At 59.8% G+C, this 55,814-nt stretch carries 57 protein-coding genes and 2 tRNA genes (2 of these 59 running past the window's edge); 36 read left to right on the top strand and 23 right to left on the bottom strand.

The genetic code is table 11. The features are described 5' to 3' along the window. The 3 genes from C5750_RS21185 to C5750_RS21175 all read right to left on the bottom strand — a co-directional run. Nucleotides 1-744: the 5' portion of a D-alanine--D-alanine ligase family protein gene (locus C5750_RS21185; protein ID WP_105736467.1), read on the bottom strand. 342 nt of this gene lie to the left of the window's left edge; the window shows 744 of its 1,086 coding nt (coding positions 1-744); its start codon is at nt 742-744; its stop codon lies beyond the left edge, outside the window. Nucleotides 745-822: 78 nt separating this feature from the next. Then, entirely contained in the window at nt 823-1,920 is a 1,098-nt protein-coding gene (locus C5750_RS21180) for a quinone-dependent dihydroorotate dehydrogenase (protein WP_105736465.1), read from the bottom strand. Next, entirely contained in the window at nt 1,917-2,264 is a 348-nt protein-coding gene (locus C5750_RS21175) for a DUF952 domain-containing protein (RefSeq protein ID WP_105736463.1), read from the bottom strand. Before C5750_RS21175 ends, C5750_RS21180 begins: the two co-directional genes overlap by 4 nt. A 132-nt stretch (nt 2,265-2,396) precedes the next feature. On the opposite strand from C5750_RS21175, the gene C5750_RS21170 reads away from it, so the two are divergent. Together C5750_RS21170 and C5750_RS21165 are read left to right on the top strand one after the other, a co-directional pair. Further along, nucleotides 2,397-2,849, top strand: coding sequence for a hypothetical protein (locus C5750_RS21170; RefSeq protein ID WP_245421192.1), 453 nt, complete (start codon nt 2,397-2,399; stop codon nt 2,847-2,849). 144 nt (nt 2,850-2,993) lie between these two features. Then, nucleotides 2,994-3,437: a VOC family protein gene (locus tag C5750_RS21165; protein WP_105736461.1), complete on the top strand. Its 444-nt coding sequence runs from the start codon at nt 2,994-2,996 to the stop codon at nt 3,435-3,437. A gap of 43 nt (nt 3,438-3,480) precedes the next feature. Here the strand turns inward: C5750_RS21165 and pip are convergent, their stop codons facing one another. Beyond that, the gene (gene pip / locus C5750_RS21160; protein ID WP_105736459.1) at nt 3,481-4,431 is read right to left on the bottom strand and encodes a prolyl aminopeptidase; all 951 of its coding nucleotides are present in this window, start codon (nt 4,429-4,431) and stop codon (nt 3,481-3,483) included. Nucleotides 4,432-4,659: 228 nt separating this feature from the next. On the opposite strand from pip, the gene C5750_RS21155 reads away from it, so the two are divergent. Beyond that, nucleotides 4,660-5,331, top strand: coding sequence for a response regulator (locus tag C5750_RS21155; RefSeq protein WP_105736457.1), 672 nt, complete (start codon nt 4,660-4,662; stop codon nt 5,329-5,331). 27 nt (nt 5,332-5,358) lie between these two features. Here C5750_RS21155 and C5750_RS21150 read toward each other — a convergent pair whose 3' ends face one another. After that, nucleotides 5,359-8,829: a hybrid sensor histidine kinase/response regulator gene (locus C5750_RS21150; RefSeq protein WP_105736455.1), complete on the bottom strand. Its 3,471-nt coding sequence runs from the start codon at nt 8,827-8,829 to the stop codon at nt 5,359-5,361. 229 nt (nt 8,830-9,058) lie between these two features. Between C5750_RS21150 and mscL the strand changes: the two genes are divergently transcribed. From mscL to C5750_RS21135, 3 genes are all read left to right on the top strand, one after another. After that, nucleotides 9,059-9,472, top strand: coding sequence for a large conductance mechanosensitive channel protein MscL (gene mscL / locus C5750_RS21145; protein ID WP_105736454.1), 414 nt, complete (start codon nt 9,059-9,061; stop codon nt 9,470-9,472). A 185-nt stretch (nt 9,473-9,657) separates the two neighbouring features. Then, on the top strand, nt 9,658-10,824 hold the full coding sequence (locus C5750_RS21140) for a pyridoxal phosphate-dependent aminotransferase (RefSeq protein WP_105736452.1): 1,167 nt from the start codon (nt 9,658-9,660) through the stop codon (nt 10,822-10,824). Further along, nucleotides 10,821-11,873 (top strand): AbrB family transcriptional regulator, encoded by a 1,053-nt coding sequence (locus tag C5750_RS21135; RefSeq protein WP_158531263.1) that lies wholly within the window; start codon nt 10,821-10,823, stop codon nt 11,871-11,873. The genes C5750_RS21140 and C5750_RS21135 overlap by 4 nt, the downstream gene beginning before the upstream one ends. Before the next feature lie 52 nt (nt 11,874-11,925). Here C5750_RS21135 and hemA read toward each other — a convergent pair whose 3' ends face one another. Continuing rightward, nucleotides 11,926-13,203 carry a 5-aminolevulinate synthase gene (gene hemA / locus C5750_RS21130; RefSeq protein WP_105736448.1) on the bottom strand — a complete coding sequence of 426 codons (1,278 nt, stop codon included), beginning with the start codon at nt 13,201-13,203 and terminating at the stop codon, nt 11,926-11,928. Between the two features lie 305 nt (nt 13,204-13,508). On the opposite strand from hemA, the gene galE reads away from it, so the two are divergent. After that, a complete protein-coding gene (galE, locus tag C5750_RS21125; RefSeq protein WP_105736446.1) occupies nt 13,509-14,501 on the top strand; it encodes a UDP-glucose 4-epimerase GalE in 993 nt (330 codons plus the stop codon). A gap of 169 nt (nt 14,502-14,670) precedes the next feature. Then, entirely contained in the window at nt 14,671-14,856 is a 186-nt protein-coding gene (locus C5750_RS21120) for a hypothetical protein (protein ID WP_105736444.1), read from the top strand. A 105-nt stretch (nt 14,857-14,961) separates the two neighbouring features. On the opposite strand, the gene C5750_RS21115 is transcribed toward C5750_RS21120, so the two are convergent. Continuing rightward, nucleotides 14,962-15,579: an FMN-dependent NADH-azoreductase gene (locus C5750_RS21115; protein ID WP_105736442.1), complete on the bottom strand. Its 618-nt coding sequence runs from the start codon at nt 15,577-15,579 to the stop codon at nt 14,962-14,964. A 113-nt stretch (nt 15,580-15,692) separates the two neighbouring features. Here C5750_RS21115 and C5750_RS21110 point away from each other — a divergent pair, with 113 nt between their 5' ends. The 3 genes from C5750_RS21110 to C5750_RS21100 all read left to right on the top strand — a co-directional run bounded on the left by C5750_RS21110 (nt 15,693) and on the right by C5750_RS21100 (nt 18,493). Beyond that, on the top strand, nt 15,693-16,598 hold the full coding sequence (locus C5750_RS21110; protein ID WP_105736440.1) for a LysR family transcriptional regulator: 906 nt from the start codon (nt 15,693-15,695) through the stop codon (nt 16,596-16,598). A gap of 192 nt (nt 16,599-16,790) precedes the next feature. Then, entirely contained in the window at nt 16,791-17,492 is a 702-nt protein-coding gene (locus C5750_RS21105) for a polysaccharide deacetylase family protein (RefSeq protein WP_105736438.1), read from the top strand. A 14-nt stretch (nt 17,493-17,506) separates the two neighbouring features. Further along, nucleotides 17,507-18,493, top strand: a complete 987-nt coding sequence (locus C5750_RS21100) for a glycosyltransferase family 2 protein (protein WP_245421191.1) — start codon at nt 17,507-17,509, stop codon at nt 18,491-18,493. 86 nt (nt 18,494-18,579) lie between these two features. On the opposite strand, the gene C5750_RS21095 is transcribed toward C5750_RS21100, so the two are convergent. Then, nucleotides 18,580-18,654, bottom strand: a tRNA-Thr gene (locus C5750_RS21095). Between the two features lie 469 nt (nt 18,655-19,123). On the opposite strand from C5750_RS21095, the gene murA reads away from it, so the two are divergent. The 8 genes from murA to yacG all read left to right on the top strand — a co-directional run bounded on the left by murA (nt 19,124) and on the right by yacG (nt 24,527). Further along, the gene (murA, locus tag C5750_RS21085) at nt 19,124-20,413 is read left to right on the top strand and encodes a UDP-N-acetylglucosamine 1-carboxyvinyltransferase (RefSeq protein WP_105736432.1); all 1,290 of its coding nucleotides are present in this window, start codon (nt 19,124-19,126) and stop codon (nt 20,411-20,413) included. A gap of 135 nt (nt 20,414-20,548) precedes the next feature. Then, complete coding sequence (locus C5750_RS21080; RefSeq protein ID WP_105736430.1) at nt 20,549-20,986, top strand: DUF2948 family protein; 438 nt, start codon at nt 20,549-20,551, stop codon at nt 20,984-20,986. Between the two features lie 21 nt (nt 20,987-21,007). Beyond that, complete coding sequence (gene hisD / locus C5750_RS21075) at nt 21,008-22,300, top strand: histidinol dehydrogenase (protein ID WP_105736428.1); 1,293 nt, start codon at nt 21,008-21,010, stop codon at nt 22,298-22,300. Nucleotides 22,301-22,307: 7 nt separating this feature from the next. After that, entirely contained in the window at nt 22,308-22,793 is a 486-nt protein-coding gene (locus tag C5750_RS21070) for a UPF0262 family protein (protein ID WP_105736426.1), read from the top strand. A 62-nt stretch (nt 22,794-22,855) separates the two neighbouring features. Then, nucleotides 22,856-23,269: an arsenate-mycothiol transferase ArsC gene (locus C5750_RS21065; protein ID WP_425350504.1), complete on the top strand. Its 414-nt coding sequence runs from the start codon at nt 22,856-22,858 to the stop codon at nt 23,267-23,269. Nucleotides 23,270-23,405: 136 nt separating this feature from the next. After that, nucleotides 23,406-23,624: a translation initiation factor IF-1 gene (infA, locus tag C5750_RS21060; protein WP_008122731.1), complete on the top strand. Its 219-nt coding sequence runs from the start codon at nt 23,406-23,408 to the stop codon at nt 23,622-23,624. 59 nt (nt 23,625-23,683) lie between these two features. Further along, nucleotides 23,684-24,310 (top strand): Maf-like protein, encoded by a 627-nt coding sequence (locus C5750_RS21055; protein ID WP_105736422.1) that lies wholly within the window; start codon nt 23,684-23,686, stop codon nt 24,308-24,310. Nucleotides 24,311-24,320: 10 nt separating this feature from the next. Further along, nucleotides 24,321-24,527 carry a DNA gyrase inhibitor YacG gene (gene yacG, locus C5750_RS21050; RefSeq protein ID WP_105736420.1) on the top strand — a complete coding sequence of 69 codons (207 nt, stop codon included), beginning with the start codon at nt 24,321-24,323 and terminating at the stop codon, nt 24,525-24,527. Between the two features lie 20 nt (nt 24,528-24,547). Here the strand turns inward: yacG and C5750_RS21045 are convergent, their stop codons facing one another. Further along, entirely contained in the window at nt 24,548-25,633 is a 1,086-nt protein-coding gene (locus C5750_RS21045; protein WP_105736418.1) for a Gfo/Idh/MocA family protein, read from the bottom strand. A 191-nt stretch (nt 25,634-25,824) separates the two neighbouring features. On the opposite strand from C5750_RS21045, the gene C5750_RS21040 reads away from it, so the two are divergent. Together C5750_RS21040 and C5750_RS21035 are read left to right on the top strand one after the other, a co-directional pair. Then, nucleotides 25,825-25,900, top strand: a tRNA-Phe gene (locus tag C5750_RS21040). 322 nt (nt 25,901-26,222) lie between these two features. Next, complete coding sequence (locus tag C5750_RS21035; RefSeq protein WP_245421190.1) at nt 26,223-27,035, top strand: MipA/OmpV family protein; 813 nt, start codon at nt 26,223-26,225, stop codon at nt 27,033-27,035. A 57-nt stretch (nt 27,036-27,092) separates the two neighbouring features. Here the strand turns inward: C5750_RS21035 and C5750_RS21030 are convergent, their stop codons facing one another. After that, the gene (locus C5750_RS21030; protein ID WP_105736416.1) at nt 27,093-27,236 is read right to left on the bottom strand and encodes a DUF1127 domain-containing protein; all 144 of its coding nucleotides are present in this window, start codon (nt 27,234-27,236) and stop codon (nt 27,093-27,095) included. 185 nt (nt 27,237-27,421) lie between these two features. On the opposite strand from C5750_RS21030, the gene C5750_RS21025 reads away from it, so the two are divergent. The 7 genes from C5750_RS21025 (at nt 27,422) to C5750_RS20995 (ending at nt 33,319) form a co-directional block, all read left to right on the top strand. After that, nucleotides 27,422-28,723: an amidase gene (locus tag C5750_RS21025; RefSeq protein ID WP_105736414.1), complete on the top strand. Its 1,302-nt coding sequence runs from the start codon at nt 27,422-27,424 to the stop codon at nt 28,721-28,723. Between the two features lie 152 nt (nt 28,724-28,875). Then, nucleotides 28,876-29,187 carry a Dabb family protein gene (locus C5750_RS21020; protein ID WP_105736412.1) on the top strand — a complete coding sequence of 104 codons (312 nt, stop codon included), beginning with the start codon at nt 28,876-28,878 and terminating at the stop codon, nt 29,185-29,187. Next, entirely contained in the window at nt 29,187-30,449 is a 1,263-nt protein-coding gene (locus C5750_RS21015; RefSeq protein WP_165401763.1) for a glycerate kinase type-2 family protein, read from the top strand. Before C5750_RS21020 ends, C5750_RS21015 begins: the two co-directional genes overlap by 1 nt. A gap of 135 nt (nt 30,450-30,584) precedes the next feature. After that, nucleotides 30,585-30,815, top strand: coding sequence for a hypothetical protein (locus tag C5750_RS26405; protein WP_130502067.1), 231 nt, complete (start codon nt 30,585-30,587; stop codon nt 30,813-30,815). A gap of 537 nt (nt 30,816-31,352) precedes the next feature. Then, nucleotides 31,353-31,628, top strand: a complete 276-nt coding sequence (locus C5750_RS21005; protein WP_130268693.1) for a hypothetical protein — start codon at nt 31,353-31,355, stop codon at nt 31,626-31,628. Between the two features lie 340 nt (nt 31,629-31,968). Continuing rightward, the gene (locus tag C5750_RS21000; protein WP_105736406.1) at nt 31,969-32,178 is read left to right on the top strand and encodes a hypothetical protein; all 210 of its coding nucleotides are present in this window, start codon (nt 31,969-31,971) and stop codon (nt 32,176-32,178) included. A gap of 121 nt (nt 32,179-32,299) precedes the next feature. Beyond that, nucleotides 32,300-33,319: an LLM class flavin-dependent oxidoreductase gene (locus C5750_RS20995; RefSeq protein WP_105736752.1), complete on the top strand. Its 1,020-nt coding sequence runs from the start codon at nt 32,300-32,302 to the stop codon at nt 33,317-33,319. Here the strand turns inward: C5750_RS20995 and ureG are convergent. From ureG to ureC, 4 genes are read right to left on the bottom strand one after another with little or no spacing between them, the layout of a single operon-like run. Further along, entirely contained in the window at nt 33,316-33,933 is a 618-nt protein-coding gene (ureG, locus tag C5750_RS20990; protein ID WP_105736404.1) for an urease accessory protein UreG, read from the bottom strand. The genes C5750_RS20995 and ureG overlap by 4 nt on opposite strands. Beyond that, nucleotides 33,930-34,640, bottom strand: coding sequence for an urease accessory protein UreF (locus C5750_RS20985; protein ID WP_342588475.1), 711 nt, complete (start codon nt 34,638-34,640; stop codon nt 33,930-33,932). The genes ureG and C5750_RS20985 overlap by 4 nt, the downstream gene beginning before the upstream one ends. Continuing rightward, on the bottom strand, nt 34,591-35,085 hold the full coding sequence (gene ureE / locus C5750_RS20980) for an urease accessory protein UreE (RefSeq protein ID WP_105736400.1): 495 nt from the start codon (nt 35,083-35,085) through the stop codon (nt 34,591-34,593). The genes C5750_RS20985 and ureE overlap by 50 nt, the downstream gene beginning before the upstream one ends. 12 nt (nt 35,086-35,097) lie before the next feature. Then, nucleotides 35,098-36,810 carry an urease subunit alpha gene (gene ureC, locus C5750_RS20975; RefSeq protein ID WP_105736398.1) on the bottom strand — a complete coding sequence of 571 codons (1,713 nt, stop codon included), beginning with the start codon at nt 36,808-36,810 and terminating at the stop codon, nt 35,098-35,100. 187 nt (nt 36,811-36,997) lie between these two features. Here ureC and C5750_RS20970 point away from each other — a divergent pair, with 187 nt between their 5' ends. Next, nucleotides 36,998-37,366, top strand: a complete 369-nt coding sequence (locus C5750_RS20970; protein WP_105736397.1) for a hypothetical protein — start codon at nt 36,998-37,000, stop codon at nt 37,364-37,366. Nucleotides 37,367-37,398: 32 nt separating this feature from the next. Here the strand turns inward: C5750_RS20970 and C5750_RS20965 are convergent, their stop codons facing one another. Genes C5750_RS20965 through proC form a run of 4 tightly spaced genes read right to left on the bottom strand, consistent with a single transcriptional unit; the run spans nt 37,399 to nt 39,750 of the window. Beyond that, nucleotides 37,399-37,704: an urease subunit beta gene (locus C5750_RS20965; RefSeq protein ID WP_105736395.1), complete on the bottom strand. Its 306-nt coding sequence runs from the start codon at nt 37,702-37,704 to the stop codon at nt 37,399-37,401. An 8-nt stretch (nt 37,705-37,712) separates the two neighbouring features. Next, complete coding sequence (locus C5750_RS20960; protein WP_105736392.1) at nt 37,713-38,015, bottom strand: urease subunit gamma; 303 nt, start codon at nt 38,013-38,015, stop codon at nt 37,713-37,715. Nucleotides 38,016-38,063: 48 nt separating this feature from the next. Beyond that, entirely contained in the window at nt 38,064-38,897 is an 834-nt protein-coding gene (locus tag C5750_RS20955; RefSeq protein WP_105736390.1) for an urease accessory protein UreD, read from the bottom strand. A gap of 37 nt (nt 38,898-38,934) precedes the next feature. Then, a complete protein-coding gene (gene proC, locus C5750_RS20950; protein ID WP_105736388.1) occupies nt 38,935-39,750 on the bottom strand; it encodes a pyrroline-5-carboxylate reductase in 816 nt (271 codons plus the stop codon). Between the two features lie 254 nt (nt 39,751-40,004). Between proC and C5750_RS20945 the strand changes: the two genes are divergently transcribed. Then, nucleotides 40,005-42,125: a GumC family protein gene (locus C5750_RS20945; protein WP_105736386.1), complete on the top strand. Its 2,121-nt coding sequence runs from the start codon at nt 40,005-40,007 to the stop codon at nt 42,123-42,125. Nucleotides 42,126-42,134: 9 nt separating this feature from the next. Here C5750_RS20945 and C5750_RS20940 read toward each other — a convergent pair whose 3' ends face one another. Further along, nucleotides 42,135-43,388 (bottom strand): sarcosine oxidase subunit beta family protein, encoded by a 1,254-nt coding sequence (locus C5750_RS20940; RefSeq protein ID WP_105736383.1) that lies wholly within the window; start codon nt 43,386-43,388, stop codon nt 42,135-42,137. A gap of 211 nt (nt 43,389-43,599) precedes the next feature. Here C5750_RS20940 and folD point away from each other — a divergent pair, with 211 nt between their 5' ends. Both folD and C5750_RS20930 read left to right on the top strand, forming a co-directional pair. Further along, nucleotides 43,600-44,499: a bifunctional methylenetetrahydrofolate dehydrogenase/methenyltetrahydrofolate cyclohydrolase FolD gene (folD, locus tag C5750_RS20935; RefSeq protein ID WP_105736380.1), complete on the top strand. Its 900-nt coding sequence runs from the start codon at nt 43,600-43,602 to the stop codon at nt 44,497-44,499. A 38-nt stretch (nt 44,500-44,537) separates the two neighbouring features. Then, entirely contained in the window at nt 44,538-45,500 is a 963-nt protein-coding gene (locus C5750_RS20930; RefSeq protein WP_105736378.1) for a GlxA family transcriptional regulator, read from the top strand. Here the strand turns inward: C5750_RS20930 and edd are convergent, their stop codons facing one another. The 3 genes from edd to zwf are packed head-to-tail and all read right to left on the bottom strand — an operon-like array spanning nt 45,501 to nt 49,500. Further along, the gene (edd, locus tag C5750_RS20925; RefSeq protein WP_105736376.1) at nt 45,501-47,318 is read right to left on the bottom strand and encodes a phosphogluconate dehydratase; all 1,818 of its coding nucleotides are present in this window, start codon (nt 47,316-47,318) and stop codon (nt 45,501-45,503) included. A gap of 11 nt (nt 47,319-47,329) precedes the next feature. Further along, nucleotides 47,330-48,028: a 6-phosphogluconolactonase gene (gene pgl, locus C5750_RS20920; protein ID WP_105736750.1), complete on the bottom strand. Its 699-nt coding sequence runs from the start codon at nt 48,026-48,028 to the stop codon at nt 47,330-47,332. A gap of 2 nt (nt 48,029-48,030) precedes the next feature. Beyond that, nucleotides 48,031-49,500: a glucose-6-phosphate dehydrogenase gene (gene zwf / locus C5750_RS20915; RefSeq protein ID WP_105736374.1), complete on the bottom strand. Its 1,470-nt coding sequence runs from the start codon at nt 49,498-49,500 to the stop codon at nt 48,031-48,033. A 159-nt stretch (nt 49,501-49,659) separates the two neighbouring features. On the opposite strand from zwf, the gene C5750_RS20910 reads away from it, so the two are divergent. From C5750_RS20910 to C5750_RS20900, 3 genes are all read left to right on the top strand, one after another. After that, nucleotides 49,660-51,135: an aldehyde dehydrogenase family protein gene (locus C5750_RS20910; protein WP_105736372.1), complete on the top strand. Its 1,476-nt coding sequence runs from the start codon at nt 49,660-49,662 to the stop codon at nt 51,133-51,135. A gap of 54 nt (nt 51,136-51,189) precedes the next feature. Further along, a complete protein-coding gene (locus C5750_RS20905; protein ID WP_105736370.1) occupies nt 51,190-51,939 on the top strand; it encodes an SDR family oxidoreductase in 750 nt (249 codons plus the stop codon). A gap of 135 nt (nt 51,940-52,074) precedes the next feature. Next, nucleotides 52,075-52,920 (top strand): oxidoreductase, encoded by an 846-nt coding sequence (locus C5750_RS20900; RefSeq protein WP_105736748.1) that lies wholly within the window; start codon nt 52,075-52,077, stop codon nt 52,918-52,920. A 53-nt stretch (nt 52,921-52,973) separates the two neighbouring features. On the opposite strand, the gene C5750_RS20895 is transcribed toward C5750_RS20900, so the two are convergent. After that, the gene (locus C5750_RS20895) at nt 52,974-54,578 is read right to left on the bottom strand and encodes an inorganic phosphate transporter (RefSeq protein WP_105736368.1); all 1,605 of its coding nucleotides are present in this window, start codon (nt 54,576-54,578) and stop codon (nt 52,974-52,976) included. A 138-nt stretch (nt 54,579-54,716) separates the two neighbouring features. Here C5750_RS20895 and C5750_RS20890 point away from each other — a divergent pair, with 138 nt between their 5' ends. Further along, nucleotides 54,717-55,814, top strand: the 5' portion of a protein-coding gene (locus tag C5750_RS20890; RefSeq protein WP_105736366.1) for a beta-ketoacyl-ACP synthase III. It continues 27 nt past the right edge of the window; 1,098 of the gene's 1,125 nt are visible here — the first part of the coding sequence; the start codon lies at nt 54,717-54,719; the stop codon falls past the right edge of the window.

The following is a 55,814-nucleotide window of genomic DNA, read 5'->3' as shown; positions in this document are numbered from 1 at the left end:
GGCGGCTGGGGCGATCTCGCCGGGAACCGAAACCGTCAATGAACCGTCGCTCCCTTCGAGAACGCCAAATTCGATCTCGCGGGCCTGGACAAACTCCTCGACGATGACCTTGCGGTCGTGCCGGAATGCCTCCTTGACGGCGGCCTCGAAAGCCTCGGCCGTGGCAGCCTTGCCAACGCCGACCGATGAGCCCTGCCGGGCAGGCTTGACGAAGACGGGCGAGCCAAGCTCGCGTGTGATGTCGTCAAACCCGGCGGTTTCGCCAAACTGGAGTGTCACGCCTCTGGCGACGGGCAGGCCGGCCTGCTTGAGCAGGCGTTTGGCGACGTCCTTGTCCATCGCCGTTGCGGAGCCGAGAATGCCGCAGCCGACATAGGCAATGTCGGCAACTTCCGCCAAGCCTTGTACCGAACCATCTTCGCCGCAAAGGCCGTGCAGCACGGGGAAGACCACATCGACCGGCGGTATTTCATGCGGCGCGCCGCTTGCCGGAATAACGAGAAGCCGGCCTTTACCGCCGGGCAGCAGGCTGACTTCAGGTCCGGTGGCCGGAACAGTCTCTGGCAGGCCACCACCGTCAAGCGCCGCAAGCAGCCACTGCCCGGTGCGGGTGATGGCGATAGGCACCACCTCATATTTTGACGTATCGATTGCCTTGACGACATTGCTGGCCGAAAGCAGGGAAACCTCATGTTCGGCCGAACGGCCGCCATATAGAACTGCCACCCGTCTCTTGCGCGTCATCACTCTGTTTCCATTTTGCTGGAGTTTATCCCTGCCATCCGTTGGATTGCGGAACAGTGGCAAAATTACGCTCTGCCGTCAGGCGGGAATGTCTTTCGCCGCCCAATCTGCAAGGTCGCGATCCCGCAATGCGCTGATATTGCTGATGCCTTCGCGCTTGAGTGTGGCGGACGTCTCCTTGAGGATTTCAGCAGCGAGCCCAGGGCCATGGTAGATCATGCTGGTATAGAGCTGGACGAGATCGGCACCTGCGCGAATCTTGGCGATTGCCGTCTTGGCGCTGTCGATGCCGCCGACACCGATGATCGGCAGCGCGGGGCCAACGCGCTGGCGCATCTTTGCCAGCACAATCGTGGAGCGATTGAAGATCGGCGCACCCGACAGACCGCCGGTCTCGGCCGTGTGTTGCGGGCTGCGCAAACCGGTGCGCGACAGGGTGGTGTTGGAGATGATCAGGCCGTCCAGCGGATGCAGCGCGATTTCGGCAGCGATGTCATCGAGGCTGGCTTCAGGCAGATCCGGCGCGATCTTCAGAAAGACCGGGCGCCCGGTTCCGGATGGCGCTGCAGCCGCATCGCGGGCCTCCAGCACCTTGCCGAGCAATTCCTTGAGGCTGTCGCGGGCTTGCAAATCCCGCAGGCCCGGTGTGTTGGGCGACGAGATGTTGGCGGTGAAGTAGGCGGCAAGCGCATGGAACTTCCGGATGCCGGCGACGTAGTCGGCCACGCGATCGGTTGAATCCTTGTTGGCCCCGATATTGACCCCGACAATTCCTGGACGCTGCCTGCGCGATGACAGCCGCTGGAAAGCCGCTTCGTGGCCCTCATTGTTGAAGCCGAGGCGATTGATCACCGCATTGTCGTCGACAAGACGGAAAATGCGCGGCTTTGGGTTGCCGGGTTGCGCCAGCGGCGTGAGGGTCCCGATCTCGGCAAAGCCGAAACCGAGCTTCAGCAGCGCATCGGGCACTTCCGCGTTCTTGTCATAGCCGGCGGCCATGCCGAGAGGATTGGGAAATTTCAGCCCGGCAACGGTAAGTTGCAGGGCAGGGTCATCGCGCAGCGCGCATCCGGGAACAAGACCGGTCTTCAATGCCTTGATCGACATGCCGTGGGCGTCTTCCGGGTCAAAGGAAAACAGGACCTTGCGGCCCAACGACTGAAACAGCCCGCTCATGCGTTCATCTCCGGAAACTGGTGCTTGCCATCGGTGCCGAGCGGCAGCGGTTTGACCCACCGCACGGCCGCCATCGGCAACGAGGCGTAGAGGTGGGGGAAGAGATCGCCGCCGCGGGAAACCTCATATTTCAGGGCATCGCCCAACCGGTCGGTCTCAACGGCGACGAGCAGCAGGTCGTCCTGTCCGGCAAAGTGTTTGCTTGCCGTTTCCACCGCCTGTGCAGCGGTGGAGAAGTGGATATAGCCGTCGGCATGGTCGATCGGCGCACCGTCGAACACACCTGCGGCTTCGGCCGCTTGCCACAGTGCCCGTGGGGCAATCTTGTAAATCAGTTTGCTCATGCGGATTTACTAGACGCAAAACCGCAATACGCAAAGGGTAGACTGATGCCGGTAACAGAAATCTCGGCGCGCATTCCCATTTTCGGCGTATTATCCTCTCAAGCTTCAGGTTCAGCATTTCGGAGGTCTGTCATGTCACGTACACGAACACTGCTTGTCGCCGTTGCGACGGTCCCGTTCCTCGCAATCGCAGCCTCGAGCGGCTCGGCGGCCGAGGAGACCACGCGTTATTCCCTGGAGAAAACCGACACGGGTTATGTCCGGATGAACAACAGCACCGGGGAGATGTCCATCTGCCAGGAAAAGTCCGGGCAGTTGATCTGCAAACTGGCTGCCGAAGAGCGCAAGGCCTACGAGGAGGATCTGGCTGATCTGAAGACCCGTGTTGCCAAGCTGGAAGACACGGTCGCCAGCATGGGCAAGATTCCCCCGGTTGTTCGCGAAGCGCTGCCTTCCGATGAAGAGTTCGAGAAAGGCATGAATTACATGGAGAAATTCATGCGCCGTTTCATGGGGATAGCCAAGGAATTCCAGAATGACGACAGCGGCTCCAAGCCGCAGCAGGCCCAGCCGCAGAAAACCTGAAACGGGTAAAATATGAGGCGCGCGGTCAGGGCACGTTTTCCCCGGAAAACACCGGAACCTTTGTTCGGAATGTCATTTTGTTCTTGATTTGTTCGCGTTTTTATACGACTTTAGTCCCTCGATATTGGACGCTGGAGGGACAGGATGAACGAGGGGCCAAGACTGATCGGTGAAATTTCCATCCGGCTCTTTGTGCGCCACGGCGACCAGCAAATGGCCATGGATTTTTATGAAAATGTATTCGGCGCGCGGGTGGTCGGGCGCCCTTACCTGCACAATGGCGCGTTGATTGCCGCGGAAATGCGGATGGGCGCGTCGGTGATCATGATTGTCGGCGCCAACCCCAAACGGGATGCGGATGCCTCGCTGGGCGGGCCGCGTTCGGTCCACGCGATTGGCGCGACACCTGTCATGCTCGACATCCACGTCGACGATGTTGATCGCGTCATGCACCACGCCACGTCGGAAGGCGGCCATGTGCGCAATGCCGTCGAGGAACTGGACAATGGTGACCGCGTCGGCGTGCTGACGGATCCCTTCGGTCACTTGTGGGTGGTCAAATCACGCCGCAAACATCTGGCGGCGTAATCATGCAACCGGCTGCCGCAACAACCGGTTGCATGGGCTGCTATCAGGCTGCGAACCGTTTGGTTGCAGCAATCAATTCATGCACAATGCCCGGTTCGGTGACGGAATGCCCGGCATCTTCGACAATGCGAAGATCCGCTTCCGGCCAGACCTTTTTCAGATGCCAGGCGTTCAGGAGCGGCGTGCACATATCATAGCGGCCGTGCACGAGAACGCCGGGAATTTGGCGGATCAGATGGGCATTGCGCAGGAGGTGGTCATCCGTTTCAAAAAAGCCCCTGTTCTGGAAATAGTGGCATTCGATGCGCGCAAACGCGATGGCGAAATGGTCGCCGGCAAATGCCTCTTCCCGGGCCGGGTCCGGCAGGAGGGAAAGCGCCGAACCCTCCCAGCGCGCCCACAATTTGGCGGCTGCCAGCTGCACGGCTGGGTCGTCGTCGGTAAGGCGCTTGTAATAGGCGGCGATCATGTCGCCGCGTTCCGCCTCTGGAATATGCTCCTGGTAGGCTTCGAAGCGGTCCGGATAGATGATGCTCGCACCGTTGGAATAGAACCATTCGATCTCGAAACGGCGGATCATGAAGATGCCGCGCAAGATCAGCTCGCTGACATGGGCGGGGTGGGTCTGCGCATAGGCAAGAGCCAGCGTCGAACCCCACGAGCCGCCGAAAACCTGCCATTTATCGATGCCGAAATGGTTGCGGATACGCTCCATATCCGCCACGAGATCCCAGGTGGTATTCTCGCGCAGTTCAGCATAAGGCGTTGATTTTCCACAGCCTCTCTGGTCGAATAGAATAATGCGGTAGAGTTCCGGATCGTGCAGCCGGCGCATGGCGGGATTGATGCCGCCGCCAGGGCCGCCATGGATCATGATGACCGGTTTGCCCTGTGGATTGCCGCATTCCTCCACGTGGATGCTGTGCAGATCAGACACGGCGAGCATCTGCTCGGCATAGGGCTGGGTCTCGGGATAAAGTGTATTCGTTATCATACATCTTTCTTTCGAAAAGTGGCGAAATGGGTATATGATTGCGCGGGATTAAGGTTTTGCCAAGTCAATTCATGTGTTTAGCAGACATCTACGAACAGTCCGCATTGGTTCTGAACTTTCCCGCGCAATAGATTTGTCTTGATATATCAGGAGAATGCGCTTTAGTCGCTAATATTAAAACGATTAGATTTTTAGATGTTGTAATTTCAAAATGGAGACTTTTCAGGCATGAGATTTAAGTTTGTGATTGTGGACGATCATCCGCTTTTCCGGGGGGCGTTGAAAGCTGCACTTGTGTTGCAGACAGGCGATGCTGATATTATCGAAGTCAGCGATCTGGAGAGTGCGAAAAAGCATATCCTCGACGCAGCCGACGTTGACCTTGTGTTGCTCGATCTCGCCCTGGGCGGCGTCAGCGGCCTGACCGGTTTGATTGCTTTGCGTTCGCTGCATCCGAGTGTGCCGATAGCGATTGTTTCGGCAACCGATGATGCCGTTACCATCCGTACCGCGCTGGCGCTCGGCGCTTCGGGCTTTATTTCCAAATCCTCCACGCTTGATGAGATTGCCGACGCCATCGGCAGAATACTCGATGGCGAGATATGGTCGCCGCTGACCGGTCAGGGCGGGGGACAGCTGGACCAGGAACTGTTCGAGCTGGTTGGCCGCCTGCGCCGTCTGACACCGCAGCAGGGACGGGTTCTCGGCATGATGGCCGACGGCATGCTTAACAAGCAGATAGCGCATGAACTCAACGTGTCCGAGGCCACCATCAAGGCGCACGTCTCTGCGGTTCTTTACAAGCTTGGTGTTGAAAGCCGGACACAAGCGGTCATTTGCCTGTCCCGTTTCAACAGCACACCCGCACCTCTGAACGCCAGAGCAGTGGAGTTTCACTAGGGTAAGGCCCGCCGTACCGGCGATCATTCAGGCATCCGCACGGGTGCCTTGAAGATGGGAAAGCAGCGATCGCAGGACAGCGGGCCGCACGGGCTTGTTGATCAACGGGATATCCTCAGCGGCGGCACGGTCGCGCAATTGGCTCGACCGGTCGGCGGTCACAAGGGCGGCCTGTATGCGACACCCATATTGGCTGCGCAGTTCCGCTATGAGATCCATGCCGTTCTCATCTCCGAGATTGTAATCGGCAAGGATAACGTCTGGCGGCTCCCCAAGACTGTCACGCAAGGCCAGCAGGGTTTTGCCATGGGTCAAGACATTGACCGTGCAGCCCCAGGTCTGGAGCAGCTCTTTCATGCCCGCAAGGGAACGCTCGTCATCATCGATGCACAGCACGCTCAGACCATCCAGTGTGCCATGCCGCTCCAAAGCCGGCGGGTTGCTGACGGCAGTGGAGCACACCGGCATTCTGATGGAAAACACCGAGCCCTTTCCGATGCTGGAGGACACGCGGATAGTCATCCCCAGCAGCGTGGCAATGCGCTCGACAATCGATAAGCCGAGCCCAAGTCCGTCCGATTCGCGCATGCCGTGGGAAAGGCGGGAGAATTCGCGGAAAATGATGTTCAATTCGGTTTTGGCTATGCCTATACCCGTGTCAAGCACCTGGACCTCGACCGTATCGCCGCGACGGCGGACGCCCATGAGTATCTTGCCCGACTTGCAATATTTGATGGCGTTTGAAACAAGGTTTTGGAGAAGCCGCCGGAGAAGGTGGGGATCGGTGGCAACGGCAACGGAGCTTTCAACGAGTTTGAACTCCAGCGCTCTTTCCTGCGCCACCGGCAGAAAATCGTGAAAGACCTGCAGCAGCACGGTGTTCAACGGGATGGTCGATATCTCAGGCCTGAGGGCCCCGGCATCAAGCCGTGAAATATCGAGCAGCGCATTGAAGATCGATTCAACGGCCTCAAGCGATGAATTGAGGTTGGCCGCAAGCTCCTTCAACTGCGGCTTGGCAAGCTGTTCCGTCAGTGCCGAGGCATAGAGACGGGCAGCGTTGAGGGGTTGCAGAATATCATGCCCCGCATCCGCGAGAAAACGCGTCTTGCTGATATTCGCGTCCTCGGCGCGACGCCGCGCCTTGGCCAGTTCCTGATTGGCAAGGGTGAGCGCTTTTGTGCGTTCGCGCACCCGCGCGTCAAGGCGCTCATTGCCTTGCCGCAACATTCTGTCTGTTTCGACCGCCTGGGTGACGTCGGTAAAGGTTGCCACCATGCCACCGTCCGGTATGGCATTGGCCAGAATGTCGACAGTCCGGCCCGAATGACCGAGCATGATCCGCCAGCGCGCGGGCAGCGCCTCCAGTTCTTTCAGCGCGATGTGATCACCGCTTGCCGCAGCGTCTCTCGCCGGAAGAAGAAAAGAAACGATCGCATGGAATGGCGTGCCCATGCGCTGCAGGGGGGCGGGAAGATCGAGCATGAGCGGAAACGGCCGGTTCCAGCACATGAGCCGGAATTGCCGGTCGAAAACGCCGATGCCCTGATCCACGCGATCCAGCGCCGTTTGCAGTAGGTCGCGGTTTTGCACCAGGGCTTCCGTGGCGTGTTCGAGCAGTATCTGCGTCTGTCTCTGGGCGGTTCCAGAGGGGCCCATGGCAAGGGACAGGATCAGTCTGGCGGATGGCGATCCGACAATGCTGGAAAGCAGCTGTTCGGAGAAATGCACCGTTTTGAAATCGGCCGAGCCGTCCGGAACAATTCCTTGCTGGCCCTGGAAGGCATCGAATGCAAGCCGGGTTTGTTCAGCACCTATGTACCGGGATATGGTGTCCTTCAACTGGTCGACCGTCACGTTGGCATGGTGATTCCTGCTGGAAAGGGCGGCTTCCCCGGTTTCGGGGATGAAAATATTGGCTTGGATGCGCTCAAGCGGCGCTGCACTTTTCGACAGGGAGCCAAGGATGAAGAAAGCCAGGTTGGCGGTCAGGCTCCACAACAACCCGTTTACCACGGGACTTGCGTCCAGCCCCCAGAGATGATGCGGCCGCAAGAGACCGATACCATAGGGGCCGCCCGTAACAAGAGAGCATGACTTATCAAGCCAGGTAGGGAGAAGCATGGTGTAGAACCACACGGCCGTGCCTGCCGCCATGCCCCACCACGCGCCGCGTGCCGTGGCCCTGCGCCAGACAAACCCGCCGAGAAACGGCGGCAGCATCTGCATCATGCTGACGGCGGAAATGAGCGAGAGCTCTGAAAAGTCGACATAATCCCTGATCGTGAACTGGTAGGCATAGGCGGCAAGCAGGATGGCCACGATGGAGTAACGCCGGATTTTTGGAATGATTGCCGTGTAGTCGTCCTTGCCGGGCGGTGTCGTCCGCCATGGCCAGTTCAACAGGATCGGCAGGATGAGATCATTGGAAATCATGATGGACAGCACAATGGTCGGTAAAACCAGCATGGTGGCTGCCGCCGAAAGACCTCCGGCAAAAGCGAGAATGGCCAGCCAGCCTTGATGCGCCTGGAGCGGGAGTGAAAGGAAGTAAAAGTCGGGGGAGGCATTGTGCGGGAGCTTCCAGGTTCCAATTGCCGCCAGCGGCAGCACAAGAAAACCGGCAATAGACAGGCATGCGGGAACCAGCCACCGCGCGGCCGACAATTCCCGTCTGCTCCTGTTTTCCACCACAGTGAGATAGAACTGGCTGGGAAAAAGCAATGTTGTCGCAGCGCCGATCAGCGCAAGCGCGACGATGTTCGCCAAAGAGACGGGCGCGTGCAGCGCCGGGATGGCAATCCCGCTGCCGGTGAGATGGTCGAACAACACATCCGGCGTGCCGAAAAGAAATGTCGTTGCGGCTATGCCCACGGCAATGAAGACAATCATCTTGAACGCGGAATCGCTGGCCAGCGTGCGCACGATGCTTTCATCGCGATCCATGGTTTGCGGCGATTTTTCGCTGTTGTGGATGATGAACAAGGCAATGACGCACAGAAGCCCCCACACCAGCCAATGGGGTTCATAGGCTCTGTCCGCACTGTGCGGGGCCGGCGAGCCGGCAAAGACCTCGAAGAGGTAGTGGACCGCTGTGAGCTGCAGGGCGAGATAGGGAACGCCGCCGATCGTCGTGATGATCGTCACAAAAGCGGTCACCGAGAAACTCTTGCCGTAGCGCGCACCGATCAGGTCGGCGATGGAGGCAATACCCTGCGATTGTGCAAGCTTGATAACGCGATGAAAGAACGGAAAACCCAGGGTAAAGGCCAGCGCGATCCCGATGAACAATCCGATAAATTCAACACCGTTTTCGGCGGCATATCCGAGGGCGCCGTAGAACAGCCAGCTGCTGCCGCCCGATGCGAGACTAAGCGCATAGATAAGCGGCCGGTCCCCTCTGCGATCAAGGCGATTGCGCCGGCCGATGGTTTTGACCCGCACATACTGGGCAATAAGGTATAAAATCGCGACAAGCGCTACAGTCCAGCCCGTCATGGGCTTCAACCTTCCATCAATTTGCGATGAACGTGTTCATCAAAATGAATTAAATTTAAAAACTACCCGTCGAAAACACTTGAATAACCAGAGTTGCCGGCGCGGCGTGGAATATAAAACTTTTTATTAATAAATTGGGAACATCTGTTACTGTCAATCCGTGTTGCAACCTGCACCACTGGGGACTGACAGCTTCCAATTAACACGGAATACTGGAGAGTGGTATATCATGCTAAAGGAATTCAAAGAATTTGCCTTGAAGGGAAACATGGTCGATCTCGCCATCGGTGTGATCATCGGCGGTGCTTTCGGCAAACTGGTTGATTCGATTGTGAACGACATCTTGATGCCGATCATCGGGCTTATCACTGGTGGCGTCGACTTCTCCAATATGTTTATCCAATTGGCTGGTGCGCCCGCTGCCACGTTGGCTGCCGCACGCACCGCCGGTGCGACCCTTGCTTACGGCAACTTCATCACCCTGCTGATCAACTTCCTGATCATTGCCTGGGTTCTTTTCATGGTGGTCAAAGCCATGAACAGGCTCAAGAAGAAGGAAGCTGCAGCGCCGGAAGCTCCGGCTGCACCGACCAAGGAAGAAGTTCTGCTGACCGATATCCGCGATCTTCTGGCCAAGCGCTAGGACATTTCGCATTGGTTCAGAGACCCCGGCTTCGCGCCGGGGTTTTTGTTTCCATGATTGTCAGGAAGACGTCAGCAGACCATCAGCATCGGTGATGGGAACATCACAAATATCCGCGTGATTGTTGCGTTTCATTGCGTTACGTCTGCCTTTGAACGGGATGTGCATTTGGCACTGGAGATATTATGGGTCTGATTGAACATTTGCGCCATGAAGCTGCGGTGGCGCCGGAAAGCGGCATCGTAGCGGTGATGAACCATGGCAGGCGCCAGGACGGCGTCATTCCCCTCTGGGCGGGTGAAGGCGATCTTCCCACGCCGGATTTCATCAGGGATGCCGCAAATGCAGGTCTGGCCAATGGCGAGACCTTCTATACCTGGCAGGCTGGCATTCCGGAACTGCGGCAGGCATTGGCCGGCTATCATAAACGCCATTTCAACGTGGATCTGCCCGTCGAGCATTTTTATGTCACGGGTTCCGGGATGCATTCGATACAGCTCGCCATCCAGGCCACGGCCGGGACGGGGGACGAGGTTGTCTATGTGTCGCCGGCATGGCCGAATTTTGCCGCTGCTGCCGGCATAGCGGGCGCAAAGCCGGTGCCGGTGACGCAGGATTTTACCGGCAATGGCTGGACGCTCGACCCCCAAAAAATTCGCGACGCGATCACCCCCAGGACAAAGGCTCTGTTCATCAATTCGCCGTCCAATCCATCCGGGTGGACCGCCGATATCGAGACATTGAACGAAATATTGCAGATCGCCCGCCAGCACGGTCTGTGGATCGTCGCCGACGAGATCTACACGCATTTTTATTACGGTGCGCGCCGATCCCCTTCGTTTTTCGATGTCATGGATCCCGATGACCGGATTATTTTCGTCAATAGTTTTTCCAAGAACTGGGCAATGACCGGCTGGCGTGTCGGCTGGATGACCCTGCATCCCGCCCTCGGCAAAACCGTGGAGAACCTGATCCAGTATTCCAATTCAGGCGTTGCGCAGTTCATGCAGCGCGGTGCCGTCGCTGCCCTTGATCACGGGGACGAATTCATCCGGATGCAGGTGGAGCGCGCGCGCAAGGCGCGCGACATTCTCTGCGCCAAACTCGCAGCCACGGGCAGGGTGCGCATGTCGCCGCCGGCAGGTGCATTCTACCTGCTGTTTGGCATCGAGGGCGTTTCCGACTCCTACCGCGCAGCCTTCGACATCGTCGACGAAGCAAAGGTTGGCCTTGCGCCGGGCACGGCTTTTGGCGATGGTGGCGAAGCCTTCCTGCGGCTGTGTTTTGCCCGGCGTATAGATCAGGTCGAGGAGGCTGCCGATCGCCTCGCAGACTGGATCAGGAAACGTTGAATCGCATACATCTGAATAACACTCAGGCGACCATTCTTTCGCTTCTCATCGCTTCGGCCGGCGCTTTCAGCGCCGGTTTTGCCGGTCTGCCCATCCCGTTTCTGCTCGGATCGACGCTTGCGGTCACGGCAGCCTCGCTTTCGGGTATCCGTATCCATCTGCCGGACTGGCTGCGTGCCTTCGTCTTCTTCATGCTGGGTATTCAGGCCGGGTCCGGTGTTTCCGCTGATACCGTCAACCAGATGGTGCTGTGGCCCGTCAGTTTCCTCATGCTCCTTGCAGCGCTCATCGCCGTGACCGGACTGACTTATGTCATGCTGCGCAAGGGTTTTGGCTGGGATGGGCCCACCGCATTGTTCTCATCGTTGCCGGGAGCGCTTTCCTTCGTGCTGGTGGCCGCCATGGGAACGCAGGCCAACATGGTCAAGATCACCGTCGTTCAGTGCATCCGCCTGTTGCTTCTCATCGGCTTTCTCGCACCGCTCCTTGCCGTCATCGCCAGGAATGCGCCACATGTCGTGGTGGAGCTGAACGATCACTGGACGGTTCAGGAAGCACTCATCCTGTTTGTCTGCGGTCTTGCCGGCGCGCTCCTCGGCCAGTACACGCGCGTACCCGGCGGCATGATGCTCGGTGCCCTGCTGGCAAGTGCGGCACTGCACGCCTCCTCCATCGTGACAGCGGTGGTTCCGCGCTCGATTGCGGATATCGGATTGATTATTCTGGGCGTGCTGATCGGGTCAAGGGTGGGTGCGGAACATCGCACCCAGCTTGTTCGCTATCTGCCGGCTGCCCTTTGCGCCTTTGTTATCGGAACGGCCGCCTCTTTCCTGGCAGCCGTCGCGGTTTGGTATATCCTGGACATACACCCTGCGCAGATCGCCCTGGCCTTTGCGCCGGGGGCGCTGGAAGCGCTGACGGTGATTGCATTTTCCCTGGGCGTCGATCCGTCCTACGTGGCCTCTCACCACGTGGCGCGATTTCTGATGATTGCCTTTGCCGTGCCGTTTCTGGCGCGCTGGCTGAACGATACGGACGCCAACAAATAAGCCCGCCATTTCATTGAAACAGCGGGCTTTTGCGAATTCAGGAAGCGTGGTTTCAGCCGCCGGCCTTGGAAACGGCGAGTGTCACCACGCGCTCGCCCGTCTTGACGGACGGGGCGTTGTCCTTGGCGAAGGGAATGCCGAGTGCCGTCCAGACCTCAACCAGTGCGTCCTTCAGTTCGAGCACCAGTTCATCGGAGTGGAAGGGCGTCGGCGTGACGCGCAGCCGCTCCGTGCCGCGCGGGACGGTGGGATAATTGATCGGCTGGATATAGATGCCGTGCACCTGAAGCAGCCGGTCACTTGCCATCTTGCACAGCTCGGGATCGCCGACATGGATCGGGACGATATGGGTCTGCGATTGCATGACCGGCAGGTTGGCGGCGGCCAGAACATCCTTGGTCAGCTGCGATTGCTGCTGATGCAGTCTGCGTTCTTCCTGCGAGACTTTCAGGTGCCGGATCGACTGGGTAGCCGCTGCCGCGATCACGGGGGGAAGGGCGGTGGTGAAGATGAAGCCGGGCGCATAGGAGCGTACGGCATCGATCACGGTCTTGGGACCGGTTATGTAACCGCCCAGGGTGCCGAAAGCCTTGGCCAGGGTTCCTTCGATGATATCGATGCGGTCGGAGAGACCTTCCTGATCGGTGATGCCGCCGCCGCGATTGCCGTACATGCCAACCGCATGAACCTCGTCGATATAGGTCATGGCATTGTATTTCTCGGCCAGATCGGCAATGGCCGCGATCGGAGCGATATCGCCGTCCATGGAGTAAACCGATTCGAACACGATCAGCTTGGCGCGTTCCTTGCCGGCAGCCTTCAGCAGATCTTCGAGATGTGCCACATCGTTGTGACGGAAAATCTTCTTCTCGGCGCCAGAACGGCGTACGCCTTCGATCATCGAGGCATGGTTCAATTCGTCTGAAAGGATCAGGCAATTGGGCAGAAGCCGCGCAATCGTCGATATCGATGCCTCGTTCGACACGAAGCCAGAGGTAAAGACCAGGCCGGCTTCCTTGTTGTGAAGGTCGGCCAGCTCGTTTTCCAGCTCGACGAGAGGATGGTTGTTGCCGGAAATGTTGCGCGTGCCGCCCGCACCGGAGCCCATGCGGCTCGACGCATCATGCATGGCTGCGATAACCGAGGGATGCTGACCCATTCCCAGATAATCGTTCGAGCACCATACGGTGATTTCACGCGTGGAATCGGCAGTGCGCCAAAGCGCGCGCGGAAATCTCCCCACGATCCGTTCCAGATTGGCAAAGACCCGATAGCGCTTTTCAGCGTGCAATTGGTCGATCGCGTCTTCGAAAAACCGACGATAGTCCATGAACTGCTCCTGTATTCTGGACTTAGTAGCGTTTTTACGGGCTAAAATCCATGACGAGAAGGTGGGCAATTTGCCACGCTTGGCAAATCGCGGGTCTGCCGCCGCCGCCGATGGCATTATACCGTTGAAAGAGCGCCGGTGATACGGGAAGCGCCGGAAATCCGTTCCGCCCATTCCCGCGGCCGGATCGTCCGGGATTCTTTCGCCACATTATTTTTATGATGCATCTTCAAAGCTTTGCAGACCTGCCAAAATGCGGCAAGATATTGCGATGAAACTGTTGGTGTGGTTCAGGGGGTTGGCTGATGACAGTACTCATAACCGGGGGCGCCGGCTATATCGGCAGTCACATGGTCTGGGAATTGCTCGATTCCGGTGAATCCGTCGTGGTCATCGATCGCCTTTCCACCGGGTTTGAATGGGCCGTCCCGGCGGAAGCCAAGCTGATTGTTGGCGATATCGCCGATCAGCACCTCGTGCGCGATACGATCGAACGCAATTATGTCGATGCGGTCATCCACTTCGCCGGTTCCGTTGTCGTGCCCGATTCTGTCCGGGATCCGCTGGCCTATTATGAAAACAACACCTCGAAATCCCGCACATTGATCGAAGCGGTGGTCAAGTCCAACGTCAAGAACTTCATCTTTTCATCGACGGCCGCCGTCTATGGCGACGGGGGGCTTGAGCCCGTTACCGAAGAGACGGTTTTGTTGCCGCAGTCGCCCTACGGTGTCTCCAAGCTGATGACGGAATGGATGCTGCGCGACACGGCCGCGGCCCATGATTTTCGTTACACGGCGCTGCGCTATTTCAATGTGGCCGGGGCCGATCCGAAGGGCCGTTCCGGCCAGTCGACGCGCGGGGCGACGCACCTGATCAAGGTTGCCTGTGAAACGGCACTGGGAAAACGGCCCTATATGGAAATCTACGGTCACGACTTCCCCACGCCGGATGGCACCTGCGTGCGGGACTATATTCACGTCAGCGATCTCGTGGCCGCCCATCGTCTCGCATTGGACCGGCTCCGCACCGGCGCCAGCAGCATTGTCGCCAATTGCGGCTATGGCCGGGGATATTCGGTGCGCGACGTGATTGAAAGTGTCGAGCGCGTTCATGGGAGATCGATTGACGCGCGCCTGACGGACCGGCGGGCGGGTGATGCCGCATCGGTTGTGGCCAATAGCGCGCGGGCGCGAAAAGACCTGGGCTGGGAACCCCGTTTTGATAATCTCGATGTGATCGTCGAAACGGCGCTCGCCTGGGAAAAGGGTCTTGCAAGCCGCAATTCAGGGCGCTGATTGTTGTCCCGGTTGCGCAACACCGCCGCGTGGCGCGGTGTGCTTCTCGTTGGTAAACCGGTCATGCGGCGGAGAGACACATTGCTTTAACCTGTGTCATCCTAGAAAAGGGGAACCTTCTTCGCTGGGAAGGTGTTTAAAGACCACGAAGTAGAGTTGGAGTAATACGATGGGCGGTGCCAACCGGGCCAACGAAAAACAGTTATCCAGGATTATGCGACGACAAATTTCCCAGTCGTCCTACCGGACCGCTATACGGGCTGCCGGTATCTACAAGGTTGAGGATACAGTGCCGGAAAGCCTGCTCGACCAGCTCCGCCGCCTGGACGAAGCCGAATACAAGCAGGCGAAATAAACGGATAGCCCTGACGGGCCCATCGGCATCCCCCGATCCAGATCAGCATCACCGCCAGAATGCGTAGAAGAGGTGGACGAAGTCCACCCCCTGAAGTCCGCTGTGTCAGGCAGCCAGAGCCAGGTGACTGGTCTGTTCCTGTGCGGTCGCAATTGCCTTGGCTTCGGCTTCCGGTCCCATGCCAACACCTTCGATGCGAACCACTTCAACATCGGTCATGCCGAGGAAGCCGAGCACGGATTTAAGATAGGGCGTGGCGTGATCGAGAGCGGACGCCGGACCGGCGGAGTAAATTCCGCCCGATGCGATCACCAGATAGACCTTCTTGCCCGTAACGAGACCCTTGGGGCCATCTTCGCCGTAGCTGAAGGTTTTGCCGGCGCGGGCGATGTGGTCGATCCACGATTTCAGCGTCGACGAAATGCTGAAATTGATGAACCCGGTCGAGATGACGATGCTGTCGGCGGCAAAGAGTTCATCGACGGCCTGGTCCGAAACCGACACGACCCGCTGCTGTTCGGCGGTGCGTGCCTCCACGGGCGTGTATATGCCGGCCGTGTAATCGGCGCCGATGTGCGGCAGCGGGCGGCTGGCAAGGTCGCGTGTGACGATCGTGCTGCCCGGCGTTGCCTGCTGCAGTTTGCGTGCGAACTCCGTGGCGACCTGAGTCGAGTGGGAAGCTGCACCGCGCGGGCTCGATGTGATGAGAAGTATGGATGACATGGTTTTCGTACCTTCCAAAAGGACAATGAATTGATGCCCGTAATTTGGTACTCGACATCCATTTAGAAAACTGGGAAAATATCTATCAAACCCATCTATGGATTAGATAGATCATGCAGCCCAATCCGACACTCGATCAGCTCCAGGTCTTCCTTGCCGTTGCCGACACGGGCAGCTTTTCCGCCGCGGCGCGCCATCTCAACCGGTCTCAGTCGGTCATCAGCTATACGATCGCCAATCTGGAAGCGCAGCTGGAGCTGCAGCTGTTTACCCGTGGCGGAACCCGGGAACCGCGCCTGACGGAGGCGGGGGTCGCCATGCTGGAGGACGCGCGGCGGATGGCATCGGCGCTGCAGGGGCTGCGCGCGCGTGCCGAGGGTCTCAAGGCGGGACTGGAAGCCGAGATAGCGATTGTTGTCGACGTGTCCGTGCCATCGCCGGTGCTGATATCCGTGCTGAAAGCCTTCCAGGAGCAATTCCCGACCGTGAGCCTGCGGCTGCATGTCGGGGCGCTCGGCATGGTATGGGATCTCGTCCAGAAGCGGCAGGCGGATATCGGCATTGGCGGGCCGCCGGTTCAGACCAGCGATGACCTGACCACGATCCGGGTTGGCGAGATGACCATGACACCCGCTGCCGCGCCGGATCATCCCCTGGCCCTCTACAAGGGGCCGGTGCCGCTCTCGTTCATCCGCGATCATGTCCAGCTGGTGGTGACGGATCTCTCCGAGCAGACCAAGGGCCGGAACTTTGGCGTTTTCGCCTACCGGACATGGCGGTTGACCGATGTGGGGATCAAACATGACCTGATGGTCGCCGGACTGGGCTGGGGCGGCCTGCCCAAATGGATGATAAAGGATGACGTTGCCGAGGGCCGGCTGGTGGAACTTGACCTTAAGCCCTATCCGGAAAGTCATTACTCGCTCTTTGCCCTCCACATGGCCGACAACCCCCTTGGTCCGGCTGCAAAATGGTGGGTTGAGCGATTCGCGCGGGAAATGGCCGCTTGTGCCTACTGAGCGGTCTTTAGACCGAATCTTGCCTGCGGCAACCCAGGCGTCATGTTGAAAATGTTATGTACAGATTCGCAGACAAGCATGCTCGCCGGCGCTAGAATTGGCGCTGCAGCTGTTTCTCATATATTTGATGGATACCGTTATATGTCATATCTGCAGTTTCGGCCCGGCCCACTTTCATCTGAGTTCGCATAAATGCCCATACCCATCCTGATGTACCATCAGATCGACAGACCGGCAGGGCGCGGCAGTCCGTTCCGCTATCTGACCGTCGATCCGGCCAATTTCCATCGCCAGATGAAATGGCTCAAGCGCATGGGATATGCCGGATTGTCGATGCGGGATCTGCAGCCCTATCTGGCGGGCCAAAAGACCGGCAAAGTGGTGGGCATCACCTTTGACGACGGATTTCGCAACGTCATGACGCATGCACTGCCGGTGCTTGATGCGCTTGGCTTTACCGCCACGAATTATTTTGTCAGCCGGCAGATCGGCGGTTCCAACATATGGGATGCCGATGTCGGCGTTCCCCATTCGCCCTGCATGTCCCGTGCGGAAATGCTGGAATGGGCGGCATCGGGGCATGAAGTCGGTGCGCACACGCTTGATCATGTGCACTTGACCGAGGTCGGTCCTGACGAGGCCCGGCGGCAGATCTCCGACGTGCGCCGCGAACTCGAGGATATGCTGGGCAGTGCGGTGGACGCATTTTGCTACCCCTATGGCGATTTTTCCCGAGAGATCAGGCAAATGGTCGAGGAGGCGGGATATACCACGGCGACCACCACGCAGCGCGGGCGGGCGACGCCGCAGCATGATATGCTGCTCTTGCCCCGCAAGATCGTTCGCCGGACCGATGGCTGGCTGAACGTCCTGCGCAAATCCGTCACCGGTTGAGGATGGGAAATCCCGTGCCCGGAGAACCAGCGAAGACGCGCAGCATCTGCGTCGGGACCATCACCCGCAACAGGCCGGTGATGCTGAAAAGTCTCTTCGAATCCTATGCACGGATGCAGGTTCCGGCGGGTACCAGCATCCGTTTTGTCGTGGTCGAGAACAATGACCAGCCAACCCTTTCCGACGTGGTGGAAACGTTTCGAGCGCTGTTGCCGCAGTCCATCGTTCAGTACGAAGTTGAACCGCGTCTCGGCATTGCCTTTGCCCGCAATCGGGTTCTGGATTGTGCGCTCGATGCCGGCGATGACCTGTTGACCTTTGCCGATGACGACGAAACCGTCGAACCGGACTGGCTCGTGCAACTGCTCGCCGAGCGTGATGTCTTTGATTTTGATATTGTCGGGTCTCCGGTTCGGCTCGCGCCGCATGGTCCGGATGTAACGGTGTGGCAGAAAATGATCTGGTCCGGCATGGACCGGGCCAACCGCAACAGCGAAGCAAAATATCTGCGCAGGCGCAATGCCGGACAGGGCGGCCGGATACGCATTGCCACCGGCAGCTGGATGGGAAATCTGGCATTCTTTCGCAGAACCGGCGTGCGCTTCGACAATGCGCTTGCCCTGGCTGGCGGCGAGGATTGGCGCCTGTGGGCGGACGCGCGCAGGCTGGGCGCCAAGACAGGCTGGACTCCGGCCGCCGTCGCTTATGAAACCGTACCGCAGGACCGCCTCACCTTCGCCTACCAATATCGGCGCAGCCGGGACATCAGCATCATTGAAATGCGCACCAAGCTGAACAAGCACAGGACTGCAACGCTTCTGCGTCTGCCGGGCTCGCTCATGGGCCGCCTGCTGTCGCTTTGTCTTTATCTGATGGCCGTACCGTTCACGCGGGGACGAACGCTGGTCAAGGCGGCATCGCGCCTGGGCAGTATCGTCGGCGTCCTGCGGGCATGCATGGGCAGCGAATCAGCCCACTACAAGCGCGTCAGCGGAACATGACCCCTGATCGTCGATCAGGCGGTGCCGTCAAAATGATCTGTGGATAACGTCCGCCTGGCAGATGATCGTCCGATCATCGAAAAGACTGGTGCTGCGAGAGAGGATTGAACTCTCGACCTCTCCATTACCAATGGAGTGCTCTACCACTGAGCTACCGCAGCTGATTTGCGAACGCGGCGGACTTCTGCCATATCATTGCTCAAATCGCAAGCAAGCAATTGTAATCTCTTGGGCAAAATATCAGTATTTGCCAAAAGCCCAGTATTTACGTGGAAAAAAGCCACGCTGGAGCATACGGATTTTGAAAGATCACTTATGACATCGCCGTCTTCGAAAAACCCGAATTCCGAGCAAATAAGCCGTGAGAAGCGGCGTTCAGAGCAATTACGGGCGAATCTGGCGCGTCGCAAACAGCAATTGCGTTCCCGGCGCTCCGGGGCTGCAGATGACCGGGACGAGGGAATCACCGCTGCAGAACAGACATCCTCCGATACCCCGACTTCGGACTCTTGACCGGTCGCACCGCGATCGAAGCATTTCTTGAACCATTCTGTGCAATGGTTTAGATCAACCGGCTCTGCAAAGGGTCTCAACGACAGGACGGGTCTATCCCCGCGAAAGTGACACATTATGGATCGTATCAAGATTGTTGGCGGTAACAAGCTCAATGGCATCATCCCGATTTCCGGTGCCAAGAATGCGGCCCTGCCATTGATGATCGCGTCGCTGCTGACGGATGATACGCTGACGCTGGAAAATGTGCCGCACCTGGCTGACGTTGAACAGCTGATCCGCATTCTCGGCAATCACGGCGTCGACTATTCGGTCAATGGCCGGCGCGAACGCCAGGATGGCGCCTATTCCCGCACGATCCATTTCACTGCCCGCAATATTGTCGATACAACCGCCCCTTATGAACTCGTTTCCAAGATGCGTGCCAGTTTCTGGGTCATCGGACCGCTTCTGGCGCGCATGGGTGTTGCAACCGTGTCGCTGCCGGGCGGCTGCGCCATCGGCACGCGTCCGGTCGATCTGTTCATCGACGGTCTTCGCGCACTCGGTGCCGACATCGAGATCGAGAACGGCTATGTCAAGGCCAGCGCCAAGGGTGGCCTCGTCGGCACGCGCTTCACCTTCCCGAAAGTATCGGTCGGCGCCACCCATGTGCTGATGATGGCCGCGACCCTGGCCAAGGGCGAAACCGTCATCGAGAACGCCGCGCAGGAACCCGAAGTCGTCAACCTCGCCGATTGCCTCAATGCCATGGGTGCCCGCGTCAGCGGAGCAGGCACGCCCACCATCACCATCGAGGGCGTGACCAGCCTCTCCGGCGCGCGCGTTCGCGTCATTCCGGACCGCATTGAAACCGGCACCTACGCCATGGCCGTTGCCATGACCGGCGGTGACGTGATCCTCGAAGGCGCCGATGCCAGCCTTCTCAGTGCGGCACTGGAGACACTCGGACAGGCCGGCGCGGAAATTTCCGAAACAAATTCCGGCCTGCGCGTTGTGCGCAACGGCCATGGCATCATGCCGGTCGATGTGACAACCCAGCCGTTCCCGGGGTTCCCGACCGATCTGCAGGCGCAGTTCATGGGCCTGATGACCAAGGCCAAGGGCACGTCCCACATCACCGAAACCATTTTCGAGAACCGCTTCATGCACGTGCAGGAGCTGGCGCGCCTTGGTGCGAAAATTTCCCTGTCGGGCCAAACCGCCAGGATCGAAGGCGTCGAGCGCTTGAAGGGCGCACCTGTCATGGCGACGGATCTGCGTGCATCGGTTTCGCTGGTTATCGCCGGTCTGGCCGCCGAAGGCGAAACGACGGTCAACCGCGTTTATCATCTGGATCGCGGCTTCGAGCGTCTGGAAGAAAAACTGTCCCGTTGCGGCGCGGTTGTCGAGCGCATCAGCGACTGATTGAGCGCTGTTCCTTCTGCTGGCGCACTTTCTCCCCACGGCAGAATTCCATTTGTCTGAACTTTCCTCTAACAGGGAAGGGAGCATGGCGCATTTTGCGCGCCATGCTCCTGAAAAGTTATGCAAAGGGTAGACATGGACACTCTCAAACTCATCGCGCTTGATGAGGAAGATCTGCAAATCCTTTCTGCGCATCTGCAGGATTCGGTGCTGAAAATAGCCGATATCGATTATCTGCCGGGCGAAAGCCGTCTGGTCCTGGCCGTCAACCGGTTTGTCTGGGAATTGGCCGCCGATGGCAAACGCCACCGCAGCTTTGAACGCCGGCGCACGGCGCTGCATTTCGCGCGGGTGAAGAGCCTCAAGGCAACCGGCATCGACCGCCGTTTCAAGGACGATGTGCTTTCCCTGCTGGCGATCCGTTTCATCGTTGGCGATGCGCCGTCAGGCGTGATCGAGCTGACATTTGCCGCCGGCAAGGCGCTGCGGCTCGAGGTGGAAGCCATCGAGGCGCAGCTGACCGATCTCGGGCCCGCGTGGGAAACCGATTTCAAGCCGGAACACGAAGCCTGACAGGCAAGAGGAGCAGTTATTGTGGTTTTGGTGTTGAGGCAGTCCGATCCTGATTTTGAATCCCGGTTTTCCGCGTTTCTTCTGACCAAGCGCGAAGTGTCTGAGGATGTGGATCGCGTGGTGGCCGATATTATTCATCGCGTGCGCGCCGAAGGCGATGCGGCGCTTATCGACTATTCGCAGCGTTTTGACCGTATCGACCTTGTCGAGCACGGTATTGCCGTCACCTCGGCCGAAATCGATGCGGCGATGGCGGCAGCTCCGCTGGAAACCGTCGAGGCGCTCAAGCTTGCCCGCAACCGCATTCATTCCCATCACCAGCGGCAGATGCCGCAGGACGACCGCTATACCGACGCGTTGGGTGTGGAACTCGGGTCGCGCTGGACGGCGGTGGAATCGGTCGGACTTTACGTGCCGGGCGGCACGGCCAGCTATCCGAGTTCGGTCCTCATGAATGCTGTCCCGGCCCAGGTTGCCGGTGTCGAGCGCATCGTCATGGTGGTGCCGTCCCCGGACGGAAAGCTCAATCCCCTGGTTCTTGTGGCTGCACGTCTTGCCGGTGTTTCCGAGATTTACCGGGTGGGCGGCGCCCAGGCGATCGCCGCGCTGGCCTACGGCACCCAAACCATAGCACCGGTGTCGAAGATCGTCGGTCCGGGCAATGCCTATGTGGCCGCTGCCAAGCGCCGCGTCTTCGGTACGGTCGGCATCGATATGATCGCAGGTCCGTCGGAAGTCCTTGTTCTGGCCGACAGCGACAATGATCCGGACTGGATTGCATCGGACCTCCTGGCCCAGGCCGAGCATGACACGGCCTCGCAGTCGATCCTGATCACCGATGACGAGGCGTTCGGCAATGCCGTGGTGGCTGCGGTGGAACGTCAGCTGGCAAGACTGCCGCGCACGGAAACGGCAAGCGCCAGCTGGCGCGACTATGGGGCGGTCATCCTGGTCGAGGATTTGCCCTCTGCACTGCCGCTGGTCAACCGCATCGCGGCTGAGCATCTGGAAATCGCGACCGCTGACCCGGAAGCCCTGCTGGCGGGCGTGCGCAATGCGGGAGCCATTTTCCTTGGCCGCTATACGCCCGAGGTGATCGGCGATTATGTCGGCGGCTCCAACCATGTCCTGCCGACAGCGCGGTCAGCCCGCTTTTCCTCCGGCCTATCGGTGCTTGACTATGTCAAGCGAACGTCCATCCTGAAGCTGGGTGTGGAACAGTTGCGCGCTCTGGGGCCGGCGGCGATAGAACTCGCGCGCGCCGAAGGCCTCGATGCGCATGGCAATTCCGTCGCGATCCGGTTGAACCTGTAGGGTGACAATGACAGCAACGGGCAATACCGATGCGCGATTGATCGATGTAGAGCTGGACGAGACCATCGGCCGCTCCACGCCCGACGTCGAGCATGAGCGTGCCGTTGCCATTTTTGATCTCATCGAGGAAAACAGCTTCCGTCCCGTCAATGACGAGGGGATAGGCCCCTATCGTCTGAAGCTTTCACTGATCGAGTCGCGTCTTGTCTTTGCCATTTCGCGTGAGGCTGGCGACGATGTGGTCACCCACATTCTGTCCCTCACGCCGCTGCGCAAGGTGGTGAAGGACTATTTCATGATCTGCGAGAGCTATTACGAGGCGATCCGCTCCTCCAGTCCAAGCAAGATCGAGGCCATCGACATGGGGAGGCGAGGGCTGCACAATGAAGGATCGCAAGCGCTGATGGATCGCCTGAATGGCAAGATCGAGGTGGATTTCGATACCGCACGCCGCCTCTTTACCCTGGTATGTGTGCTGCATTGGCGGGGGTGAGCGAACCCGTGGGCGCCGAACCCGACAAACTCCCGGACGGGCAGGAGCCTGCCAAACGGAGCATGCCCGGTGCCGTGCTGTTCATCTGTGGCATGAATTCCATCCGCTCGCCCATTGCCGAAACCCTGGCCCGCAGCCTGCTGCCGCCGCGGGTCTATGTGGCCTCGGCCGGTGTCGAAAAGGGCGATCCAGACCCGTTTGTCGATGCCGTGCTGGAAGAACTCGGGCTGAAGCGCATTTCCCTGCACCCGCGGACCTTCGAAGAGCTTGAAGACGACTATTTCGATCTGATCATCACCCTGTCGCCCAAGGCCCATCACATGGCGCTGGAGCTGACGCGAACGACATCGGTCAATGTGGAATACTGGCCGACGCCCGATCCGACGCTGGTGCGCGGACGCCGTGACCAGATCATGGAGGCCTATCGCGACGTGCGCGACAACCTCAAACACCATATTCAGGCGCGTTTCGGCTAGGCAATTCGAACCTTTGTCAGCCCGTGCACAATTGCGTTGAACTCCCTTGTTCACAAATGCCGCGCAATACTATAGGTTCCGCCCAAAATTGCGGTCGAGTGTGACCGCAAATTCCTTTCTGGAGATAGAACTACGCATGGCGAAAGAAGAAGTACTAGAGTTTCCCGGTCTCGTGACGGAGCTGCTGCCCAACGCGATGTTCCGGGTCAAGCTTGAAAACGATCATGAAATCATTGCTCACACGGCCGGCCGTATGCGCAAGAACCGCATCCGCGTTCTGGCGGGTGACAAGGTTCTTGTCGAAATGACCCCATACGATCTGACCAAGGGTCGCATTACCTACCGCTTCAAATAACAGTCCTCCCGGCTTCGGCCTGACTTGTCCGCAGGACACGATTTTCCAGGAATGCGTTCATGAGCGATCAACACAAACTGGTTCTGGCATCCGGCTCGCCGCGCCGTCTGGCGCTGCTGGGCCAGATCGGCCTGGAGCCTGATCGCCTGTTGCCCGCCGACGTGGACGAAACGCCTCTGCGTGCCGAGCATCCGCGTTCGCTCGCGCGCCGTCTGTCACGCCTCAAGGCCGAAAAGGTGGCCGGCGAATTGAAGGGCGATGCGGACCTTGGCCAGTCCTATATCATCGCGGCCGATACGGTTGTCGCGGTTGGCCGCCGCATTCTGCCCAAGGCTGAAATTCTCGACGATGCAACCAGCTGCCTGCGCCTTTTGTCCGGCCGTTCGCATCGTGTTTTCACCGGTCTTTGCCTGGTTACGCCGAAGGGCAAGATCCGCCAGGATCTGATCGAAACCCGGGTGCGCTTCAAGCGTCTTTCGCGCGAGGAGCTGGAGAGCTATCTTGCATCGGGTGAATGGCGCGGAAAAGCCGGTGGCTACGCCATTCAGGGACTTGCGGGCGGTTTTGTGGTCAAGCTGGTGGGCTCCTATAGCAACGTGGTTGGCCTGCCGCTTTACGAGACAGCTGGTCTCCTGCATGGCGAGGGTTATCCCGTCTATGCCAACTGGCAAGCATCGGCGCACTAGGTTTAGACGAATGGACGAAAACAAAAGCGCGGCGAAGGTAACGCCATTGCGGCCGACACGGCCATGCCCGGAATGCAAGCGGCCATCGCAGCGGGAGCACTATCCCTTCTGCTCAAGCCGTTGCCGCAACGTCGATCTCAATCGCTGGCTGACGGGTGCCTATGTTCTTCCGGCGGTTGAAAGCGCCGATGACAGCGAAGACGACACCGAACGCTGAACGCAGCGCCGTGAAACGTTTCACAGCTTGATCACACGCGGTGTGGCGGGCTGTGCCAGCACGATATTGATCGCACGCAGCACATGGATACTGTCGCTCAGGGGCATGGTCTTCGCGCTTGTTTCACCCCTGCGCATGGCTTCCATCACCGCCATGGCTTCAAACTGCAGGCCATTGCCTTCAAACGGATAATCTTCGCTTCTGCGCCCGGGGACCGGCAAGCGGTCGAGCAGCCTGCCAAAAAGGCCTCCTGGCCGTTTCAGCGGGCCGAAGGGCGTTGCGGCCAGGAAGGGCCGGTAAGCCGTCAGCCGCTGTGCCTTGAGGAAAGGTGCATCGAGCCGCAGCGTGCCCAGGGTTCCCTCGATCACGCAATGATTGGTACCGTTGCGGTCAAAACCGCAGGAAAGGATCGCGTCGGCCCCATCATAGTGCAGCGCTATCTCCGAGCTCATATCCACGCCATTGGGCGCGGCGTGCCACAGGCCGGATACTTTTTGCGGCTGACCGAGAAAATGCATTGCCAGGGAGACGCCGTGAATGCCGAGATCCAGCGTGGCGCCGCCGCCGAGGGAGCGGTTGAACAAGCGGTTTTCCGGCGCGTAATCCTCGGCATAAGCGAGTTCGGCGGTGATTCGGCGAATCGTTCCGATCTCGCCCGCATCGATTTTCGCCTTGGCTGCCACAACCGCCGGCAGGAAGCGGGTCTCCATGGCTTCCATGGCAAAAACCTTGATCCGGGCTGCCTCGCGCTGGATGACCGAGGCTTCCGTGTGGGATGGCGCGATCGGCTTTTCCGTGAGGATGGCCTTGCCAGAGCGGACGGCCTTCAGCGCCTGCGCCAGATGGATGGAACTGGGCGTCGCGACATAGACGGCATCGACGGCCGGGTCCGCCAAGAGGGAATCAAGGTCGCCATAGGCGTGCTTGCTGCCGAATGCATCGCGAAACTGTTCGGCATCAGCGAGCGAGCGGGAATGATTGGCGGCGATGAAAGCCTGCGGAACAAACGCAAGATCGGCGGCAAACCGCTGGGCGATCTCGCCGCTGCCGATGATTCCCCAGCCAAAAGCACTGCTCCCGGCGGCTTTGTCCCCCGTTTCATCCATGAAATGCGAATCCTGTCTGTTTGGGTAATAAACAACGCATCAATGCATGCTGTTTGCAAGAGGCAGAAAAACGGCAAAAAATTCGTCAGTTGATGCTGGACAGGGGGATTTTTAGTGTTATAACCCACCCGCTTCTGACGGAAAGCCAACGCTGTCAGAAAGGCTTGCCGGATAACGGAAATGCCTGAAGTGCCCAGATAGCTCAGTTGGTAGAGCAGCGGATTGAAAATCCGCGTGTCCGTGGTTCGAATCCGCGTCTGGGCACCATCACTTCTGCTTTTGTTTATTTTTCCACCGCAATCAGACAAGTCCATCCCGATATCTGTGCATGCCCGTATGCTCTTCGGTCTCGCGGTTTTCAGAGGCCTGTGGATTGTCATTGGTTTAAAATTGATTCACCGCTTATATCGATTTTGCTGTCGTTTTCGATCAGAAGGTGACTTATATCTTCCGGGCGCCTATCTTCTCTGATGAAAATGGCGCTGGCATTGGCCAGGGAAACGAATTTGCTGGTGGGGCAATCCTGGATGATTGCAAATCGGGGCAACCGCTTGAGATGATCTATCGCTGTATAAGGCAATTTGCCGCCGTGCTGGCGTACGCTGGTCTTGTGACCGCGTCTGCCAGCTATGCATTTGCGGCAGATTCCGACCCGATTGCCAGTGACGGCAAACCCGTCAATCCGGCGCGCTGGATCGTGACGGTGGGCGCCAGCGTCGAATATGGCAGCAAGTTTGAAGGTGCGCGCTCCAAAGGCTTCGGTTTCATGCCGTCCTTCGATATCCGGCGCGGCGATGAACCCGAGGGCATGAGTGCGCCCGATGACAATATCGATTACACGCTTTTGACCCTCGGCGGGCTGGAAATCGGCCCCGTCATCGGCTTCCGCTCCGGCCGCTCCCGTTCCGATGACAGTGGCTTTGTCGGCCTGCGCCATATTTCATGGACGGTGGATGGCGGTGTGTTTGCACAGTTTTGGCCGATCCAGGACCGCTTGCGCGTGCGCGCCGAGGTGAGGCAGGCCTTCAATAACTCCGAGGGGCTCGTGGCCGATCTCTCGGCTGACGTGTTCCAGCGCTATGATAAATTCCTGTTCTCCATCGGCCCGCGCCTGTCGCTTGCCGACAGCACCTATATGCGCAACACCTTCGGCGTGACGGAAGAGGAATCCCACAACAATCACCGGGTCGAGGCTTACACCCCCGGTGGCGGCGTCAAGTCATACGGGATCGTTGCTGCCACCACCTATTCATTCTCCGACGCGTGGAGCGTCCAGGTCTTCGGCCGGTATGACCGGCTGGCGGGTGACGCGGAGGATAGCCCGATCGTGCCGAAACTCGGGTCCAAGGATCAGAAGGCTATTGGCGTGACCTGGAATTACTCATTCGGCGTCGGTCACTGAAGCAGGCCGTCGCCGGCCTGCTCGATTGCACCCGCATCAATGCGGGCGTTGAAAGGCTCAGTTGCAGGCCTGCCACGCGACGCGGCGGATATCCGAGCGGGCGATGCCCAGATCGGCGAGATTGCGATCGGTGCACAATCTCAGTTCATGCAGGTTCTGACGATACTGGCGCCATTTTTGGATGTGGTTGCGAAGGCTCATTTGGTATTCCCCTTGTTTTGATCAACCTCCCGGGGAAATAGTGCGGCGCGTTGGGCCGCATGAAAATTGCTAATGTTGCATGGCAGCAATGAGCATGCTGCATGGCAGCATAACCGGCAATGCGAACCCTTTTGAATTTTCAGCGGGCGGCGTTATAGACAATGCAGTTCATGTGTGAGGGGAGGATGCCTTTGTCTCAGCCGGTCGGATCTGTGCGTGATAAACTGGAGCAAAGTCTTGCAGCCATCGCTGCCGGAGGCGGGCATGCTTTCGTCGCGCTCTATGCGGCGACGGCCCGTGCGGAAGCGGATGCTTCGGACCAGCGCCTGCGCGAGGGGACCAGTCTTGGCGGCCTGGATGGCAGGATCGTTTCGATCAAGGATCTGTTCGATGTGGCGGGCGAACCGACGCTCGCCGGCTCCCGCATGCGCCAAAATGCGCCGTCCGCTGCCAGGGATGCGGTGATCGTCGAACGTTTGCGCCGTGCGGGCGCCGTTATTGCCGGCAAAACAATCATGACCGAATTCGCCTTTACCGCCGTTGGTCTCAATCCGCACTATCCGGTCGCCGGAAATGCCCGCGACAGCAGCCGCATTGCCGGAGGATCGTCAACCGGCGCCGGGATTTCTGTCGCCGATGGCACGAGCGAGATTTCCATTGGATCGGACACGGGCGGGTCCATCCGCATTCCCGCGGCGCTGAATGGTGTCGCCGGTTTCAAGCCCACCGCAAAGCGCATTCCCCTGCAGGGTGCTTTTCCACTGTCGCCAAGTCTTGACTCCATTGGCCCGCTGGCGGGCTCCATCGCCGACTGTGCCTTGGCGGATGCTGTCATGGCCGGCGAGGCAGCGGATCGTACTGAACCCATCTCCTTGCGCGGTTTGCGCATCGGCCTGCCGCAGGGGGCGGTTCTCTCTGCACTGGAACCCTCTATCGCCGGGGCATTCGAGCAAAGCCTGCGCCTATGCGAAAAAGCCGGAGCGATCCTGGTGGAATGCACGCTCGATGATCTGATCGGTGACATGGCTGAAGCGACCTCTGTCGGCTCCATTGCGGGGATTGAAGGCAGCCGGGTTCATGCGGACTGGCTGGACAAGAGCGGGCTTGATGTGGACCAGCGCGTGCAAAAGCCATTGTTGCGCCGTCTGGGCGTTTCGGAAGCCGCCTATATCGACGTGATGCAAAAGCGGCAGGCGCTGGTGCGGAAAATGGACCAGTATATCGCGGCCTATGATGTCCTGGCTCTGCCGACGGTGCCGATGACAGCGCCGCCGATTGCCGATGTGAGCGGGAACGAGGAATTCTACAAACGGACCGAAGGCCTGCTGTTGCGCAATCCGCAGATTGCCAACCAGTTTGATTTGACCGCGATCACTATTCCAATGCCCGGTCTTGCATTGCCGGGAGGGCTGATGCTGTTTGCCCGGCATGGCGCCGACCGCCGCCTGTTGTCGATAGCCATGTCCGTTGAACGATTGTTGACGTGAGCCCAACCCGAGGATTTTGCGCAGCAGGCGGAAATAGCGCTCGCAATTTTCAGTAATCCCGTCAGGATACGCATCGATTGATCCGAGATAATGACAGGCCTTGATGCTTTACCGCGCAATCGGGCCGCCAACCATCAGTGAAAGTCTCTCCCGTGATACGCCATTGTGTTTTTATTCGTTTTCGCGACGATGTCGCCGCCGCCGCCCGGCAGGACATATACAACGATCTTGCTGCGCTTTGCGGAAAACTGCCCGGCGTCCTGTCCTTCCATGCGGGTGCCAATGTCAGCCCGGAAACCGGTATGGACAAAGGGTTTGGCGAAGGGTTCATCATCGATTTCGCCGATGCGCAAGCGCGTGACGCCTACCTTGACGACGCCGGGCACAGGGCTATCGGCGGGCGCATTGTTGCGGCCGCTGCCGCCGGTGTTCAGGGTGTTTTTGTCTTTGATCTGGATATGTGATGCGCATGCAGGATAAGGAATTTTTCAAGACGTTGTTTGAGGCCGCCGTCGCAGCCGCCGATCCGCAGCGCACCATTGCCGCGCATCTGCCGGAAAGGCCCAAGGGCCGGACCATTGTGATCGGTGCGGGCAAGGGGTCGGCGCAAATGGCGAGCGCCTTTGAAAAGGCCTGGGACGGCCCGCTGGAAGGCTTGGTGGTCACCCGGTACGGCTTTGGCGTTCCCTGCGAGCGCATCGAGATTATCGAAGCGTCGCATCCGGTGCCGGATGCGGCAGGTCTTGTTGCCTCAAAGCGCCTGCTCGAAACCGTTTCGGGCCTGACCGGTGATGATCTGGTGGTCGCGCTGATCTCCGGTGGCGGGTCGGCCTTGCTGCCGTCGCCGCCGGAAGGCATGACGCTCGATGACGAGATCGCGGTCAACAGGGCGCTGCTCGCGTCCGGAGCGCCGATTTCCGCAATGAATGCCGTGCGCAAACATCTGTCGACGATCAAGGGCGGAAGGCTGGCCGCTGCCGCCTATCCCGCCCGTGTCTTTTCATTGATCGTGTCCGATATACCCGGCGACAATCCTGCCTTTGTCGCGTCCGGCCCCACGGTTGCCGACGCCATAACCCGCGAGGATGCCCTGCGGATCGTCGAACGCTACAATCTTGCCCTGCCGGCGGCAGCCCTGAAACATCTGCAGTCGGCTGCGGCCGACGCGCCCAAGCCATCGGATGCGGTGTTTGCGGCGCATGAGCACCGGGTCATTGCCTCCGCGGCCGTATCGCTGGACGCATCGGCCGCTGCCGCCCGCTCGCTTGGCGTGGAGGCTGTCGTCCTGTCCGATGCGATTGAAGGCGAGGCGCGGGAGGTGGCGCATGTGCATGCGGCTCTGGCCAAGCAGGTCCTGGCCAAAAACCAGCCGTTTGCCAAACCCGTCGTCCTGCTTTCCGGCGGTGAAACCACGGTGACCGTGCGGGGAAAAGGCAAGGGCGGACGCAACAGCGAGTTCCTGTTGTCCCTCGCGCTCGATATCGACGGATGTGACGGCATCAGCGCCTTTGCGGCGGACACGGATGGAATCGACGGCTCGGAGGACAATGCCGGCGCCTTTGCCGACAGCGGCAGCATCGCCCGGCTTTTGGCGAAGGGGCTCGATGCATCGGCCTATCTCAACGGCAATGATGCCTGGTCGGCGTTCCATGCCATCGGCGATCTCTTCGTGCCGGGACCAACCGGCACCAATGTCAATGACCTCAGGGCAATCCTTATTCGCTAGAAATCTCTTCGCGGTTTTCAAGGATGGGGGCCGAGCTTTATTTGACGCCCATTTGGCATGATTGGGTGGTCAAGCGGGCGTGATTGTCTTAAGTGTCGCTTGGGCGGCTCTTTCATGCAAACAAAGGAATATCGAATGCGCATTGCATTACCCTTGGCTGTCTTGTCCCTCATGGCTCTGGCGGCCTGCAGCACAAGCACGAGTACCGGAACGACCACCGGCACGAGCACCAGTCCAAAAGCGGCCGCTGCTGCCCTGTCGCCGGCAAAGGACACGCATTTTGTTCCACCACCCAAGTCCCTGACCCAGAAGGCCGTTCCCTCAAAAGTTCCCGAGACACCGGGTGCCCAGAACGCGGTGCAGTAGAGCCTGGATACAGCGTCAAAGACTTGAATATCTTTCATAGCACCGGCCGAAGAGATCAAACTCTGGCCGGTGTTTTCGTTTGACGCGTCGCACAAGGGGGAGTTGGGAGAGCCCTGAAACAACAAAACCCACCGCGGGAGGAGGTGCGGTGGGTTTCGTTGGTTTTGGAAGGCCTTCTGGGAGGAGAAGAGGCCAACCGTTTCGACAGGGCCGGGAGGAGGTGACGCTGTCGAAAATTCCTGATCCAACAATAACTCCATTGGTGTGATTTAATACAGATAATATTGCATAGCAGCAATGCACCTGGTGCAATGCAGCAAAGAAGCGTTCAATTATCAACTGGCCATCACGTCGAGTTGAGCGCCAGAACGGAACTTTCGGGCATCCTGATTCGTTAATGCTTCGTAAAGGGGCCGATGATGAAAGCATCGGATCTCCGTAATCGAGGCCGAGAAGATGCGTAAAATATCTGCGTCAGTCCTTATGGCAGCCGTGATAGCGTCGGCATTATCGATCCAGCCGGCGGGAGCCTTCAGCTTGAAGGCGCAAACCGCTGCGCCATCCGAGACCAATGAAATCTACAACAAGAAGTTTGAGCGAGCCGCATTGCTGGAAGCCAAGGCCTATATCTGCGGAACAGACAGTGCAGCGAGTTTTGCCGCGATGAAAGCCGGAATGGCCGAAACCGGATTGCCGGAAGATATTGCCGTCGAAGTGGTTTCAGACCTTGCTTCCGGCCTGATCGACAAGGCGGTGAAATCGGGATCAAAAGAAATATGCGGAAAACCGCAGCTGCAAATTTCCCGCCTCTGACTGGCAAACTTGAGGTTTTGAAAAAATACATGAGTGCATTCATGGTGTTGAATGTAAGTAATTCAAATTTAATATAAATTTAAATCAAGATAAGAAAATGATGGCAAAAGTTGTGATCAATAGCGGGCTTTTCAAGTCGCGCGTTTTGCGAATAATGTCATGTGAAAACTTTCGATATAATCTGCAAGAACAATTAACTACTGAGAAAAATATCCATCAATTGCACTGCGGAGTTTGTTGATCGTGCGGTCTGCGACATGGATTTTTATCTGCAATAGTGTGAATGTTTCAGTGAAAAGAAAAAATGGCATTGCCGCTGGTGGGACTTGGAGAGAGATGCATGGACAAAAGAGTTCAGACGCTGAAAGTATTGAAAACAGAACTCTCGAAACTGTGTGCCATTGCCGACAGTGAAGGCTTTGAGATGATCGCCTATTTCATTGAAACCGCCATCCGCGAGTCCGATGAACAATTGTCCCAGGAAACACGTGCTCTCGTTGGCATGGAATTGCGTGCCGAGGCTGCCGGCCTGCGCGTTCTGAAGAATTGAAGGCGGGTCCAATCCAAGGCTTGGGGATTCATTTCTTCCATTGAACATGGCTTCAAATTTTGTGAATCATGAATCGATTGCCGCGCATTGTGCGCGGTGATTGCTCGCCTATATGAAGGCAATGACCCCACTTTCCGTCCTTGACCTTTCGCCGGTTCCCGTTGGCAGCACGCCAGGGCAATCCCTCCGCAATTCGCTGGATCTGGCCCAGCATGCCGAACGCCTCGGCTACAACCGGTTGTGGCTGGCTGAACATCACAACATGCGCGGCATTGCAAGCGCCGCGACAGCCGTCGTCATCGCCCATGTGGCGGCGGGCACGTCGACCATCCGCCTCGGCGCTGGCGGCATCATGCTGCCAAACCATGCGCCGCTGATGGTGGCCGAGGCGTTCGGCACGCTCGCGGCGCTGCATCCCGGCCGTATTGACCTGGGCGTTGGCCGCGCGCCGGGTACGGACCAGATAACGGCCCATGCCCTGCGCCGTAATCTTGAGCAGGATATCAACGGTTTCCCGCAGGATGTGGTGGAACTGATGGGCTATTTCCGTGAACCGGAACCGGGCCAGAAGGTCCAGGCCGTGCCGGGCGCGGGCCTCGATGTTCCGGTCTGGATTTTGGGTTCGAGCCTGTTTGGCGCGCAGCTGGCGGCCGCCCTCGGGCTGCCCTACGCCTTCGCCTCGCATTTTGCCCCGGCCGAAATGGAGCGGGCGGTGGAGATTTATCGCGCGCGGTTCCAACCGTCCGAACATCTGGAAAAGCCCTATGTCATGCTGGGGCTGAACGTCTTTGCCGCGGCAACGGATGATGAAGCAAATCTGTTGAAGAGCTCGCAGCAGCAGGCATTTGTCAATCTGCGCACCGGTATGCCGGGGCCGTTGCCTGCGCCTGTCGAAGGCTACGAGGAAACGCTCGACCTTCACGCGCGCGCCATTTTGCGCCAGTCGCTGTCCTGCACGGTCGCCGGCTCCCCGTCGACCGTCAAGGCCGGTGTCGAAGAGTTCATCCAGCGCACCGGCGCCGATGAAATCATGGCGACAGGTCATATATTCGATCACAAGGCGCGGATCCGGTCCTATGAAATTCTGGCCGAGGTCATGATCGCAGGACAACAGGCCGAGCCTGCACGGGCCAGCGGCTAAGGCTGCAGACCCCCTGCGGTCTCGATGAACGCGATGACCTCGTCAAGCCCGTTGCGCCGCAGCATATCGGTGAAAACATAGGGCTTGGCCCCGCGCTGCAGCTTCGTGTCGGCGTCCATGATGTCGAGGTCGGCGCCGACATAGGGCGCCAGATCCTTTTTGTTGATGATCAGGAGGTCGGAGCGGGTGATGCCGGGGCCGCCCTTGCGCGGTATTTTCTCGCCCTGGCAGACTGAAATGACGTAGATCGTCAGATCGGCGAGATCGGGCGAGAATGTTGCTGCGAGATTGTCGCCGCCGGATTCGATGAAGACGATATCGAGGTCCGGATGGCGCCTGTTCATCTCGGCAATCGCCTGCAGATTGATGGTGGCATCCTCGCGAATGGCCGTGTGCGGACAACCGCCGGTTTCCACGCCCATGATCCGGTCCTCGGGCAGAGCCTGCAGACGGCTGAGGATCAGCGCATCTTCCTTGGTATAGATGTCATTGGTCACGACGGCGACGGAGTAGCGGTCGCGCATCGCCTTGCACAGCATTTCGGTGACCGTGGTCTTGCCGGAGCCGACGGGGCCGCCAATCCCGACGCGAAGCGGTCCATTCTGTGAGATCATGACCGGAAAACCCTCGAATATTGTGTTTCATGCTGCATCGCCATGATGTCCGACAGGATCGCTGCCGATCCCAAATCATCTAGGCTTGAGGCGGCGGCGCGTTGCGCAACCGCCAGGATCGGCCGTTCCAGTGCCGCCATCAGCGCGACCCCATGGCTTTGGCCAAGAGGAACGAGACGCACGGCACCCTGAATGAGGTTGGAAATGACCGCATGCACAAAGGCCGCCAGCCCCGGCTGCAGCTCCACGCCATTACAGGCAGCGGCAATGGCAACCGCAACGGGGTAGGGCATCTCTTCGGTTGCGCCCGGTTGATCTCCGCTCCAGTGCGCAATGGCCTGCAGGAAAGCGCTGCCTTGCAGCATGGTTTCCATGTGCCGTTCCCTCGATCCGGCCATGGCTTCGCCAAGGGCTGCAATGGGTTGGCAATCCCCGCCCGCCTGCGCCTCATGCCAGCTGGCGGCAAACAGGACGGCGTCATTCCAGATCGAGCCATGCTGCAAAAGATCGGTCAGCCAGGAATGCAGCGTATCCTTGTCGCGGATCAGCCCGTCATGGATCGCCCGTTCAATGCCATGGCTGTAGGAAAAGGCCCCGACGGGAAAGGCCGGGGACAGCCAGGTCATGAGCCGCAGCAGCGCGGTGTTTGCGGTGAACTCAGTCATGGGAATGATGGTGATGCCCGTGATCATGATGCTGATGTCCATGATCGTGGCCATGACCGCTGTGATAGGCACCGCGCAGCGGATGGAATGGTGCAACGATCTCGGTGACCCGCGCTCCCAGACCTTCGAGCATGGCCTTGATGACGTGGTCGCGCAAGATAACGATACGGTCTTCTTCCAGTTGGGCCGGCAGATGGCGGTTGCCCAGATGCCAGGCCAGTTCGGTAAGATGTTGCCGGTCGCGCGGCATTACCGCGTAGAGGGTTTCCTCGGCGGCGATAATCTCCGCCATTCTTCCATCTTCGAGGACAAGCACGTCGCCGTGGGTGAAGGCGATGGGATCGGGCAGGTCGATCAGGATCTGCTCACCCCGTTGCAGGGTCAGGACCTTGCGGCGCAGATGCCTCTCGTCATGCGCCAGGACGATATGGTCGAAGGGCGTGCCTGTGTAGTGACCGGCATGCGCATGGCCTGTGACGCGTTTCATGATGCATTCTCCTCAGAACAGGAAGTAGCGCTGCGCCATGGGCAGCACCGTCGCCGGTTCGCATGTCAGAAGTTCGCCGTCGGCGCGCACTTCATAGGTTTCAGGGTCAACTTCCACGTGCGGCGTGGCGTCATTGTGGATCATCGATGCCTTTGAAATACCGCCGCGGGTGTTCTCGACACCGATCAGGTGCTTGTCCGTGCCAAGCGACTGGCGCAGGCCAGCCTCAATCGATGCCTTGCTGACAAAGACAACAGAGGAATTGGAGACATTCTTGCCGAAGGTGGCGAACATGGGGCGGTAATGCACGGGCTGCGGTGTTGGAATGGATGCGTTGGGGTCGCCCATCGGTGCGGCGGCGATGGAGCCGCCCAGCAGCACCATGTCGGGTTTGACACCGAAGAAGGCCGGGTTCCACAGGACGAGGTCGGCGCGTTTGCCCGTTTCGATCGAGCCGATATGCCGGGACACGCCCTGCGCAATCGCCGGATTGATCGTATATTTGGCAATATAACGTTTCACGCGGAAATTATCGTTGTCGCCGGTTTCCTGCGGCAGGCTTCCGCGCTGGCGTTTCATCTTGTCGGCGGTCTGCCAGGTGCGGATCAGAACTTCGCCGACGCGGCCCATGGCCTGGCTGTCCGACGAGATGATCGAGAAGGCGCCGATGTCGTGCAGGATATCTTCCGCAGCAATGGTTTCCTTGCGGATACGGCTTTCGGCGAATGCCACGTCTTCGGGAATCGACGATGACAGGTGATGGCAGACCATCAGCATGTCGAGATGTTCGGCAATGGTGTTCTTCGTGTAGGGCCGGGTCGGATTCGTCGATGAGGGAATGACATTGGGCAGACCGCATATCTTGATGATATCGGGCGCATGCCCGCCGCCCGCACCTTCCGTATGAAAGGCATGGATCGTGCGCCCCTTGAAGGCTGCAACCGTATCCTCGACAAACCCGCTCTCGTTGAGCGTGTCCGTATGGATCATCACCTGAATGTCGAACCGGTCGGCAACGGTGAGGCAATTGTCGATGGCGGCCGGCGTGGTGCCCCAATCCTCATGCAGTTTCAGCGAGCAGGCGCCGCCGAGGATCATCTCCTCCAGCGCTTTCGGCTGCGAAGCATTGCCCTTGCCCGATAGTCCGAGGTTCATCGGAATGGAATCGAAGGCCTGGATCATCCGCGCCAGATGCCATGGGCCGGGCGTGCAGGTGGTCGCCAGCGTGCCATGCGCGGGGCCGGTGCCGCCGCCGAACATGGTGGTGACGCCGGACATCAGCGCCTCATCGATCTGCTGCGGGCAGATGAAGTGGATATGCGCGTCCATGCCGCCGGCCGTCAGTATCTTGCCTTCCCCGGCGATGATTTCCGTGCCCGGTCCGATAATGATGGTCACGCCCGGCTGTGTGTCGGGATTGCCGGCCTTGCCGATGGCGGCAATCAGCCCGTCCTTGAGCCCGACATCCGCCTTGTAGATGCCCGTATGGTCGACGATCAGGGCATTGGTGATGACCGTATCGACGGCGCCGTCAGCCCGGGCAATCTGGCTCTGTCCCATGCCGTCGCGGATGACCTTGCCGCCGCCGAACTTCACCTCTTCGCCATAGATGGTGAAATCCTTTTCCACTTCGATGAACAGCTCCGTATCGGCAAGCCGCACCCTGTCGCCGGTTGTCGGACCGAACATGCGGGCATAGGCGGAGCGGGAGATTCTAGCGGGCATGATGGTTCTCTCCTGGGCTGTAGGTCTGGCACGGTACGCGCGCGGCTGCGGGAGATGCGGGCCACATTTTGGCCACGATATCGCCCCGGAATGACCCGATAACTGACCGCTTGAGATCGAATTCCGCATGTGAACTGCGCCCGTCATCAAACGATGATCGTTCGCCAATCACGTGAAAGGAAAGACGATGCGAAAAATGATGATCCTGGCCATGTGTGCCGCCTTCCCGCTCGCCACATCCGCGGCCTACGCGCAGACTGCGGCACCAGCCGCGCAGCAACCGGCCAGCAAGGCTCCGGCGCAGTCCGGAACGGTGCCGATCACGACGATCAATATTGTCGATATCAATGAACTGCCGGAGGGGACGAAAACCCAGGTCAACGATGCCGTGGCCAAGCGCTCGGACAAGGACATGCAGCAGCTGCGCACCTCGATTGATGCCTCGCCGCAGGTCTCCGCCGCCTTGAAGGAAAAGGGCCTGACCTCGGCGGCGGTGGTTGTCGCAAGCCTCGATTCCAAGGGCCTTTTGACCCTTGTCACCAAAAAGCCGGGCTGACCGCGCGGCAGAACATTGGGGAAGCTGGTTGGTCAAAGCTTTCCCATGATCTTTTGCTGAAACCCGTAGACCGTCCGGCTTCCGCCCAGCGGCACAAGTGTCACGTCGCGCTCCTGGCCCGGCTCAAACCGCACCGCGGTTCCCGCGGCGATGTCCAGCCGCATGCCGCGCGCCTGAGCACGGTCGAATATCAGCGCATTGTTGGTTTCGAAGAAATGATAATGCGAACCGACCTGTACGGGCCGGTCGCCCGTGTTCGCCACTTTCAGCGTCACGGTGGCCGCGCCTGCGTTCAGTTCGATCTCGCCTGCGCAAGGAATGATTTCACCCGGGATCATGGCATCTCCTAACGGATCGGTTCGTGAACGGTGACGAGCTTGGTGCCATCGGGGAACGTGGCTTCGACCTGGATGTCGTGGATCATCTCGGGGATGCCTTCCATCACCTGAGCGCGGGTGATGACATGGGCTCCGGCTTCCATGAGTTCGGCGACCGAGCGGCCGTCACGCGCGCCTTCCACGACAAAATCCGTAATGAGTGCAATGGCTTCCGGATGATTGAGCTTGACGCCGCGTTCGAGGCGGCGTCGGGCGACCATTGCCGCCATGGCGATCAGGAGCTTGTCTTTTTCACGGAGTGTCAGGTTCATTTTGTCCTCTTGGCCATCCCTGTTTGTTCCGCATGCCGCGATCCCGGTCTAGATTGACCAGACTTTAGGCACGCCTGCCTTTTGATTCAGCAGGTCGATCAGCGGTATCAGCCGTTTCCGCAGGGAATAGGCATCCTCATCCACCAGCCTCGCAAGAAGCTTGCCAGACCAGGCAGACGCCCCGCCTTTTTCACCGATTATTTTTCGCGCCGGCTCCAGATACCGCTCCGCATCATGGTCGAGCAGCAGGATGGTGGCCATTGTCCGCATGCCGCCGAGCAGGGCTGGCCGGGCAAGCATGGCAGCCGTATCGGGACCAATCGCAAAGTCTTCGGCGTGAACCAGCCTGTCCTGCCGGTAGATGCGCCAGCGGTCACGGAACGTGCAGGTCTGGACGTCCTCGCCCATGGCCTTGCGGCCGAACACCACCGGCTCGACGATCAGGGCGCGGCCCGTTCCGGCCAGCCGTGCTGTCAGCGTTCGTTTCAGGGCGGAGCGCTCGAACAGGATCGTCTCCTGCGGCAGCCAGGCGAGACTGGCATTCTCGCCAACCGAAAGCGTGGTCTCCACCTCGGCAATGGAAGAGGAGGCTTTGTAGATGCGCTCGCAGGCCTGCGTGGTAATCTGCGCGTGGCAGTCATTGCCCGCATCGAACTGCCAGCGCATGACGTCGCCGCCGGTGAGGCCGCCGGATGTATTGATCATCACGGCTTCCAGCACCGCATCGTCCCGGTCTGGCAGCCGGATTTTTGCACAGCCTTCCTGATAGAGCGTCGCAATGCGCGTGCGCCCGTTGACGGGTTTCACCGCCAGCCGGGCATGCCCATAGGCACGCTGCGGCCTCGCTGCCGGTATCAGGTCAAGGGACGGGTGAACGTTCATTCCGCAAGGCTAGCGCAGCCTGCCGGGGCGGGAAAGCTCAAACTTTCCCAAGTTCGATGGCGCGCTGGTGCGCCGCATGCACGGCCTCGGTCAGGAGGTTCTTCAGCCGGTCCCCGCCCATCAGCACCTTCAGAGCCGCAGCGGTGGTACCGTTGGGGCTGGTCACCTGTTCGCGCAGCGTCGTCGGGGTATCGGCACTGGCTGCGGCCAGCGCACCGGCGCCATAGACGGTCTGCATGGCGAGAAGGCCTGCGATATCCCGCGTCAGCCCGGCGGCGACCCCGGCCTCGGTCAGGCCTTCGATGAAATGGAAGACATAGGCAGGCCCGGAACCCGATACGGCCGTCACGGCGTCGATCAGGCTTTCATCGTCGACGGAGGCCACGGCACCGCTGGTTTTCAGCAGCCTATCGACAAAGGCGGCATCGCTGTCACCCACATGGGGGTTGCGGAACGTGACGATCATGCCCTTGCCGATGGCCGCTGGTGTATTGGGGATCGTGCGAATGATCGCGGTTTTATCGCCGAGATGCTTCTCGAAAAAGTTCACGGTAATACCGGCGGCCACGCTGACAAATGTCGCGTGTTCGGCAAAGCGCCTGTAGGCGGGCAGGACGTCGCCCATCACCTGCGGCTTGACCGCAACAAGGATCACACGTGGCTGAAGACCGGCGGCAAGCTGCGCGGCGCCCGCGACGGCATTGACCCCGAGTGTTGCTGCCCGCTCCCGCAGGGCATCGGTCGGTTCGACGACATGGACCTGTCCCGGCTGCAGCATGCCGGCATCCAGCCAGCCCTTGAGCATGGCAAAACCCATATTGCCGCAACCAACCAGAACCACGCTGTCAACCATCTGTCTTCTCCCAAATCATGTGGCCGCATTTTGATCCGGTCCAAAGCGCCGGGTCAACCGGTCAACCGCACGGCCGGGCGCCGATCGTCGAAATAATGGGAAAGACCGCTGTACCGCCGGTGCACTCCGGATAAATTCCCATGTGTTTCACCAATGATTAACGATTTATTTCCCATAGAACTTTAGGTTGGGTTAACCGTAAGCCATGCTTCGGGGGTAAGGTATTGAACGGTTCTTATGGAGTGCGGACAGGAATGGGTGATCGGGACAACGGGATAGACAAGCGGCCACGACGCTCGCTGCTCTCGTTTGCCAGCCAGCCGGAAGCGGCGGGTGATGCGCCTGCACGCGCGGCGCCTGCAACACCCCCGCAAGCCCCGCGCCGCGAAGACGATCTGGAGCACTATCAGCGGATGCGGGCGCTGCGCCTGGCGGCCAGCAGCGAAATCACGCCGCTGCCTCAGGCGGAACACGGCGATGCCCTGACGGATGAAGAGGCCGAGCAGATCGCCATCGATCGCATGCGCGCCGACATGGCGGCCATCAAGGCAGAGCTCAACCGCCGGATCGACGACAACCCGTCCGCTGCGCCGCTTTCACCGCCGGTTGCGGCCGAGACACCCGTTGCACCGGCGGCAAGCCCTGTCGAGCCTGTTGCTGACAATCATGGCGCGATGAAACGTTTCATCGAGCCGGTTGGCATCCGCGATCATGTCGTCAGTTCCAAAAAGCTGATCATCGCGACGACCCTGATCGGCACGTTGCTCGGTGCCGGCTATGCGATGACACTGCCGAAGCTCTACCAGTCAACGGCCGAACTTCTGGTCGATCCGAGCAACATCACGTTGAGCGGGACAGCGCCTACAGCCGGTCAGCTGCCAGCCGAGGCATCCCTGGCCATTGCCGAGAGCCAGTTGCGTGCCATCCGTTCCAACCGCCTGCTTTCCCAGGTGATCGACCGGACGGGTCTTGCCAAAGATCCCGAGTTCAATGGCAATCTGAAGGACAAGGGCTGGCTCGCAGCCATGGGTGAGCTTTTCTCGACCGATAGCACGCCGGACACGGCATCGCGCGAAGCGCTGCTGGTGCGCAATCTCTCGGACAATCTCACCGTGGAGCGGAGCGCGCAGAATTTTGTCTTCGATATCACCGTCAAATCCAGCGATCCGCAGAAATCCGCACGCCTGGCCAACACTCTGTCCGATGTCTTCATCGAGGAGCAGCGCAATCCGTCACCTGACGCTGGAACAACGGGTCCGCTTGCCGGCCGGCTGAATGAGCTGCGCAGTGCTGCGGAGGAGGCCGAGAACGCGGCACAGAAATTCAGGATCGACAACAATCTCGCCGGTGCGCCGGGCGCACCGGCTGATGATGTTGCAAGGGCGGGCGACGCGCTCGCTGCGGCGCGTGATCAGACGATAAAGCTCAACGCGCAGGCCACCGCCATCCAAGGCGCATCGGTGGACAGTGTTCTCGGCAATGCGGTGCCAGACGCATTGCAGTCCGACGCGATTGCTGCGCTGCGTGCGCAATATGCTGCTCTAAAGCAGCAGGCGGATACGCTGGCGATCAAGCTTGGGCCGCGGCATCCGCAGCTGATTCAGGCGCGGTCGGAAGTCGACGGCATCCGCAAGGAAGTGCGCAGCGAATTGAGCCGCATGGCCGCCTCGGTGCAGACGGAGCTGAAGCGTTCGGTGCAGCGCGAACAGGACCTGGCAAATCAGCTTGCACAGATCAAATCGCGCACGGCCGGAACAGGCGGGGATATGACCCGGCTGCGGACGCTGGAGCAGGATGCCGCAACGAAGCGCGCGGCCTATGACGCCTATGCGCAGCGCGGTCAGGCAAGCGCGCAAAGCGCCGATATGAGCGGCACCAGCATCCGGGTCATTTCGCCAGCGCAACCTTCCTCCGAGCCTACCGGGCCGTCACGCGGTGTTCCGGTAATGGGTGGCCTGCTGGCTGGCCTGCTTGCCGGACTGGCTGTCGCAATGCTGCGCGGTATGACCAGCGCTGCCCGCAACAGGCATGAGCGCGCACCAGCCGGTGCCGGAAACGACGGCCCGTTTGATCCGCCGTCGGGCGGAAAACGGACCGAACAGGTTGCTGCCAGCCCGCTCACGGCAACCGCAGAATCACGCCTGGGCGCGGCGATAAAACAGGCCCAGACGCGCAATTTCACTTCCGATGCGGCTGTAATGGCCGATGACGATGCGGCGTGGGCCGAGGATCAGGTCGCGGTTGCGCAGTTTCTCTATGACTATGCCGACATGCATCACGCCCCGCGCCACCACGACAATTCCAATATCGAGGACATGCTCGCGGATATTGCCGAGATCCGCGATGTGCTCCGGCAGCGTGCCGGCGAAGACTGAAGCCGGGCTTCAGTGCAGGCGCGGCGTCGGTCCCATGCCTTTATCGTCGATGACATAGCCGCGATAGAACCGGTCGAGCGTAAACGGCGCCGACAGCGGATGCGGCTCGTCCTTGGCGATGGTCCAGGCGAAGCATTTGCCGGAGATCGGCGTTGCCTTGAATCCGCCGTAACACCAGCCGGTGTTCAGATACATGCCCGGCAATGGACCGGTGGTGATGATGGGGGAGCCGTCCATGGACATGTCCATGATCCCGCCCCACGAGCGCAGGAGCTTGACGCGGGCCAGCGCCGGCATGAGGGCGACGAACTCGCTCATCACATCTTCCACCACGGGCAGGTTGCCGCGCTGCGCATAGGAATTGTAGCCGTCGATATCGCCGCCGAAAACCAGCCCGCCCTTGTCCGACTGGCTGAAATAGAGATGACCGCCGCCGAAGGTCGCGACCGTATCGACCACGGGCTTGAGCGCTTCCGAAACGAAGGCCTGCAGGACATGCGATTCCAGCGGCAGCCGGTCGACACCGGCCCGGCGCATCAACTCGCTGGTGTGTCCGGCCACGGCGCAAGCGGTCTTTTTCGCGTTGATCGGACCGCGGGTGGTCATGACGCCCGTCACCTTGTCGCCGTCCTTGATGAAGCCCGTGACTTCGCAATTCTCGATGATATCGACGCCGAGCTGGTCGGCCGCGCGGGCATAGGCCCAGACCACGGCATCGTGGCGTGCCGTGCCAGCGCTGCGCTGCATCAGGCCGCCAATGATTGGAAACCGTGCCGATGCGCTGGTGTCGAGGCCGGGAATGAGTTTCTCCAGCTGTTTCGGATTGAGCAGTTCGCAATCGATGCCGTTGAGCCGCATCTGGTTGCCGCGCCTGACATAGACATCGAGCTGGGGGAGATTGTGCGCGAGATTGACCACGCCGCGCTGCGAGAACATCACATTGTAATTGAGGTCGTGCGACATGGTCTCCCAGAGCTTCATGGATGCTTCATAGAAGTGCTGGTTTTCCGTCAGGAGATAATTGGAGCGCACCGCCGTCGTGTTGCGGCCGATATTGCCGGAACCGAGCCACCCTTTTTCCACCACGGCGATGTTGCGGATGCCATGCTCCTTGGCGAGATAATAGGCCGTTGCCAGCCCGTGCCCGCCGCCGATGATCACCACATCATAGGCCGGTTTCGGATCGGGCTTGCGCCACGCGGGCTTCCAGTCCTTGTTGCCGTTGAGGGCGTTCTTGAGAAGGGAGAAAGCGGAATAGCGCATCGACGAATCCAGTTTGCGGGCGGAACAGTGTGATCATGCGTGGTTTTGGCGTATTCGCAAGCCCCAGAACCATCCTTGGGTCACATCATCGCATTGCCCTTATGGGCCGCTTTCGTTATTGCGTCAGTGAACGCCGTTCTGGCGGTATTGTATTGCCTCAGAATCCTCAGAATGACGTCCATTCCCGAAGCGCGATGCCCAGGAGCAGCACATGGCAGTGACGATTGATGGCAAGCAGATTGCCGAAGACGTGGTTTCAAAGGTGAAGGCGTCCGCCGCCGAGCTGATTGAGGTCACTGGCATCACGCCGGGCATTGCCGTGGTGATCGTTGGCGAAGACCCGGCCAGCCAAGTCTATGTCGCCTCCAAGGGACGCAAGGCAAGGGAATGCGGCTTCCATTCCGTGCAGCACACCCTGCCGGAACAGACGAGCGAAGATGAACTGGTCAAGCTGGTTGAAACGCTCAATGCCGATCCGGCCATCCACGGTATTCTCGTGCAGCTGCCATTGCCCAAGCACATCGATTCCGGCCGCATCATCCAGACCATTTCGCCCGACAAGGATGTCGACGGCTTCCACTTCATCAATGTCGGCAAGCTGGGAACCGGCGAGCTTGAAACCGCATTCGTTCCCTGCACGCCCGAGGGCTCGATGCTGCTGATCGACCGCATCCTCGGCCGCGATCTCTCGGGCCTCAATGCGGTGGTTGTCGGCCGCTCGAACATCGTCGGCAAACCGATGTTCAATCTGCTGCTCGCACACAATGCCACGGTCACGATTGCCCACAGCAAGACGAAGGACCTTCCGGGCCTTTGCCGCAATGCCGATATTCTCGTTGCTGCCGTCGGCCGCCCGCAGATGATCAAGGCCGATTGGGTGAAGCCCGGCGCGACCGTCATCGATGTCGGCATCAACCGCATCCCGGCTCCCGAGCGGGGTGAAGGCAAGACGCGTCTTGTCGGCGATGTCGATTTTGCCGACGTGGCTCCCGTCGCCGGTGCACTGACGCCGGTTCCCGGTGGTGTCGGGCCGATGACGATTGCCATGCTGATGGCCAACACGCTGGTTGCCGCCCACCGCAGCGCCGGAAAAACACCGCCCCGCTTCTAATTCATTGGTTTGCAACCGGATTGTCGTTAGAACAGCATATGCCCGAAGCCCTCAAGGTCAGTAGAACCTTCGCTTTTCTGCTTGTCGACAAATTCCCGATGTTCAGCCTTGCCGCTGCCATCGATACGATGCGCACGGCCAACCGGATGGCGGAAGAGCCCTTCTACGGCTGGACCACCGTGTCCGCCACCGGTGCGCCGGTGACCGCATCCAACGGTCTGCAGATCAATGTGCAATATTCGCTGGCGGAGCTTCCCGCCGCCGATATTTTCTTCATCTGCGCCGGGCTGACCACCGAATTTGAAGAAAAGCCCAAGGTCATTGCGGCGCTGCGCAATCTTGGACGGCGCGGCGCGGCGCTGGGCGGGCTCAACATCGGCAGTTACATCCTTGCCGAAGCGGGGCAACTGGAAGGGCATCGCTGCACGATTCATTGGGAAAACCGCGCCGGTTTTCAGGAGCGTTTTCCGCAGATCGAATGCACCGGCAATGTTTTCGAGATCGACCGCAAGCGCTATACCTGCGCGGGCGGGACCACGTCGATCGATCTGATGCTGGAGATCATCCGGCAGGATTTCGATCCCGGCCTTGCCAATGAAGTGGCCAACCAGTTCCACCATGAGCGCATCCGTTCGCAGACCGATCGCCAGCGCATCGGGCCGGAGCGGGATCTGACCGGAAAATCCGAGAAGCTGCGCAAGATCGTCGAGCTGATGGCCGACAATCTCGAACAGCCGAAATCGGCGGTGCGGCTGGCCAAGGCCGTTGGCCTGTCCGTCCGCCAGGTGGAGCGCTTGTTCCTGCGCCATCTCAACATGACGCCGGGGCGCTATTACATGAGCCTGCGGCTGGAGCGGGCGCGCGAGCTATTGCGGCAGACGCATTCGCCCATCCTCGATGTGGCGCTGGCAACGGGCTTCACGTCCCATTCCTATTTTGCCCAGAGCTACCGGGCGCAGTTCGGGCGCTCACCCTCCGATGAGCGCCGCACCACCTATTGATCAGCCGAAAACCGAAGCGCCTTCGTCGGCGCGGCCCACCACGTTGCGGAAGGCGGCGAACAGTTCGCGGCCCATGCCATAGCCGTTGTGGCTGAGGTCGACGACCGGTTCGGGACGGGCGGCGAGAACCTCCGGGTCTTCCAGCACGTCGAGCGTTCCGATCTCCGCGTCGAGACGTATCATATCGCCATCGCGGATCTTGCCGATGATGCCGCCGCTCAAGGCTTCCGGCGTCACGTGGATCGCCGCGGGCACTTTGCCCGAAGCACCCGACATGCGCCCGTCGGTCACCAGCGCCACCATGTGGCCGCGATCCTGTAGAACGCCGAGCGGCGGCGTGAGCTTGTGCAGTTCCGGCATGCCATTGGCCTTTGGACCCTGGAAACGGACCACGGCGACAAAGTCGCGGTCGAGCTTTCCGGCCTTGAAAGCGTCCTGCAGCGCTGCCTGGCTGTCGAACACGATGGCAGGCGCCTCGATGATGCGCCGCTCCGGCTTGACCGCCGATGTCTTGATGACGGCAGTGCCGAGATTGCCCTTCAGCATCTTCAGGCCGCCGGTTGCCTGGAACGGCTCCTTGACCGTGGACAGGACCTTCTTGTCGGCGCTTTCGCTTGGAATGGGATTGCGCTGCACGGTGCCGTTTTCACCGAGTTTGACCTCGATCGTATAGGCGCGCAGGCCTTCGCCCCAGACAGTTTTCACGTCCTCGTGCAGAAGGCCTGCATCCAGCAGTTCGCGGATGATGTAGCCCATGCCGCCCGCCGCATGGAAATGGTTCACATCGGCAAGGCCATTCGGATAGACGCGGGCGAGCAGCGGCACCACGTCGGAAAGGTCGGAAATATCCTGCCAGGTCAGCTTGATGCCCGCCGCCGCCGCCATGGCGACGAGGTGCATGGTGTGGTTGGTCGAACCGCCTGTCGCGTGCAGCCCGATGACGCCGTTGACGATGGTTTTTTCGTCGATCATTTCCCCGACCGGCGTGTATTCGTTGCCAAGCGCCGTGATGGCAAGCGCGCGCTTGGCGGCCTCGCGTGTCAGGGCTTCGCGCAAGGGCGTGCCCGGATTGATGAAGGACGAGCCGGGCGTATGCAGCCCCATGATTTCCATGAGCATCTGGTTGGAATTGGCCGTGCCGTAGAAGGTACAGGTTCCCGGTCCGTGGTAGGATTTTGATTCCGACTCCAGCAGCTTGTCGCGGCCGACCTTGCCTTCCGCATAGAGCTGGCGGGTTTTTGCCTTCTCGTCATTGGGAAGGCCCGTGGTCATCGGACCGGCCGGGATGAACACCGCGGGCAGGTGGCCGAAGGTCAGCGCGCCGATGACGAGGCCCGGTACGATCTTGTCGCAGACGCCGAGATAGACAGCCGCATCGAACATGTCGTGCGACAGGCCAACAGCCGTCGCCATGGCAATGACATCGCGGGAAAACAGCGAAAGGTCCATGCCCGGCTGTCCCTGGGTCACGCCATCGCACATGGCGGGTACGCCGCCGGCAACCTGCGCCACACCGCCCGCTTCATGCACCGCCGCCTTGATCAGCTGCGGATAGGTTTCGAAGGGCTGGTGCGCCGACAGCATGTCGTTGTAGGAGGTGATGATACCGATATTCGGCAGGACATCGCCAGCCAGCGCCGCCTTGTCGGACGGTCCGCAGGCGGCAAATCCATGGGCAAGATTGGCGCAGGCGAGAGCCGAGCGTTTCGGCTTGTGGGAGGCAGCCTCGCGCAAACGGTCGAGATAGACATCGCGGGTCGGGATCGACCTCTCACGGATGCGGTTGGTAATGCTTTTGACCCTTTGCAGGACGGTCATTGGTTTTCTCCTTATGGAGCCCAGAAAATCTCAAGATTGATGGGTGTGTGGCGCAGGACAGCGCGAATGGGCATGTCAGCGGTTGCCCCGTCACCAAGCGCCTTGTCGAGAACGGCCTTTTTGCCGTCGCCTTCGATGTGCAGCACCACCAGGCGGGAATGGACGATCACCGGCAGGGTGAGTGTCAGGCGCGGCTCACCGGCGCCTTCCGCCTGCATCGGCAGGACGAGCGCCGGCTGCGTCATCGAAATCGCGTCGGCAAGACGGTCGCCGCCGGGGAAGAACGAGGCCGTGTGACCGTCACCGCCCATGCCGAGGATGGTCACGTCGAATGGCTGGCCCAAGGCAGCAATGGCGGTCGTCGCCAATTGAACGGCTTCTTCCGTGTCCGCAGAGGCATGATAAAGGCCGACGAAATTGGCCTTCGCCGCCGCATTCTGCAGAAGCAGATCCGTTACCAGCTTCTGGTTGGAGCGGTCATTGGATGGCGGCACGAAACGTTCATCCACCAGGGTGACGGTGATCTTGCTCCAGGGCAGGTCCTTGACGGACAACGCCTTGAAAAAGCGGGCAGGGGTGGTTCCGCCCGATACGGCCAGAACCGCCTTGCCGCGTGCATCGCATGCGGCCTGCAGCTCTGCTGCAACACGGGTCGCCAGTGCTTCCGCAAGAGCGTTCCCGTCTGCAAAACTGTTCAGTGTCTGCTGCATGATCATGTCTCGTGCCAGGTGCGTCCGTCGCGTTCAATCAACGCGATGGCCGCGGATGGTCCCCATGTACCGGCGGTATAACCTGCGGCGGACTGGTCATTGTCGGTCCACGCTTTGAGGATCGGATCAATCCAGCGCCATGCGGCCACGACTTCGTCACGGCGCATGAACAGGGTCTGGTTGCCGCGCACCACATCCATCAGCAGGCGTTCATAGGCGTCGGGGCTGCGCACCTGGAACGATTCCGCAAAACTCATGTCGAGCGGAACGTGGCGCAGGCGCATGCCGCCCGGACCCGGATCCTTGATCATCATCCACTGCTTCACGCCTTCGTCGGGCTGCAAGCGGATCACCAGCTGATTGGCGACGACCCGGCCCGCGCTCTCGCCAAAGATCGAGTGCGGAATGGGCTTGAACGAAACGACGATCTCCGACGCCCGCGTGGCCAGACGTTTGCCGGTGCGCAGGTAGAACGGAACGCCGGCCCAGCGCCAGTTGGCGATCTCGGCCTTGATGGCGACGAAGGTTTCCGTATTGCTGGTCGAACCCAGTTCTTCCTGATAGCCCTTGACCGGGCCGCCGGCGGACGCACCGGCGCGGTACTGGCCGCGCACGGTCAGCTCTTCGGCATTCTTGCCATCGATGCGGGCAAGCGAGCGCAGGACTTTCAACTTCTCATCGCGCACAGCATCGGCATCCATGGATGCGGGAGGCTCCATCGCAACAAGGCAGAGAAGCTGCAGCATGTGGTTCTGCACCATGTCGCGCAGCGCCCCGGCCGTATCGTAGTAACCGGCGCGGCCTTCGAGGCCCACTGCTTCCGCGACCGTGATCTGCACGTGGTCGATATGCGCCGAGTTCCACAGCGGCTCATAGAGCGCATTGGCAAAGCGCAGCGCCATCAGGTTCTGCACCGTTTCCTTGCCGAGATAGTGATCGATGCGGAAAATCTGCTGTTCGTTGAAAACGCTGCCGATCGTATCGTTGAGCGCAATGGCCGACTGAAGGTCGCGGCCGATCGGCTTTTCGACAATGATACGGGTCTGATCGGTGATCAGCTCATATTTCTTCAAGCGGCTGGCGATGTCGCCGAACAGGCTCGGGCTCACGGCAAGGTAAAACGCCCTGATCTTTTTGGTGGCATCGCCAATCGCGCTTTTGAGATCGTCCCAGCCATTGTCCGATGTCGCATCGACGGCAACATAGGACAGGCGCTGCAGGAACTGTTCTACCTGCTTCTTGTCGATCTCTTCTGGTTTGACATGTTCCTTGATCGCGGCTTCCGCAAACTTGCGGTAGTCGGCGTCGGACATCGCCGAACGCGATGCGCCAATGATGCGGGTGGGCTCCGTCAACTGGCCGTCCCGCTGGCGTTGATAGAGCGCTGGGATCAGTTTGCGCTCGGCAAGATCGCCGCTGCCGCCGAAGACGATGCAGTCAAAAGGTTCAACCGGGATAATCTGGCTTGTCATAAGATGAAGTCTCGCTATGCCAAAAATAGGTGTTCCGCTGATGCAGGCCTATATAATCTAATCGATTTAAAAAGGCCAGCGCCGATCCGTCTTCTGCGTCAAAATGCATTCCCAAGACGGTTCAATTCCAATACCATCGGCGCAAAGCAGGAACCCGTCATGGATCAGAATCTCTCTCGAATTGTCGCACAGGATAAGAATTTCCTGAATATCATTAATGGCCGGCGGGTCGCCGCACTCTCGCAGGAAACGATCACTGTTTTGTGTCCGTCCGATGGTTTGCCCTTTGCCACCATTCCGGCGGGCAATGCCGATGATGTGGATCGTGCGGTGCGGGCGGCGCGGGAAGCCTTCGAACGCGGCCCCTGGAGCCGGATGCCAGCCTTCGAGCGCGGCCGCCTGCTGACGCGGCTCGGCCAGCTTGTCGAGGAGCATGGCGACGAGCTTGCGGCGCTCGAATCGCGCGATACCGGCAAGCCGGTCCGTCAGGGCAAGGCGGATGTCGCTGCGACCATGCGCTACTATGAATTCTATGGCGGCGCCGCCGACAAGATCCATGGCGATACCATTCCCTTTCTCGACGGGTTCACGGCGCTGACACTGCGCGAACCGCATGGCGTGGTTGCCGGTATCATCCCATGGAACTATCCGATGCAAATCATGGCGCGCGTGGTCGGCGCAGCGCTGGCGATGGGCAATACGCTGGTCATCAAACCGGCCGAGGATGCCTCGCTGTCCGCCATCCGCATCGGCGAACTGGCCATCGAGGCGGGATTTCCGGATGGCGTTCTCAATATCATCACCGGTTATGGCCGCGACGCAGGTGCGGCCCTGTCATCGCATCCGGGCATCGATTACGTCACCTTCACCGGCTCGCCGGTTACCGGGACCGCGATCCAGCAGGCCGCCGCCGCGAACAATCGCGGCGTCACCATGGAACTGGGCGGCAAGTCGCCGCAAATCCTGTTTGCCGATGCGGATGTGGAAAAGGCCCTGCCGGTTCTGGTCAACGCCATCATCCAGAACGGCGGCCAGACCTGCTCGGCGGGCAGCCGCATCCTGATCGAGCGGCCGATCTACAACGATGTCGCGGCAGCGTTGGGTGAACGGTTCAGCAAGCTTGTCGCCGCACCGCACGACATGGACCTCGATCTCGGCCCGATGGTAAACCCGGCGCAGAAGCGCAAGGTCGAGAATTTCATCACCTCCGCCGCCGAGTCCGGAATAGAGGTTGTTGCCCGCGGTTCCATTCATGTGGATGCGCCGCTGGAGGGCTATTACGTCGCCCCCGTGCTTTTCGGCGCTGTCGATCCCGCTTCGGTGCTGGCGCAGGAAGAAGTGTTCGGGCCGGTATTGTCGCTCTTCGCATTCGATGACGAAGCGGATGCCATCAGGCTTGCCAACGGCACCGATTACGGGCTTGTCGCGGGTATCTGGACCCGGGACGGTGCGCGCCAGCACCGTGTCGCCAAGAAAGTGCGTGCCGGACAGGTTTTCGTCAACGCCTATGGTGCTGGCGGCGGTGTCGAATTGCCGTTTGGCGGTTTCAAGAAATCCGGCCACGGACGCGAAAAGGGCTTTGAAGCGCTCTTCGACATGTCCGCAACCAAAACGGTCGTGTTCCGCCACGACTGACCGGGCGAACACCCGGAACAATCCCATTCAAGATCAATAGCATGAGGAAATGACATGACCCGTTTGGCAGGCAAGACAGCGATCATCACCGGCGCGGCAGCCGGATTCGGCGAGGGGATGGCGAAGCGCTTTGCCGAAGCGGGGGCCAACGTCGTCGTCGCTGATCTCAATCACAAGGGCGCGGAAGCCGTTGCCGATGCCATCGGCAAGAATGCCATTGCTGTCCAGGCCGATGTGTCGCGCAAGGAAGATGTGGATGCCATGGTTGCGTCTGCCATGGACACGTTCGGCCGCGTGGATATCATGATCAACAATGCCGGGTTCACGCATCGCAACGGCTCCATGCTCGAGGTGGATGAAAGCACGTTCGACCTGATCTCGGCTGTCAACATGAAGGCGATCTACTACGCAACGCTTGCCGTGGTGCCGATCATGGAAATGCAGGGCGGCGGCTCCATCATCACCACGGCATCGACGGCTGGCCTGCGCCCGCGTCCCGGCCTGACCTGGTACAACGCGTCCAAGGGCTGGGCGATCACCGCGACGAAATCCATGGCGGTTGAACTGGCACCGAAAAACATCCGGGTCAATTGCCTCTGTCCCGTGGCGGGCGATACCGGCATGCTCAGCCTGTTCATGGGCGAGGACACCCCGGAAAAGCGCGCGCAGTTCAAGGCTTCGATCCCGCTCGGCCGCCTGTCGACACCGCTCGATATTGCCAACGCAGCGCTTTGGCTCGCTTCCAGCGAGGCCGAATTCATCACGGGCGTGGCGCTGGAAGTGGATGGTGGGCGCTGCATTTAGACGGAATCAACTGATTTTGTCTTGAATCACGGCTGCATTGGCCTACATCCGGTGTGTCGTCCAATTTCCCCAATGGCTGCCTCCGGCTGATCGTGGTCCGATCAGCGGCGCCGCTCATCCCTCAAGGACATGATCATGACATCAAAACCCGTCTGGTTCATCACTGGCTGTTCAACCGGTTTTGGCCGCGAACTGGCGCGCCACACGCTTGAACTGGGTTATCCCACCGTCATCACCGCGCGCAATCCTGCACAGATCGAAGATCTGGCGCGGGGCAATGAGGACAAGGCCCTTGTGCTCAAACTCGACGTGACCAATGCGGACGATATTGCCGCTGCCGTCAAGGCGGCGGAAGCCCGCTTCGGCCGTATCGATGTGCTCGTCAACAATGCCGGCATCGGCTATTTCGGTTCGCTTGAAGAGAGCGACATCGATGAAGTGCGCCAGATGTTCGAAATCAACGTCTGGGGTCTCGTCAATATGACCCGGGCCGTCCTGCCCGTCATGCGCAAGCAGCGGTCGGGGACTGTCGTCAATATTTCATCGATTGGCGGCCTTGTGGCCAATTCGGCCGTGAGCTTCTACAACGCCACCAAATTCGGCGTCGAAGCGATTTCGGAAGCCCTGTCCAAGGAAGTGGCGCATCTTGGGATCAAGGTTCTGATCGTGGAGCCCAGTGGTTTCCGCACGGACTGGGCCGGACGCTCGGCCAACGAAGCGCCGACGACCATCGAGGATTATCGCGAGACCTCCGATCAGCGCATGCAGCAGATCAGGACATCCAGCGGCAATCAGCCGGGCGATCCGGTGCGGGCGGTCAAGGCGATCGTCCAGGCCGTGGAAGCGGAAAAGCCGCCACTGCGCCTGCTGCTTGGCAAGTTTGCGCTCGCCGGAGCCCGCAACAAGATTGCAGAGCTGCAGCGGGATTTCGATGCCTGGGCCGAGGTAACCGAAGGCGCCGATGCGCCGAAGGGATCCTGATCAAACAAAATGGCCGGCATTGCCGGCCATTTTCGCATCGATAAGTCCCGTTCCTAGATCAGCTGGCGCAGGATCACGAACAGGGTAAAGGACAGGGCAATCGACACCGGCAGTGTCAGCACCCAGGCCATCAGCAGATTGCGCACCGTCGACATCTGCAGGCCCGAGCCGTTTGCCACCATCGATCCCGCCACGCCCGACGAAAGAATGTGGGTCGTGCTGACCGGCAGGCCCAGCGTGTCGGCGGTGAAGATCGTGCCCATGGCAACCAGTTCGGCCGAAGCGCCCTGTCCATAGGTGAGGTGAGTCTTGCCGATCTTTTCACCGACGGTCACGACGATCCGCCGCCAGCCCACCATCGTGCCCAGACCGAGGGCCAGCGCCACGGCAACCTTCACCCAGGTCGGGATGAACTTTGTCGCATTGTCGATGGCCTGGTGATAGGTCTTGATGGTGGCAAGGTCAGCCGGTTGCATCGGCAGCAGCTTGGCCTTGTCGATCAGCTTCAACGCTTCGCCGGTCAGATACATGTTGTTGCGGGTGTTGCTGACCATGCCGACCGGAACCGTCGATGCGGAACCGTAGGGCGATATGCTGGCATTGGTCTGGTCGATGAACTGGCGCAATGCGACGGTGGTTTCATCGCTCCATGTCTTGTTGCGCACTGCATTGCTGACCACCGCATTGGCATCGGTGACGGTGATGCCGGGCTTTTCATAGGAGCGCAAGGTGGTTGCGGCTGCGGTCGCGGCGGACTTGTAGGCTTCCAGATAATTGATATCCGGGGTGCGGTTGAGCGCGAAGGATGTCGGTACGACACCGATCAGGATCAGCATGATCAGCCCCATACCCTTCTGGCCGTCATTGGAGCCATGGGCGAAGCTGACACCCGTGCAGGTGAAAATCAGCAGGCCGCGGATCCACAAAGGCGGCGGGGTCTGGCCTTTCGGCGCTTCATAGAGGGCTTTGTTTTTGATCAGCAGCCGCATCGCCAGCAGCAGCAGGGCGGCCATGCCGAAGCCGACGAGCGGCGAAATGAGCAGCGACATGCCAACTTCCGTCGCCTTCGACCAGTCGACGCCGCTGGTGGCCGTGCCGGTCGGCGCCAGGAATTGATTGGCGAGACCGACGCCGACGATCGAACCGATCAGCGTATGCGAACTGGAGGCAGGCAGCCCCAGATACCAGGTGCCGAGGTTCCACAGAATGGCGGCGGTCAGCAGCGAGAATACCATGGCAAGACCGGCGCTCGAGCCGACCTGCATGATCAGTTCGACCGGCAGAAGCGAGATGATGCCGAAGGCAACGGCACCGCTTGCGGTCATGACCCCGAGAAAATTGAAAATGCCGGACCAGATCACGGCGATCTCGGCGGGCAGGGAATTCGTGTAGATCACCGTTGCAACCGCGTTGGCGGTATCGTGAAAACCATTGACGAATTCAAAGCCCAGCGCCGTGACAAGTGCAAGCCCTAGGAGAATCCACGGCACGGCGACCGAGCTGGTCAGATCCTGGGTGAGTGAATATCCGACATAAAAAAGGCCGCCAATCAGGATGGCGACCACCGCATAATTAGGCCAGTTGCCTAAATTGCTTGGTTTGTCGAGCGGGTGTTCGTCTTTTAGCAGACGTGCGTCAGTCGCATTGCTTAGCGTCATCAGAAAATCCCCAGTATTTCATTCAAACACCGGGGAACGCTAAGACCGGCGCATGAACTCTTGATGACAATACATCATAGCTTGCGCGACGAGACTTGAGCGTCTAACGCTTCAGGCAGATAAAATTATGGAAACGCCATGCACAAGGTCGTCATAAGCGGTACCGGTGTCTTTACGCCGGAACTCTCCATCAGCAATGCCGAACTCGTTGAAGCATTCAACAGCTATGCCACGCGGCAGAACGAAATCCATGCCGATGAGATCGCGGCGGGCACGCGCGCACCGATGACGATGTCGGCGGAAGATTTCATCGTCCGCGCATCGGGGATCGAGCGGCGCTACGTGCTCGACAAGTCGGGGATTCTCGATCCGGCGGTCATGCATCCCGTCCTGCCGGAGCGCAGTGACGATGCATTGTCCGTCATGGCCGAAATGGCGGTCAAGGCGGCAACCGCTGCGCTGGCCAAGGCCGGCCGTACCGCTGGCGACGTGGACGCCGTGATCTGCGCTGCTTCCAATCACGAGCGCCCCTATCCGGCGATTGCCATCGAGGTGCAGGAAGCGCTGGGGATACAGGGCTTCGGCTTCGACATGAACGTTGCCTGTTCGTCGGCGACATTCGGCATCCAGGCGGCGGCCGACATGATCCGTTCCGGGTCGGCCCGTGCCATTCTCATGGTCAATCCGGAGATTTGCTCCGCCCATCTCGAATGGCGTGACCGCGACTGCCATTTCATTTTCGGCGATGTCTGCACGGCGGTGCTTCTGGAGCGCGACGACCTTGCAACGGCACCGGACCGGTTCGAGATCATCTCGACCCGCTGTCTGACCCAGTTCTCCAACAATATCCGCAACAATAACGGTTTCCTGCGCCGCACGCGCGAGGGCCACATGACCGATCGCCGCGACATGCTGTTCCGCCAGGAAGGCCGCAAGGTGTTCAAGCAGGTCGTGCCGATTGTTTCCGACCTGATCCTTACCCACCTTGCCGACGAGAATGTCGCACCGGCACATCTGTCGAGGCTCTGGCTGCATCAGGCCAACAAGGGCATGAACGATCTGATCGGGTCGAAGGTGCTGGGGCGTGAACCGGAAGCGGGAGAACAGCCGAACATCCTGCAGGACTACGCCAATACGTCCTCTGCAGGGTCGATCATTGCCTTCTCGAAATATTCCGATGATCTTGCGCCGGGCAGCCTGGGCGTCATCTGTTCCTTTGGCGCGGGCTATTCCGTC

The sequence above is a fragment of the Phyllobacterium myrsinacearum genome, from assembly GCF_002980555.1.
GTDB lineage: Bacteria > Pseudomonadota > Alphaproteobacteria > Rhizobiales > Rhizobiaceae > Phyllobacterium > Phyllobacterium myrsinacearum.
The sequence above is the reverse complement of the archived record's forward strand: the minus strand, read 5'-3'. Positions and strand labels throughout refer to the sequence as shown.

Coding starts and splice junctions, on each gene's coding strand:
- C5750_RS21180 (WP_105736465.1), bottom strand. CDS start 1,920: ATGAGCGGGCTGTTTCAGTCGTTGGGCCGCAAGGTCCTGTTTTCCTTT.
- C5750_RS21175 (WP_105736463.1), bottom strand. CDS start 2,264: ATGAGCAAACTGATTTACAAGATTGCCCCACGGGCACTGTGGCAAGCG.
- C5750_RS21170 (WP_245421192.1), top strand. CDS start 2,397: ATGTCACGTACACGAACACTGCTTGTCGCCGTTGCGACGGTCCCGTTC.
- C5750_RS21165 (WP_105736461.1), top strand. CDS start 2,994: ATGAACGAGGGGCCAAGACTGATCGGTGAAATTTCCATCCGGCTCTTT.
- pip (WP_105736459.1), bottom strand. CDS start 4,431: ATGATAACGAATACACTTTATCCCGAGACCCAGCCCTATGCCGAGCAG.
- C5750_RS21155 (WP_105736457.1), top strand. CDS start 4,660: ATGAGATTTAAGTTTGTGATTGTGGACGATCATCCGCTTTTCCGGGGG.
- C5750_RS21150 (WP_105736455.1), bottom strand. CDS start 8,829: ATGACGGGCTGGACTGTAGCGCTTGTCGCGATTTTATACCTTATTGCC.
- mscL (WP_105736454.1), top strand. CDS start 9,059: ATGCTAAAGGAATTCAAAGAATTTGCCTTGAAGGGAAACATGGTCGAT.
- C5750_RS21140 (WP_105736452.1), top strand. CDS start 9,658: ATGGGTCTGATTGAACATTTGCGCCATGAAGCTGCGGTGGCGCCGGAA.
- hemA (WP_105736448.1), bottom strand. CDS start 13,203: ATGGACTATCGTCGGTTTTTCGAAGACGCGATCGACCAATTGCACGCT.
- galE (WP_105736446.1), top strand. CDS start 13,509: ATGACAGTACTCATAACCGGGGGCGCCGGCTATATCGGCAGTCACATG.
- C5750_RS21120 (WP_105736444.1), top strand. CDS start 14,671: ATGGGCGGTGCCAACCGGGCCAACGAAAAACAGTTATCCAGGATTATG.
- C5750_RS21115 (WP_105736442.1), bottom strand. CDS start 15,579: ATGTCATCCATACTTCTCATCACATCGAGCCCGCGCGGTGCAGCTTCC.
- C5750_RS21110 (WP_105736440.1), top strand. CDS start 15,693: ATGCAGCCCAATCCGACACTCGATCAGCTCCAGGTCTTCCTTGCCGTT.
- C5750_RS21105 (WP_105736438.1), top strand. CDS start 16,791: ATGCCCATACCCATCCTGATGTACCATCAGATCGACAGACCGGCAGGG.
- murA (WP_105736432.1), top strand. CDS start 19,124: ATGGATCGTATCAAGATTGTTGGCGGTAACAAGCTCAATGGCATCATC.
- C5750_RS21080 (WP_105736430.1), top strand. CDS start 20,549: ATGGACACTCTCAAACTCATCGCGCTTGATGAGGAAGATCTGCAAATC.
- C5750_RS21070 (WP_105736426.1), top strand. CDS start 22,308: ATGACAGCAACGGGCAATACCGATGCGCGATTGATCGATGTAGAGCTG.
- C5750_RS21065 (WP_425350504.1), top strand. CDS start 22,856: ATGCCCGGTGCCGTGCTGTTCATCTGTGGCATGAATTCCATCCGCTCG.
- infA (WP_008122731.1), top strand. CDS start 23,406: ATGGCGAAAGAAGAAGTACTAGAGTTTCCCGGTCTCGTGACGGAGCTG.
- C5750_RS21055 (WP_105736422.1), top strand. CDS start 23,684: ATGAGCGATCAACACAAACTGGTTCTGGCATCCGGCTCGCCGCGCCGT.
- yacG (WP_105736420.1), top strand. CDS start 24,321: ATGGACGAAAACAAAAGCGCGGCGAAGGTAACGCCATTGCGGCCGACA.
- C5750_RS21045 (WP_105736418.1), bottom strand. CDS start 25,633: ATGGATGAAACGGGGGACAAAGCCGCCGGGAGCAGTGCTTTTGGCTGG.
- C5750_RS21030 (WP_105736416.1), bottom strand. CDS start 27,236: ATGAGCCTTCGCAACCACATCCAAAAATGGCGCCAGTATCGTCAGAAC.
- C5750_RS21025 (WP_105736414.1), top strand. CDS start 27,422: ATGCCTTTGTCTCAGCCGGTCGGATCTGTGCGTGATAAACTGGAGCAA.
- C5750_RS21015 (WP_165401763.1), top strand. CDS start 29,187: ATGCGCATGCAGGATAAGGAATTTTTCAAGACGTTGTTTGAGGCCGCC.
- C5750_RS26405 (WP_130502067.1), top strand. CDS start 30,585: ATGCGCATTGCATTACCCTTGGCTGTCTTGTCCCTCATGGCTCTGGCG.
- C5750_RS21000 (WP_105736406.1), top strand. CDS start 31,969: ATGGACAAAAGAGTTCAGACGCTGAAAGTATTGAAAACAGAACTCTCG.
- C5750_RS20995 (WP_105736752.1), top strand. CDS start 32,300: ATGACCCCACTTTCCGTCCTTGACCTTTCGCCGGTTCCCGTTGGCAGC.
- ureG (WP_105736404.1), bottom strand. CDS start 33,933: ATGATCTCACAGAATGGACCGCTTCGCGTCGGGATTGGCGGCCCCGTC.
- C5750_RS20985 (WP_342588475.1), bottom strand. CDS start 34,640: ATGGACATCAGCATCATGATCACGGGCATCACCATCATTCCCATGACT.
- ureE (WP_105736400.1), bottom strand. CDS start 35,085: ATGAAACGCGTCACAGGCCATGCGCATGCCGGTCACTACACAGGCACG.
- ureC (WP_105736398.1), bottom strand. CDS start 36,810: ATGCCCGCTAGAATCTCCCGCTCCGCCTATGCCCGCATGTTCGGTCCG.
- C5750_RS20970 (WP_105736397.1), top strand. CDS start 36,998: ATGCGAAAAATGATGATCCTGGCCATGTGTGCCGCCTTCCCGCTCGCC.
- C5750_RS20965 (WP_105736395.1), bottom strand. CDS start 37,704: ATGATCCCGGGTGAAATCATTCCTTGCGCAGGCGAGATCGAACTGAAC.
- C5750_RS20960 (WP_105736392.1), bottom strand. CDS start 38,015: ATGAACCTGACACTCCGTGAAAAAGACAAGCTCCTGATCGCCATGGCG.
- C5750_RS20955 (WP_105736390.1), bottom strand. CDS start 38,897: ATGAACGTTCACCCGTCCCTTGACCTGATACCGGCAGCGAGGCCGCAG.
- proC (WP_105736388.1), bottom strand. CDS start 39,750: ATGGTTGACAGCGTGGTTCTGGTTGGTTGCGGCAATATGGGTTTTGCC.
- C5750_RS20945 (WP_105736386.1), top strand. CDS start 40,005: ATGGGTGATCGGGACAACGGGATAGACAAGCGGCCACGACGCTCGCTG.
- C5750_RS20940 (WP_105736383.1), bottom strand. CDS start 43,388: ATGCGCTATTCCGCTTTCTCCCTTCTCAAGAACGCCCTCAACGGCAAC.
- folD (WP_105736380.1), top strand. CDS start 43,600: ATGGCAGTGACGATTGATGGCAAGCAGATTGCCGAAGACGTGGTTTCA.
- C5750_RS20930 (WP_105736378.1), top strand. CDS start 44,538: ATGCCCGAAGCCCTCAAGGTCAGTAGAACCTTCGCTTTTCTGCTTGTC.
- edd (WP_105736376.1), bottom strand. CDS start 47,318: ATGACCGTCCTGCAAAGGGTCAAAAGCATTACCAACCGCATCCGTGAG.
- pgl (WP_105736750.1), bottom strand. CDS start 48,028: ATGCAGCAGACACTGAACAGTTTTGCAGACGGGAACGCTCTTGCGGAA.
- zwf (WP_105736374.1), bottom strand. CDS start 49,500: ATGACAAGCCAGATTATCCCGGTTGAACCTTTTGACTGCATCGTCTTC.
- C5750_RS20910 (WP_105736372.1), top strand. CDS start 49,660: ATGGATCAGAATCTCTCTCGAATTGTCGCACAGGATAAGAATTTCCTG.
- C5750_RS20905 (WP_105736370.1), top strand. CDS start 51,190: ATGACCCGTTTGGCAGGCAAGACAGCGATCATCACCGGCGCGGCAGCC.
- C5750_RS20900 (WP_105736748.1), top strand. CDS start 52,075: ATGACATCAAAACCCGTCTGGTTCATCACTGGCTGTTCAACCGGTTTT.
- C5750_RS20895 (WP_105736368.1), bottom strand. CDS start 54,578: ATGACGCTAAGCAATGCGACTGACGCACGTCTGCTAAAAGACGAACAC.